The organism is Auraticoccus cholistanensis (genome assembly GCF_009742705.1).
GTDB classification, from domain to species: Bacteria; Actinomycetota; Actinomycetes; order Propionibacteriales; family Propionibacteriaceae; genus Auraticoccus; species Auraticoccus cholistanensis.
In genome coordinates this window covers 115576-172839 of record NZ_WPCU01000010.1, presented here as the reverse complement: position 1 = coordinate 172839, position 57264 = coordinate 115576, and the positions used below count along the sequence as shown (strand labels likewise).

General features: G+C 73.1%; 51 protein-coding genes and 3 pseudogenes (1 of these 54 only partly in view). 38 read left to right on the top strand and 16 right to left on the bottom strand.

Annotated features, from left to right (window positions below; translation table 11 throughout):
• The 4 genes in view from GC722_RS14360 to GC722_RS14345 are tightly spaced (at most 50 nt apart) and all read left to right on the top strand, a layout consistent with a single transcriptional unit that may run on beyond the window.
• Positions 1-102, top strand: partial view of an ABC transporter substrate-binding protein gene (locus GC722_RS14360; protein WP_156611326.1) — the final stretch only. 1179 nt of this gene lie to the left of the window's left edge; the window shows 102 of its 1281 coding nt (coding positions 1180-1281); its start codon lies off the left edge, out of view; its stop codon occupies positions 100-102.
• 50 nt (positions 103-152) lie between these two features.
• Positions 153-1091, top strand: a complete 939-nt coding sequence (locus GC722_RS14355; protein WP_331714867.1) for a carbohydrate ABC transporter permease — start codon at positions 153-155, stop codon at positions 1089-1091.
• Complete coding sequence (locus GC722_RS14350) at positions 1088-1909, top strand: carbohydrate ABC transporter permease (protein WP_197430177.1); 822 nt, start codon at positions 1088-1090, stop codon at positions 1907-1909. Before GC722_RS14355 ends, GC722_RS14350 begins: the two co-directional genes overlap by 4 nt.
• A 7-nt stretch (positions 1910-1916) precedes the next feature.
• A complete protein-coding gene (locus GC722_RS14345; RefSeq protein ID WP_156611324.1) occupies positions 1917-3602 on the top strand; it encodes a hypothetical protein in 1686 nt (561 codons plus the stop codon).
• Between the two features lie 129 nt (positions 3603-3731).
• Here GC722_RS14345 and GC722_RS14340 read toward each other — a convergent pair whose 3' ends face one another.
• The 7 genes from GC722_RS14340 to iolC are packed head-to-tail and all read right to left on the bottom strand — an operon-like array spanning position 3732 to position 11981.
• Entirely contained in the window at positions 3732-4598 is an 867-nt protein-coding gene (locus tag GC722_RS14340) for a TIM barrel protein (protein ID WP_331714866.1), read from the bottom strand.
• Positions 4595-5656 (bottom strand): inositol 2-dehydrogenase, encoded by a 1062-nt coding sequence (gene iolG / locus GC722_RS14335; protein ID WP_331714865.1) that lies wholly within the window; start codon positions 5654-5656, stop codon positions 4595-4597. Before iolG ends, GC722_RS14340 begins: the two co-directional genes overlap by 4 nt.
• Positions 5653-7167 (bottom strand): CoA-acylating methylmalonate-semialdehyde dehydrogenase, encoded by a 1515-nt coding sequence (locus GC722_RS14330; protein ID WP_331714864.1) that lies wholly within the window; start codon positions 7165-7167, stop codon positions 5653-5655. Before GC722_RS14330 ends, iolG begins: the two co-directional genes overlap by 4 nt.
• Positions 7168-7217: 50 nt before the next feature.
• Complete coding sequence (gene iolD / locus GC722_RS14325) at positions 7218-9134, bottom strand: 3D-(3,5/4)-trihydroxycyclohexane-1,2-dione acylhydrolase (decyclizing) (protein WP_156611322.1); 1917 nt, start codon at positions 9132-9134, stop codon at positions 7218-7220.
• Positions 9131-10072, bottom strand: coding sequence for a 5-deoxy-glucuronate isomerase (gene iolB, locus GC722_RS14320; RefSeq protein WP_331714863.1), 942 nt, complete (start codon positions 10070-10072; stop codon positions 9131-9133). Before iolB ends, iolD begins: the two co-directional genes overlap by 4 nt.
• A 50-nt stretch (positions 10073-10122) precedes the next feature.
• On the bottom strand, positions 10123-10968 hold the full coding sequence (locus GC722_RS14315) for a Cgl0159 family (beta/alpha)8-fold protein (protein ID WP_156612027.1): 846 nt from the start codon (positions 10966-10968) through the stop codon (positions 10123-10125).
• A gap of 23 nt (positions 10969-10991) precedes the next feature.
• Positions 10992-11981, bottom strand: coding sequence for a 5-dehydro-2-deoxygluconokinase (gene iolC / locus GC722_RS14310; RefSeq protein WP_156611319.1), 990 nt, complete (start codon positions 11979-11981; stop codon positions 10992-10994).
• 180 nt (positions 11982-12161) lie between these two features.
• On the opposite strand from iolC, the gene GC722_RS14305 reads away from it, so the two are divergent.
• The gene (locus GC722_RS14305; protein WP_197430176.1) at positions 12162-12902 is read left to right on the top strand and encodes a GntR family transcriptional regulator; all 741 of its coding nucleotides are present in this window, start codon (positions 12162-12164) and stop codon (positions 12900-12902) included.
• A gap of 185 nt (positions 12903-13087) precedes the next feature.
• Positions 13088-14125 (top strand): transaldolase family protein, encoded by a 1038-nt coding sequence (locus GC722_RS14300; protein WP_156612025.1) that lies wholly within the window; start codon positions 13088-13090, stop codon positions 14123-14125.
• Positions 14126-14485: 360 nt separating this feature from the next.
• On the opposite strand, the gene GC722_RS14295 is transcribed toward GC722_RS14300, so the two are convergent.
• On the bottom strand, positions 14486-15202 hold the full coding sequence (locus GC722_RS14295) for a hypothetical protein (RefSeq protein WP_156611308.1): 717 nt from the start codon (positions 15200-15202) through the stop codon (positions 14486-14488).
• A 57-nt stretch (positions 15203-15259) separates the two neighbouring features.
• On the opposite strand from GC722_RS14295, the gene GC722_RS14290 reads away from it, so the two are divergent.
• The 8 genes from GC722_RS14290 to GC722_RS14255 all read left to right on the top strand — a co-directional run bounded on the left by GC722_RS14290 (position 15260) and on the right by GC722_RS14255 (position 23210).
• Positions 15260-16042, top strand: coding sequence for an ABC transporter ATP-binding protein (locus GC722_RS14290; RefSeq protein WP_156611306.1), 783 nt, complete (start codon positions 15260-15262; stop codon positions 16040-16042).
• The gene (locus GC722_RS14285) at positions 16042-16293 is read left to right on the top strand and encodes a hypothetical protein (protein ID WP_156611281.1); all 252 of its coding nucleotides are present in this window, start codon (positions 16042-16044) and stop codon (positions 16291-16293) included. Before GC722_RS14290 ends, GC722_RS14285 begins: the two co-directional genes overlap by 1 nt.
• Before the next feature lie 7 nt (positions 16294-16300).
• Positions 16301-17161: a TrmH family RNA methyltransferase gene (locus GC722_RS14280; protein ID WP_331714861.1), complete on the top strand. Its 861-nt coding sequence runs from the start codon at positions 16301-16303 to the stop codon at positions 17159-17161.
• A gap of 175 nt (positions 17162-17336) precedes the next feature.
• A complete protein-coding gene (locus tag GC722_RS14275) occupies positions 17337-18404 on the top strand; it encodes an extracellular solute-binding protein (protein ID WP_156611279.1) in 1068 nt (355 codons plus the stop codon).
• Between the two features lie 58 nt (positions 18405-18462).
• Positions 18463-19491: an ABC transporter ATP-binding protein gene (locus tag GC722_RS14270; RefSeq protein ID WP_156611277.1), complete on the top strand. Its 1029-nt coding sequence runs from the start codon at positions 18463-18465 to the stop codon at positions 19489-19491.
• Positions 19488-21311: an ABC transporter permease gene (locus GC722_RS14265; protein ID WP_197430175.1), complete on the top strand. Its 1824-nt coding sequence runs from the start codon at positions 19488-19490 to the stop codon at positions 21309-21311. The genes GC722_RS14270 and GC722_RS14265 overlap by 4 nt, the downstream gene beginning before the upstream one ends.
• The gene (locus tag GC722_RS14260; protein ID WP_156611275.1) at positions 21304-22305 is read left to right on the top strand and encodes a LacI family DNA-binding transcriptional regulator; all 1002 of its coding nucleotides are present in this window, start codon (positions 21304-21306) and stop codon (positions 22303-22305) included. The genes GC722_RS14265 and GC722_RS14260 overlap by 8 nt, the downstream gene beginning before the upstream one ends.
• The gene (locus GC722_RS14255) at positions 22302-23210 is read left to right on the top strand and encodes a metallophosphoesterase (protein ID WP_156611274.1); all 909 of its coding nucleotides are present in this window, start codon (positions 22302-22304) and stop codon (positions 23208-23210) included. The genes GC722_RS14260 and GC722_RS14255 overlap by 4 nt, the downstream gene beginning before the upstream one ends.
• A 26-nt stretch (positions 23211-23236) precedes the next feature.
• Here GC722_RS14255 and def read toward each other — a convergent pair whose 3' ends face one another.
• The gene (gene def / locus GC722_RS14250) at positions 23237-23842 is read right to left on the bottom strand and encodes a peptide deformylase (RefSeq protein ID WP_156611272.1); all 606 of its coding nucleotides are present in this window, start codon (positions 23840-23842) and stop codon (positions 23237-23239) included.
• A 76-nt stretch (positions 23843-23918) separates the two neighbouring features.
• Positions 23919-25019, bottom strand: a complete 1101-nt coding sequence (locus tag GC722_RS14245) for a lactonase family protein (RefSeq protein WP_156611269.1) — start codon at positions 25017-25019, stop codon at positions 23919-23921.
• A gap of 91 nt (positions 25020-25110) precedes the next feature.
• On the opposite strand from GC722_RS14245, the gene GC722_RS14240 reads away from it, so the two are divergent.
• Positions 25111-26013, top strand: a complete 903-nt coding sequence (locus GC722_RS14240; RefSeq protein ID WP_156612022.1) for a tyrosine recombinase XerC — start codon at positions 25111-25113, stop codon at positions 26011-26013.
• A 7-nt stretch (positions 26014-26020) separates the two neighbouring features.
• On the opposite strand, the gene GC722_RS14235 is transcribed toward GC722_RS14240, so the two are convergent.
• Positions 26021-26725, bottom strand: a complete 705-nt coding sequence (locus tag GC722_RS14235) for a DUF899 domain-containing protein (protein ID WP_156611267.1) — start codon at positions 26723-26725, stop codon at positions 26021-26023.
• A gap of 108 nt (positions 26726-26833) precedes the next feature.
• On the opposite strand from GC722_RS14235, the gene GC722_RS14230 reads away from it, so the two are divergent.
• Positions 26834-27478 (top strand): TetR/AcrR family transcriptional regulator, encoded by a 645-nt coding sequence (locus GC722_RS14230; protein WP_331714860.1) that lies wholly within the window; start codon positions 26834-26836, stop codon positions 27476-27478.
• An 11-nt stretch (positions 27479-27489) separates the two neighbouring features.
• On the opposite strand, the gene GC722_RS17855 is transcribed toward GC722_RS14230, so the two are convergent.
• A complete protein-coding gene (locus GC722_RS17855) occupies positions 27490-28500 on the bottom strand; it encodes a M23 family metallopeptidase (RefSeq protein ID WP_331714859.1) in 1011 nt (336 codons plus the stop codon).
• A gap of 385 nt (positions 28501-28885) precedes the next feature.
• On the opposite strand from GC722_RS17855, the gene rpsB reads away from it, so the two are divergent.
• The 8 genes from rpsB (at position 28886) to GC722_RS14185 (ending at position 37336) form a co-directional block, all read left to right on the top strand.
• The gene (gene rpsB, locus GC722_RS14220) at positions 28886-29842 is read left to right on the top strand and encodes a 30S ribosomal protein S2 (RefSeq protein WP_156611264.1); all 957 of its coding nucleotides are present in this window, start codon (positions 28886-28888) and stop codon (positions 29840-29842) included.
• Positions 29843-29936: 94 nt separating this feature from the next.
• A complete protein-coding gene (gene tsf, locus GC722_RS14215) occupies positions 29937-30758 on the top strand; it encodes a translation elongation factor Ts (protein WP_156611262.1) in 822 nt (273 codons plus the stop codon).
• Between the two features lie 141 nt (positions 30759-30899).
• Positions 30900-31610: a UMP kinase gene (gene pyrH, locus GC722_RS14210; RefSeq protein WP_156611260.1), complete on the top strand. Its 711-nt coding sequence runs from the start codon at positions 30900-30902 to the stop codon at positions 31608-31610.
• A gap of 86 nt (positions 31611-31696) precedes the next feature.
• The gene (frr, locus tag GC722_RS14205) at positions 31697-32251 is read left to right on the top strand and encodes a ribosome recycling factor (protein ID WP_331715024.1); all 555 of its coding nucleotides are present in this window, start codon (positions 31697-31699) and stop codon (positions 32249-32251) included.
• Positions 32252-33163, top strand: coding sequence for a phosphatidate cytidylyltransferase (locus GC722_RS14200; protein ID WP_408609319.1), 912 nt, complete (start codon positions 32252-32254; stop codon positions 33161-33163).
• A gap of 85 nt (positions 33164-33248) precedes the next feature.
• Entirely contained in the window at positions 33249-34370 is a 1122-nt protein-coding gene (rlmN, locus tag GC722_RS14195; protein WP_231747923.1) for a 23S rRNA (adenine(2503)-C(2))-methyltransferase RlmN, read from the top strand.
• Positions 34371-34443: 73 nt separating this feature from the next.
• The gene (locus tag GC722_RS14190; protein ID WP_197430173.1) at positions 34444-36093 is read left to right on the top strand and encodes a recombinase family protein; all 1650 of its coding nucleotides are present in this window, start codon (positions 34444-34446) and stop codon (positions 36091-36093) included.
• Between the two features lie 190 nt (positions 36094-36283).
• Entirely contained in the window at positions 36284-37336 is a 1053-nt protein-coding gene (locus GC722_RS14185; RefSeq protein ID WP_156611255.1) for a DNA methyltransferase, read from the top strand.
• Here the strand turns inward: GC722_RS14185 and GC722_RS14180 are convergent.
• A complete protein-coding gene (locus GC722_RS14180) occupies positions 37296-38267 on the bottom strand; it encodes a hypothetical protein (protein WP_156611253.1) in 972 nt (323 codons plus the stop codon). The genes GC722_RS14185 and GC722_RS14180 overlap by 41 nt on opposite strands.
• 292 nt (positions 38268-38559) lie before the next feature.
• Here GC722_RS14180 and GC722_RS14175 point away from each other — a divergent pair.
• Positions 38560-39721 (top strand): annotated as a pseudogene (locus GC722_RS14175) (IS3 family transposase).
• Here GC722_RS14175 and GC722_RS14170 read toward each other — a convergent pair.
• The gene (locus GC722_RS14170; protein ID WP_156611251.1) at positions 39700-39948 is read right to left on the bottom strand and encodes a hypothetical protein; all 249 of its coding nucleotides are present in this window, start codon (positions 39946-39948) and stop codon (positions 39700-39702) included. The pseudogene GC722_RS14175 and the gene GC722_RS14170 sit on opposite strands and share 22 nt — an antisense overlap.
• Before the next feature lie 173 nt (positions 39949-40121).
• Here GC722_RS14170 and GC722_RS14165 point away from each other — a divergent pair.
• Together GC722_RS14165 and GC722_RS14160 are read left to right on the top strand one after the other, a co-directional pair.
• Positions 40122-40292, top strand: a pseudogene (locus tag GC722_RS14165) (23S rRNA (adenine(2503)-C(2))-methyltransferase RlmN); the annotation flags it as partial.
• Positions 40292-40924 (top strand): DUF2461 domain-containing protein, encoded by a 633-nt coding sequence (locus tag GC722_RS14160; protein WP_156611249.1) that lies wholly within the window; start codon positions 40292-40294, stop codon positions 40922-40924. The pseudogene GC722_RS14165 and the gene GC722_RS14160, both read left to right, overlap by 1 nt.
• A gap of 30 nt (positions 40925-40954) precedes the next feature.
• On the opposite strand, the gene GC722_RS14155 is transcribed toward GC722_RS14160, so the two are convergent.
• The gene (locus GC722_RS14155; RefSeq protein ID WP_197430172.1) at positions 40955-42067 is read right to left on the bottom strand and encodes an LOG family protein; all 1113 of its coding nucleotides are present in this window, start codon (positions 42065-42067) and stop codon (positions 40955-40957) included.
• On the opposite strand from GC722_RS14155, the gene GC722_RS14150 reads away from it, so the two are divergent.
• From GC722_RS14150 to GC722_RS14120, 7 genes are all read left to right on the top strand, one after another.
• Positions 41997-43514 carry a phospholipase D-like domain-containing protein gene (locus tag GC722_RS14150; RefSeq protein WP_456298118.1) on the top strand — a complete coding sequence of 506 codons (1518 nt, stop codon included), beginning with the start codon at positions 41997-41999 and terminating at the stop codon, positions 43512-43514. The two genes, GC722_RS14155 and GC722_RS14150, sit on opposite strands and share 71 nt — an antisense overlap.
• 59 nt (positions 43515-43573) lie before the next feature.
• Positions 43574-44854, top strand: a complete 1281-nt coding sequence (gene dxr / locus GC722_RS14145) for a 1-deoxy-D-xylulose-5-phosphate reductoisomerase (RefSeq protein ID WP_331714858.1) — start codon at positions 43574-43576, stop codon at positions 44852-44854.
• A 10-nt stretch (positions 44855-44864) separates the two neighbouring features.
• Complete coding sequence (locus GC722_RS14140; RefSeq protein ID WP_156611245.1) at positions 44865-46160, top strand: M50 family metallopeptidase; 1296 nt, start codon at positions 44865-44867, stop codon at positions 46158-46160.
• A gap of 42 nt (positions 46161-46202) precedes the next feature.
• Complete coding sequence (gene ispG / locus GC722_RS14135) at positions 46203-47399, top strand: flavodoxin-dependent (E)-4-hydroxy-3-methylbut-2-enyl-diphosphate synthase (protein WP_156611244.1); 1197 nt, start codon at positions 46203-46205, stop codon at positions 47397-47399.
• A gap of 34 nt (positions 47400-47433) precedes the next feature.
• Complete coding sequence (locus GC722_RS14130; protein WP_331714857.1) at positions 47434-48291, top strand: GNAT family N-acetyltransferase; 858 nt, start codon at positions 47434-47436, stop codon at positions 48289-48291.
• 87 nt (positions 48292-48378) lie between these two features.
• Positions 48379-50124, top strand: coding sequence for a proline--tRNA ligase (locus GC722_RS14125; protein WP_156612014.1), 1746 nt, complete (start codon positions 48379-48381; stop codon positions 50122-50124).
• Between the two features lie 105 nt (positions 50125-50229).
• Entirely contained in the window at positions 50230-51033 is an 804-nt protein-coding gene (locus tag GC722_RS14120; RefSeq protein ID WP_331714856.1) for a sulfite exporter TauE/SafE family protein, read from the top strand.
• A 6-nt stretch (positions 51034-51039) separates the two neighbouring features.
• Here GC722_RS14120 and GC722_RS19335 read toward each other — a convergent pair whose 3' ends face one another.
• A complete protein-coding gene (locus tag GC722_RS19335) occupies positions 51040-51978 on the bottom strand; it encodes a DUF4439 domain-containing protein (RefSeq protein WP_156611242.1) in 939 nt (312 codons plus the stop codon).
• 145 nt (positions 51979-52123) lie between these two features.
• Between GC722_RS19335 and rimP the strand changes: the two genes are divergently transcribed.
• The 4 genes and pseudogenes from rimP to infB form a co-directional block, all read left to right on the top strand.
• Positions 52124-52756, top strand: coding sequence for a ribosome maturation factor RimP (gene rimP / locus GC722_RS14110; RefSeq protein WP_156611239.1), 633 nt, complete (start codon positions 52124-52126; stop codon positions 52754-52756).
• A 1-nt stretch (position 52757) separates the two neighbouring features.
• Entirely contained in the window at positions 52758-53735 is a 978-nt protein-coding gene (nusA, locus tag GC722_RS14105; RefSeq protein WP_156611237.1) for a transcription termination factor NusA, read from the top strand.
• A gap of 9 nt (positions 53736-53744) precedes the next feature.
• On the top strand, positions 53745-54023 hold the full coding sequence (locus GC722_RS19510) for a YlxR family protein (RefSeq protein WP_408609318.1): 279 nt from the start codon (positions 53745-53747) through the stop codon (positions 54021-54023).
• Between the two features lie 199 nt (positions 54024-54222).
• A pseudogene (infB, locus tag GC722_RS14095) lies at positions 54223-57261 on the top strand (translation initiation factor IF-2); the annotation flags it as partial.
• Between the last annotated feature and the right edge of the window lie 3 nt (positions 57262-57264).

Sequence of the window (57264 nt, the reverse complement as noted above, 5' to 3'; positions counted from 1 at the left end):
CCGCTGCGCGACGAGGTCGTGAAGTACCTCAACGACGAGCAGACGGTGGACGAGTGCATCGCCAACGTCTCGGCCCTGATGACCGAGGCCTTCAGCAGCTGAGTCCCGGTGCCCAGCGCCGACCCACCGACCGCCCCAGCGAGGAGACAGCCGTGACCAGTGTGACCGACCAGGTGTCGCTGGAGGCGGCGCCGGCGACCGTGCGGCGCGACCGCCGGCGCCCGCCGTCCGGGCAGCGGCTCGCCCCGGCGCTGTTCATCAGCGTCTCGGTGGTGCTGTTCGCCACCTTCTTCGTGGGGCCGGCGGCGCTGGGCATCTGGTACTCCTTCACCGACTACTCCGGGGTCGGGGACGCGGAGTTCATCGGCGCGGAGAACTACGCCGAGCTGCTCGCCGACGACCAGTTCTGGGCCTCGCTGGGGCGGACCGCGCTCTACACGGTGCTGGCGGTGCCGCTGCACTTCGTGGCGGCGCTGTTCGTGGCCGTGCTGATCACCTCCCCGGCGGCCCGCGGCAAGAGCCTGGCCAAGATCGTGCTCTTCGTGCCGTGGCTCATCTCGCCCATCGTCACCGGTGTCATCTGGCGCTGGCTGTTCGGTGAGAACTTCGGCTTCGTCAACCACCTGCTGGCCCTGCTCGGGCTGGGGACGGTGCGCTGGGAGACCGACGCGGACTGGGCGCTCGTGGTGGTGCTGCTGGCCGGCACCTGGGGCGGCACCGCGTTCAACATGCTGCTGTTCGTCGCCGCCATCCGCAACATCCCGAAGTCCTACCTGGAGGCCGCCGAGATCGACGGCGCCTCGCCGCGGCGGCGCTTCTTCAGCGTGACGCTGCCCCTGCTGGCCCCGACCAGCTTCCTGGTCGTGCTGCTGGGCACGCTCGGCTCGATGAAGGAGTTCGCCATGGTGCAGGCGCTCAACGGCGGTGGTCCGGGGACGGAGAACATGCTGCTCGTCCAGTACATCTACCGCACCGGCTTCGAGCGGGCCGAGATCGGCTACGCCAGCGCGGTGTCCATGGTGCTGATGGTGATCCTGGTCCTCGTCGCCATCATCCAGCTGCGCTTCGACCGCAAGGAGGACCTGGCGTGAAGCAACGTGGTTACGCCCTGCTGATGACCGCGGTGCTGCTGGCCGTGCTGGTCGCCTACGCGATCCCGGTGCTGTGGTTCCTGCTCAGCTCGTTCAAGCCCGGCAGCGAGCTGTTCTCGCTGCCGCTGACCCTGCTGCCCCAGGACTGGACGATCTCGGGCTACGTCACCGCCTGGACGCGCTTCGACTTCTGGCGCTACTTCGGCAACACCGGCCTGGTGGCCGTGCTCACCACGCTGCTGACCGTGCTGGTCTCGGCGATGACGGGCTACGCGCTGGCCAAGTACCGGCACTGGTGGCTGCGGGTGTTCTTCATCTGCATCCTGGCCACCACCATGCTGCCGACCGAGGTCATCATGCCCTCGACCTTCGCGGTGATCCGCGAGCTGGGGCTCTACGACTCGCTGGCCGGCATCATCGTCCCCTCGATCCTCACCGCGACCGGTGTGTTCATGTTCCGCCAGTACTTCCGCACCGTGCCCGACGAGTTGCTCGAGGCGGCCCGCATCGACGGCGTGGGGGAGATCCGCACCTTCTTCTCGATCATGCTGCCGCTGGCCAAGCCGATCGCGATCACGCTGGCCATCTTCAGCTTCCAGTGGCGCTGGAACGACTACATCTGGCCGCTGATCGTGCTGAACGACCCCAACCGCTACACCCTGCAGCTGGCGCTGCGCTCGATCGTCGGGGCGGACAACATCGACTGGTCGGTGCTGCTGTCGGCCTCGGTCATCTCGCTGATCCCGATGGTCGTGCTGTTCGTCGTGTTCCAGCGGCAGGTGCTCAGCGCCGACCTCAACTCCGGCCTGAAGGACTGACCCGCGCGTGCCCAGCACCTTCACCTCCCACGCGGCCGGACTGGCCGAGCAGCTCCTCACCGAGCTCGAGGCCGCCGGACCGCTGACCGCCCGGGGCCACCGCGTCACGATGGCCGGCGTGCGTGCCGCGCTGGTCGCCCACCTCAGCCCGGCGTCGCCGCGGTACGGCGACCCCGGCGTGCTCGACACCGCGCTGCGGTGGACGGCCGAGCTCGCCGCGCTGGCCGACGAGGCAGGGCTCTTCTCCTCCGACGGCAACATCTCCTCCCCGCCCGACTCCAGCTTCAGCCTCAACGACCTCGGCTCGGCGCTGACGCTCCTCGAGCAGGCCGACCCGGCCGAGCCCCGGCTGGCGCAGCTGCGCGAGCGGCTGACCGCGGTGGCCAGCGCCGCCCTGCCCGCCCTGGTCGCCGGCGCGGTGCACACCCCGAACCACCGCTGGGAGATCGCCTCGGCGCTGGCCCGGCTGCAGCACCTGCACCCCGCAGCCCGCGAGCGTGCCGAGGAGTGGCTGGCCGAGGGCGTCGACGTCGACGCCGACGGCATCTACTCCGAGCGCAGCCCGAACTACGCCGCCTACGTCTCCAACCCCTGCCTGCTGACCCTGGCCGACCTGCTCGGCCGCCCCGAGCTGGCCGCGGTGGTGCACCGCAACCTGCACGCGGTGCTCGCCCTCACCGACGACGACGGCCTGGTCGAGACCGTGCTCTCGCGCCGCCAGGACCAGCACGCCGGCTTCCCGGTCAACGCCTTCTCGCTGCAGCTGCGCCGCTTCGCCCTGCTCGACGGCTGCCCGACCTGCGCCGCGGCGGCCGCCCGCCGGGAGTGGTGGACGGCGATGCCGGTGCAGGGGGTGGAGGCCCTCGCCGAGGCGCTGCTCGACCCCCGGCTGGACCGCGACGTGCCGCCAGGTGACGTCGTGCCCGCACCGCAGGGCCGCCGGGTCTTCGGCTCGGCCGGGCTGGTGGTGGAGCGCCGGGGGAGCGTGCGCACCGTGGTCTACGGCGGCTCCGACGTCCCCGCGCTGGGCCGGGTCTGCTCCGGCGCCGCGGTCAACCCGACCTTCCTGCGGCTGCGCGCGGGCGCGGCGGTGCTCCGCTCGGTGCGCCTCTCCCGCACCTTCTTCGGCCTCGGCCCCTTCCGCGGCACCCTGGTCGACCCGGGGGACGAGGACGCCCTGGTGCTGCGCGAGAGCGTGGCCGCCGGCTACTCCCAGCCGCTGCCGGCCAGCGCCCGTCGCGCCGACGGGGTCTACGAGCTGGGCTTCGAGGGCCGGTACGCGGCCGCCATGTCCTTCCCCGAGCGGGCCCGCGACGAGCTGCGGCTCGAGACCGAGGTGCAGGTGGAGCACACCGCGGACGGCCTGCGGCTGGGCTGGAGCATCACCGGTGCCGCCGCCCCCTGGGCGCTGGAGCTGTGCTTCGACCCGGGTGGCGAGCTGGCCGGCGTCGAGCCGCTCGACCCCACCGGTGGGCACCTGCTGGCCGAGGGCTGGGGGAGCTACCGCTGCGGCGGCGACGTGATCGAGTTCGGTCCGGGGCGTCCGGCCGAGCCGGGTGTCCCGGTGGGCTACTCCCCGGGCGAGGCCTACACCTTCCTCGGCGGCACCGACGCCCTTCCCGGGCCGCGGGTCTACGTCGTGGGCCGGGCGCCCGGCCGGTGGCACCTGGACCTGCGTCCCCGTCCCGCCTGAGCCCGCCCCGGGTCCTCAGACCCAGGGCCGTTGCCGCTGCCGGGGCACGCTCGCGGCCGGACGCACGACCGGCCCAGGACGCGCGCGGCAGGTGGACCAGCGGCGGCGTTCTGGGCCGGTGGTGACGCCTCAGCCCTGCTGGCCGGCCAGACCGCGCAGGTGCTCCATGCTCGCGCGCACGTCCGCCTGCGGTCCCTCGCCCTGCGGCGGGCCGGTCAGCACCACGTCCTGCTCCAGCACCCACCAGCCGTCGTAGCCGACCGCCGTGAGCGCCGAGACGATGGCCGCCAGGTCGACGTCGCCCTCGCCCAGCGGCGCGTACAGCCCCTGCTTCACCGCCTCGGTGTAGCCCAGCTCGCCCGCCCCGACCCGGCGGGCCAGCTCGATGCGGACGTCCTTGGCGTGCACGTGGCTGATCCGCTCCGGCTGCTGCACCACCAGCTCGACCGGGTCGGTTCCGCCCACCAGCAGGTGACCGGTGTCGAGGCAGAGACCGAGGTCGGTGCCCGCCAGCACCCGCAGCACCTCCTCGCGGTTCTCCACCTGGGTGCCGACGTGGGGGTGCAGCGCGGGGGTGATGCCCCGCTCGCGGGCCAGGTCGGCCACCCGCTGGGCGTTGTCGAGCAGGTGCTGCCACTGCCGCGGGGTGAGCTGCGGACGCTCGTCGTAGCCGTCCTGCCCGGTGGCGGCCGCCAGCACCAGCACGTCGCCGCCGGCGGCGTCGAAGGCGTCCAGCTCGACCTCCAGGGCCGGGCGGGGGTCGACCTCGCTGTGCAGCACCACCGGCACGAAGGCGCCGACGGCCTGCAGCGAGTGCTCGGCCAGCGCGGCCGCCCGCTCCGCCGGAGCCGTCGGCAGCCAGCCCTGCGGCCCCAGCTCGGTGGCCTGCAGCCCCAGGGCGCGCATCTGCGGCAGCACCACCTCCGAACCCAGCTGGTGACCCCAGCCGGGGACCTCGCACACGCCCCAGCTGATGGGGGCCCCGGCGATCTTCACTGCTGTCCTCCTGCGGTGGTGGGGGCCACCGCGGTCGCGGTGGCGGGGTCCAGCTCCTCGACCGCGACGGCGCGGCCGGTGGCCGCCGACCGCACGGCGCAGTCGGCGAGCAGCAGGGCCGCCCGGCCGTCGGCGATGCCCGGCGAGGGGGCCTCGCCGGTCCTGACGGCCCGGACGAAGGCGTCCAGCTCGGCGGCGTAGGCCTGGGCGTAGCGCTCCAGGAAGAAGTTCACCCAGGGGCGCTGCCGGTCGGAGAACTCCGCCGAGGAGTACGACACCGCGGTGGGCCGGTGGTTGGCCTGGCTGAGCGCCCCCCGCGGGCCGACCACCTCCACCCGCTGGTCGTAGCCGGAGGCGTTGTGCCGGGAGTTGACGATGGTGGCCAGGGCCCCGCTCCGGGCGGTCAGCACCAGCACCGCCCCGTGGTGGTCCCCGGTGACGGGGTCCAGCTGGTGGCCGGTGGCCTGCACGGTGGCCACCTCGCCGACCAGGAAGCGGACCATGTCGAGGTCGTGGATCGTCATGTCGCGGAAGATGCCGCCCGAGCTGGCGATGTACTCCGGGCTCGGCGGGCTGGGGTCGCGGCTGGTCACCACCACCTGCTCCACCTCGCCCACGTCGCCGGCGAGCACCCGCTGCCGGATCTCCTGGATGCCGGCGTCGAAGCGGCGGTTGAAGCCGACCATCACGCGGTGCTCGGAGCCGCGGATCTGCTCCAGGCAGGCGTCCACCCGGCGCAGGTCGAGGTCGACCGGCTTCTCGGTGAGCACCGCCTTGCCGCTGGCCACCCCCGCCACGATGTGGTCGACGTGGAACGGGGTGGGGGAGGCCACCACGACCGCGTCGACCTGGTCGTCGGCGAAGACGTCGTCGACCTGGTCGGTCCACCGGGTCCCGGCCGACTCGGCCACCTCGCGGGCGGCCACCGGGGAGGCGTCGGCCACCAGGGCGAGCCGGGTGCCCGGGTGCGCGAGCACGGAGCGGGCGTGGACGCGCCCGATCCGGCCCGCCCCGATCACGGCGACGTTCAGCACGTCGCCGGCTGCCGTCGCGCTCACCGGCCGGAGTCCCCGCTGAAGTGGAAGGACGCCGCCGGCGCGGTGGCCCGGTGGGGCCAGCGCTCGGTGGTGACCTTGCCGCGGGTGTAGAAGCGGATGCTCTCGGGGCCGTAGACGTGGCTCTCGCCGAACAGCGAGTCCTTCCAGCCGCCGAAGGAGTGCCAGGCCACCGGCACCGGGATCGGCACGTTGATGCCGACCATGCCCACCTTCACCGAGCGGCGGAAGGTGCGCGCCGCCTCGCCGGAGGAGGTGAACACCGCCGTGCCGTTGCCGTAGGGGTTGGCGTTGACCAGCTCGACGGCCTCGGCGAGGTCGCGGACCCGGACGACGTCCAGCACCGGCCCGAAGACCTCCTCCTGGTAGACCCGCATCTGCGGCGTCACGCCGTCGACCAGCGTGGGGCCGACGAAGAAGCCGTTCTCGTGGCCGGGGACGCGGGCGCCGCGGCCGTCGACGACCAGCGTGGCGCCCTCCTGCTCGGCGCTGCTGATCAGCCCCTCGATGCGCTCCTTGGCCTGGGCCGAGATGACCGGACCCATGTCGGTGCCCTCGTCGGACCCCGGCCCCATCCGCACCGCCCGGGCGCGCTCGGCCAGCAGGGTGATGAGCTGGTCGGCCACGCTCTCCTCGACCACGGCCACCGACAGCGCCATGCAGCGCTCGCCGGCGGCGCCGTAGGCCGCGGCGGTGAGCTGGTCGGCGGCGTCGGCCAGGTCGGCGTCGGCCAGCACGACCCCGTGGTTCTTCGCCCCGCCGAGGGCCTGCACGCGCTTGCCGTGCTCGCTGGCGACGCGGTGGATGTGGCGGGCCACCGGGGTGGAGCCGACGAAGGAGACCGCGGCCACGTCCGGGTGCACCAGCAGGGCGTCCACGGCCTCGCGGTCGCCCTGCACGACGGTGAAGACCCCGTCGGGGAGCCCGGCGCGCTGCCACAGCTCGGCCAGCAGCAGCGAGGGGGAGGGGTCGCGCTCGGACGGCTTGAGCACGAAGGCGTTGCCGGTGGCGATGGCCACCGGGCTCATCCACAGCGGCACCATCACCGGGAAGTTGAAGGGGGTGATGCCGGCGACCACGCCCAGCGGCTCGCGCACCGAGTGCACGTCGATGCCGGTGGCGGCCTGGCCGGAGAACTCGCCCTTGAGCAGCTGGGGGAGCCCGCAGGCGAACTCCACCACCTCCAGGCCGCGGGCGACCTCGCCGGCGGCGTCGGTGACGGTCTTGCCGTGCTCCTCGCTGATGAGGCGGGCCAGCTGGTCGGCGGCGCCCTTGAGCAGCTCGCGGAAGGAGAACAGCACGTTCACCCGGCGGGCCAGGCTCAGCTCGCCCCAGGCGACCTGCGCGCGGACGGCGGAGGCGACGGCGCGGTCGACGTCGTCGGCGCCGGCCAGCACGACCTCGGCCACCTGCTCGCCGGTGGAGGGGTCGAGCACCGGGCTGCGGCGCGGCCCGGAGGTCGTGGAGTCGGTGGTGGCCGGGCGGCCGTCGATCCAGGAGGTGGTCTGTCTCACGGTGGTGGGGTCCTTCGCTTGCCGGGTCGGGTGTTGGTGGGTCGGTGGGTTCACAGCGGGCGGCGCTGGCGCTGCCGGTCCTGCTCGTAGCGGGCGCGGGCCCGCTGGGTGGTGGCCAGGGTGGAGACCTCGCTGACGGGGACGTCCCACCAGGCGGTGGCGTCGGGGCCGGGGCCGACCGGGTCGGTCTCGACGTGCACCACGGTGGTGCGCTCGGCGGCCAGCGCGGTGGCGAAGGCCTCGGCGAACTCCTCGACGGTGGTGGCCCGCAGCACGTCGGCGCCCAGGCTCTGCGCGTTGAGGGCCAGGTCGACCGGCACCGTGCCGCCGTCCAGCTGGCCGGTGCCGGAGCGCATCCGGTACCGGGTGCCGAAGCGCTGCGAGCCGGTGGACTCCGACAGGGCGCCGATGGAGGCGAAGCCGTGGTTCTGCAGCAGCACCACCACGATCTTGATGCCCTCGCTGATCACGGTGGCCAGCTCCTGGGGCATCATCTGGTAGGTCCCGTCGCCGACCACGGCGACCACCTGCACGTCCGGGCGCGACAGCGCGACGCCCATCGCCGCGGGGATCTCGTAGCCCATGCAGGAGAAGCCGTACTCGACGTGGTAGGCGCCGGGGACGCTGGCCCGCCACAGCTGCTGCAGCTGGCCGGGCATCGAGCCGGCGGCGTTGATCACCACGTCCTCGGGCGCCATGGTGCGGTTCATCACCCCGAACACCTCCGTCTGCGCCGGCAGCGGGCCGTGGCCGCGGTCGTAGCACTCGTCGGTGTGACGGCGGGCGGCGGCCACCAGCTCGGCCACCTCGGACTGGTAGGCGTCCTCGGTGCGGTAGCCGGTCAGGGCGGCGGTGAGGGCGATGAGGCCCTCGCGGGCGTCGGCCACCACGGGCTCGGCGGCCAGCTTGGCGGAGTCGACCGCGGCCACGTTGAGGTTGACGAAGCGGGTGCCGGGGCCGAACACGCTGTTGCTGGCGGTGGTGAAGTCGGTGTAGCGGGTGCCCACGCCGATCACCAGGTCGGCGCTGCCGGCGAGCGCGTTGGCGCTGCTGGCGCCGGTGGCGCCGAGGCCGCCGACCGCGCACGGGTGGTCCCAGTTGATGGCGCCCTTGCCGGCGTGGGTGTCGGCCACGGGGATGCCGGTGGCGGTGGCCAGCTCCCGCAGCGCGTCCGCGGCCTCGGAGTAGACGACCCCGCCGCCGGCGAGCAGCAGCGGCCGTCGCGCCGAGCGGATGGCGGCGACCGCGCGCTCCAGGGCGGCGGGCTCGGGCACCGGGCGCGCCACGTGCCAGACCCGGTCGGCGAAGAACTCCACCGGCCAGTCGAAGGCCTCGGCCTGCACGTCCTGGGGCAGGCACAGGGTCACCGCGCCGGTCTCGGCCGGGTCGGTCAGCACCCGCATCGCCTGCAGCGCGCTGGTCAGCAGCTGCTCGGGCCGCCAGATGCGGTCGAAGAAGCGCGAGACCGGGCGCAGCGTGTCGTTGACGGTGACGTCGGGACCACCGGGGTGCTCCAGCTGCTGCAGCACCGGGTCGGGACGGCGCGAGGCGAAGACGTCGCCGGGCAGCAGCAGCACCGGGATCCGGTCGATGGTGGCCAGCGCCGCGCCGGTCACCATGTTGGTGGCGCCGGGGCCGATGGAGGAGGTGCAGGCGTACATCCGGAGCCGGTTCTCCGAGCGGGCGTAGCCGACGGCGGCGTGCACCATGCCCTGCTCGTTGCGGGCCAGCAGGTAGGGCAGCTCGTCCGGCCCGGGCTCGGGCCCGGTGAAGCCGGCGTCGACGGCCTCCAGGTGCGCCTGCAGCAGACCCTGCCCCAGGCCGGCCACGTTGCCGTGGCCGAAGATGCCGAAGCAGCCGGCGAACATCCGCTGGCGACGGCCGTCCCGCTCGGTCCACTGCCGGGCCAGGAAGCGCACCAGCGCCTGGCCGGTGGTGAGCCGGACGGTGGCGGGCGTGGACGTCATCGAGCCTCCTGAGGGTCGGGGCCGGGGCGGCCCAGGGGGAGCCGGGGGTCGACCGGCTGGTCGTCCCAGCTGGTGCGCAGCCAGGCGAGCGAGGGGTCGTCGACGCTGAGCCAGCGCCCGTCGGTGGCCGGGCCGGCCATCACGTTGAGGTAGTACAGGTCGTAGCCGGGCAGGGCGACGCAGGGCCCGTGGTAGCCGTGGGGCACCAGGGCCACGTCGCCGGTGCCCACCGCGGCCAGCACCTCCAGCGGGCGGGCGTCGGTGCCGTAGTTGCGGAACAGCGCGGTGCCCGGACCGTCCGGGCCGTCGGCCACCTCGAAGTAGTAGATCTCCTCCAGCTCGCGCTCGTGCTCGCCGTGCTCGTCGTGCTTGTGCGGCGGGAAGGAGGACGTGTTGCCGCCGGGGGTGAGGACCTCGCAGACCAGCAGGTGCTCGACCTCGAGCCCGGTGGAGATCGTGTAGTCCTGCACCTGGCGGCTGCAGGAACCGGCGCCACGCAGCTCGACCGGCACCTCGGCCGCGGCCAGCCGCTGCGGCCGGGTGCCACGGGTGGCCACCGCGGTGGTCACGGCCAGCCGGCAGCCCCGCTCGCCGGCGGTGACCCGCAGCTCGCTGCCGACGGGCAGGTAGAGGAAGTCCGCCGGGCCGTCGAAGACCGTCCCGGCCCGGTCGAGCCGGACCTCGAGGACGTCCGCGGCGCCGGGCACCCGGGCGCTCACCGTCACGCCGCCGGCCAGCGGCAGCAGCCCGGCCTCGACGCCGTCGAGACGCCACCCGTGCTCGACCCCCGGCGCCAGGGTGCGCACCTCCAGCCCGGTGTGGGACCAGCCGTCCTGCTCCGGGCCCACCCGGCTCACCAGCACGTCGCCGGGCGCCTCGGCCTCGGTCCGGGCACGGTGCACCCAGCGGCGCGCGTCACCAGCCAGCGGGATCGTCACAGCTCCTCCTCGGTCGTCCACGTCGTCCTCAGCCAGGTCGTCGGTCCGGGTCACAGCAGCGCCACCGCCTCGTCCACGGCGGCCGCGACGTCACCCGAGCGCGGGTACAGCAGCGAGCGGCCGACGGCCAGCCCCGCCACGTTGGGCAGCGCCAGCGTCCGCCGCCAGCCCGCGAGGGTGGCGTCGACGTCGTGCGGCACCTCCCCGCCCAGCAGCAGGCAGGGGAGCGTGGTGGCCTGCAGCACCCGCTCCATGTCGGGCACCACCGGCACCTTGAGCCAGGTGTAGGCGGAGGTGCGGCCCAGGCCGGCCGCGACTGAGACCGCCGCCACCATGGCCTCGGCCGTCAGCCGGGGGCGGACGCCCGCGGCCTCGCGGGTGCAGACGAAGGGCTCGACCAGGGCGAGCAGACCGCGCTCGGCCAGCCCGTCCACGGCGTCCGCGCAGGCGGCGAGGGTGGTGGCGCTGGCCGGGTCGTCGAGCACGATGCGCAGCAGCATCTTGCCGCCGTCCAGCCGCGAGGCGGCGATGCCGGCGGGGTCGTAGGCGGTGAACCGGTCGTCCACCTCGAAGGTGGAGCCGGCGAGGCCGGCGCGGTTCATCGAGCCGAGCACCAGCTTGCCGTCCAGGGCGCCGAGCAGGGCCAGGTCCTCGACCAGGTCGGCGGTGCCCAGGAAGCCGTGCACCCCGGGCCGGGAGAGCGCCACCTGGATCCGCTCGATCAGGTCGCGGCGGTCGGCCATCGCGAAGGGGTCGCCACCGGCGGCGAGCGCACCGCGCGCCGGGTGGTCGGCCGCGATCACCAGCAGCTTCTCCTCCGGGCCAGGACCCGGGAAGGGCGGGCGGGCGGCCAGCCGGGCGGCCACCCGGTCCGGGTGCAGCCGGCGGGTGCGCATCACCTGCTCCACGCCCGCGGCGCTCACCGGTCCCTCCCCAGCAGCGCCTCGACCTCGGCCTCGGTGGGCATGGCGGCGGCGCACTCCAGCCGGGAGGCGACCAGGGCCCCCGCGGCCGAGGCGAAGGCCAGCGTCCGGGCCAGCGGCCAGCCCGACAGCAGCCCGTGGCACAGCGCGCCGCCGAAGCCGTCGCCGGCACCGAGGCCGTTCACGACCTCGACCCTGGTGGCCGGCACCTCGACGCGCTCGTCACGGCTGCGCGCCAGCACCCCGTCCGGGCCGAGCTTCACCACGGCCACCTCGACACCGGCGGCCAGCAGCGCCTCCGCGGCGGCGTCGGGGTCGCTCTCGCCCACGGCGACCCGGCACTCCTGCAGGTTGCCCACCGCGATGTCGACCTGCGGCAGCACGGCGCGGACCTGCTCGCGGGCGGTCTGCTCGTCGGGCCAGAAGCTGGGCCGGTGGTCGAGGTCGAGCACGGTGGTGCCGGCGCCCGCGCGCAGCTCGAGCGCGGCCAGGTGGGTGGCGCGGCTCGGCTCGGCCGACAGCCCGGTGGCCGTCAGCCACAGCACCCGCGCGCCGCGCACCGCCGCCGGGTCGAGGCAGGAGGGCTCCAGCACCAGGTCGGGGGTGGCCGCGGGCCGGTAGAAGAAGAGCGGGAAGTCGTGCGGCGGGAAGAGCTCGCAGAAGGTCACCGGGGTGAGCAGGTCGGCGAAGGTCACCACGAAGCGGTCGTCCACCCCGAACTCGCGCAGCGACCGGCGGACGAAGCGGCCGAAGGGGTCCCCGCCGACGCCGGTCAGCACCGCGCTGGCGTGGCCGAACCGGCGGGCTGCGACGGCCACGTTGGTGGGGCTGCCGCCGAGGAACTTGCCGAAGCTGGTGACGTCCTCCAGCCCGACGCCGCTCTGCAGGGGGTACAGGTCGACGCCGCTGCGGCCGACCGTCAGCACCTCCGGCGCACCGTCCCCGAGCACGGGGACACCGCCGGTGGCCTCGCTCGAGTGGGGCATCCGCCGTCCGTCCTGGGCTCTGCACCCGGTCGCGTCCTGGCGCACCGGCTGCCGGCCGCCTCGGTGGCCAGCCTGCCCAATCGCGTCCTCGCAGTCAATCTTTGTCAGGACATACGTTCAAGAGGTCATCCGGCTCATCACCCGCTACAGTGACCGGCAACACAGGGCCCAGGAGGTCAGTTGACGACCACAGCGTTGCGGATCGAGGTCAACCGGAGCAGCCCGGTGCCCCTCTACCACCAGATCGCGTCCCAGATCGAGGCCGCCATCGCCGACGGCCGGCTGGCCCCGGGCGCCTCGCTGGAGAACGAGGTCGCGATGGCCGCCCGGCTGGGGATCTCCCGGCCGACCGCCCGTCAGGCGCTGCAGTCGCTGGTCGAGCAGGGTCTGCTGATCCGCCGGCGCGGCGTGGGCACCCAGGTGGCTCCCGCGCGGATCCGCCGCCCGGTCGAGCTCACCAGCCTCTACGAGGACCTGCGCAGCAGCGGCCGCGAGCCCAGCACCGAGGTGCTGGACTGGCAGGAGGTCGTCGCCACCCCCGAGCTCGCCGCCGCCGTGGAGGTCCCCGAGGGGACCGACCTGGTGATGGTGCGCCGGCTCCGCTCGGCCGACGGCGAGCCGGTCGCGGTGCTCACCAACTGGCTGCCGCGCGCCATCGCGCCGACCGCGGAGGAGCTGACCCGCTCGGGGCTGTACGACTGCCTGCGGGCCCGTGGGGTGCAGCCGCGGATGGCGCACCAGCGGATCGGCGCCCGGCTGGCCACGGCCGCCGAGGCCCGGATGCTCGACGAGCCCGCGCGTGCGGCGCTGCTGACCATGGAGCGCACCGCCTACGACACCGCCGGTGCGGTGATCGAGCACGGGCAGCACTACTACCGCGCCTCCCGGCACCTGTTCGACACCACCCTGTGGGCCAGCTGAGGGTCCGAGCCGGAACCGACTTTTGTCAGGACATATGGTTGACAGGGTCTACCTCGGGGTGGTTGCCTGAACGGACGCGCCGACCCTCGTCGGTGCGACCCAAGCGAATGCGGAGGACAGCGGTGACCCAGCAGCTCGAGGCCCCCAGCCCCCAGACGTCGGCCCCGGCCACCTGGCTGGGCCGGATGACCGAGCAGTTCCCGCAGACCGCGCTGTGGAACGACTCGATCGACCCCGTGGAGCTGCGCGAGTCGCTCGGCTGGGGCGCGGTCGGCGCCACCTGCAACCCGGTGATCGCGCTGGCCGCCATCCGGGCGGACCTGCCGCGCTGGCAGCGCCGGCTGCGTGAGCTGGCCGAGGAGCTGCCCACGGCGACGGAGTCCCAGCTGGGCTGGCGGGTGGTGGAGGAGCTGACGGTCGAGGGCGCCCGGCTGCTCGAGCCCGTCTTCGCCGCCCAGGGCGGGCGCAACGGCCGGGTCTCGGTGCAGACCGATCCGCGGCTCTTCCGCGACCCCGAGGCGCTGGTCCGCCAGGCCGTCCACTTCTCCGGGCTGGCCCCCAACGTCATCGTCAAGATCCCCGCCACCCCGGCCGGCATCGTGGCCATCGAGGAGGCCACCGCCCGCGGCGTCAGCATCAACGCCACCGTCTCCTTCACCGTGGCCCAGGCCGTCGCCGTGGCCGAGGCCGTCGAGCGCGGGATCGCCCGCCGGGGCGGGGACGACAGCGAGCTCGGGTCGGTGGCCACCATCATGGGCGGCCGGCTGGACGACTGGCTGCGCACCTGCGCCAGCCGCACCTCGACGCTGCTGCCGCCGGGGTACCTGGACTGGGCCGGCGTGGCCACCCTCAAGCGGGCCCACGAGATCTTCCAGGCCCGCGGCTACCGCACCCGGGTGCTGGCCGCCGCCTTCCGCAACCACCTGCCGCTGACCGAGCTCGTCGGCGGCGACCTGGTCATCTCCCCGCCGACCGCCTGGCAGCGCGCCGTGAACGCGGCCGACCTGCCGCTGGAGTCCCGCATCGACGTCCCCGTCGCCCCCGAGGTCGTGGAGACGCTGACCCGGCTGGTGCCGGAGTTCTCCCGTGCCTACGAGCCCGACGGCCTCGCGGTCGCCGAGTTCGGCGACTTCGGCGCCACCCGGCACACGCTGCGCCAGTTCCTGGCCGCCGACGCCGACCTGGACGCCCTGGTGCGCGACCTGCTGGTCCCCGCCCCCTGAGCTTTCCGTCGGCCGACCCCGCCCGCGGGGCCCACCCGTCCGCCGGCCCACCCCTCGCGCGCCTTCCCCTCGCGGGCCTTCACAGCCGTCCGGACGGCTTCACAGCCCTCCCAGCGGCTGTGAAGCCCTCCGGACGGCTGTGAAGCCGGTTCAGCACCGATTGCGAGGCCGTCCGCCCGCTGCGGACCGGCGCCTGGTCGTCCGGAGCAGGGGAGTGGACGTCGGCCGCCGCCTGCCCACCCCGGCTTCACAGCCGTTCCGTCGCCCTCACAGCCGTTGCAGCGGCTGTGGAGTGGCGCGAGCGGCTGTGAAGCGGTGCTCGTCCGGCTGTGGAGCGGCCCGGGCGGCTGTGCGGGAGCGTCAGCCCTCGGGCCAGGCGCAGGCGGCGCAGAGCGCGTCCGCGGCGGCCGCCTGCAGCCGGCGCAGCACGTCGGCGCGCTTCTGGACGGCGAAGGAGTGCAGCACATCCCGGTCGTCGGCCAGCCCCGCCTCGGCCACCAGCAGCAGCCGCAGCGCACGCTCGGCCGCGCGCTGCTGGCGGGCGGGGTAGGCCGCGGCCAGCAACGGTCCAGGGAGGTCCACGTCCGGGCGGGTACCCGACGGCGCGTCCAGCTCCGACAGGGTCCCGGCCGCCTGCAGCAGCTCCGCCGACAGCGCCCGCTCGCACTCCGCCGCCGACGGGCTGGGGAACGGGCGCTCGGCGGCGAGCACCCGCCACTGCACGGCCGGGCCCACCCGGTGCGGCACGAAGGCCCAGCCGCCGCTCGCGTGCACCACCACCGCGCCGGTCTCCAGACCGGCCCGGTTGAGCGCCACCGGCCCCCGCAGCACCCCGAGGGCGCCCGGCCGCGGCAGGGCGAGCTGCCAGGAGCCGGGGGCCACCAGCTGCACGGCCCGCAGCGCGGTGATGAGGTCGCTGGAGCGCAGCGGGTCCAGCCCGAGCAGCCCGTCGGCGTCCACCACGTGGTGGGCGACGTCGCCGTGGGCGACCAGCGAGGCCGCGACCTCGCTGCTCAGCGGCGTGTGCTGCAGGGCGTTCAGGTGGGTGACGAGGGTGATGGCGGCGAGCCGGGGCACCCGGCCACCCTAGTGCGGTGGCTGAGCGGGGCCGCGGGTTCTTGTAGGTTCTCCCGCATGGCGGCAGTGGTGGACCTGGCAGGCGTGAGCATCCGACGTGGCGAGGCGACCTTGCTCGACGACGTCGACTGGACCGTCGAGGAGAGCGACCGCTGGGTGGTGGTCGGACCCAACGGCGCGGGCAAGACCACGCTGCTGCAGGTGCTCGCCGCGCAGCTGCACCCCACCACCGGCGTGGCCGGCCTGCTCGGCGAGGTGCTCGGCACCGTGGACGTCTTCGAGCTGCGGCCGCGGATCGGGGTCACCTCCGCGGCGCTGGCCGACCGGATCCCGCGCAGCGAGCGGGTGCACGACGTGGTCGTCTCGGCCTCCTACGCGGTGATGGGGCGCTGGCGCGAGGAGTACGACCAGCTCGACCACGAGCGGGCCACCGAGCTGCTGGACCAGCTCCGCGTCGCCCACCTGGCCGAGCGCACCTTCGGCACCCTCAGCGAGGGGGAGCGCAAGCGGGTCCAGATCGCCCGCGCGCTGATGACCGACCCCGAGCTGCTGCTGCTCGACGAGCCGGCCGCCGGTCTGGACCTCACCGGCCGCGAGGCGCTGGTTCGCACGCTCAGCGAGCTCGCCCGCGACCCCTACGCGCCGGCGTCGGTGCTGGTGACCCACCACGTGGAGGAGATCCCGCAGGGCATCACCCACGCGCTGCTGCTGCGGCAGGGCCGGGTGGTCGCCGCCGGTCCGCTGGAGCAGACCCTGACCGAGCAGGCCATGAGCGAGACCTTCGGCATCGACCTGGTGCTGCGCCACGACGACGGCCGCTGGTCGGCCCGGGCCCGCTGATGTCGGTCAACCTCAACGACTTCCTGGGCGACCACCCCTGGCTGCTGTGGCTCGTGCTGGCCGCGCTGCTGGCCGGTGCCCGGCTGGTCGTGCCCTCGCGCTGGCTGCTGCGGCTCGCCGCGGTGGCCGTGCTGACCGCGGTGGCCGCCGCCGTCTGGCCGACGGTGGCCTGGCTGCAGCTGCTGGTGGCGGTCGTGCTGGCCGGGGTCGTGGTGGTGGTCTCCCGCTCCCGCCGCCCGGCCGCGGGCTGAGACGCCGGTGGCCGAGCTGGTCCGGGTCGTGGACCCGGCCGACGAGCGCCTCGCCGACTACGTGCGGCTGCGCGACGTGTCGCTGCGCCGGCACCTGGAGAGCGAGCAGGGGCTCTTCATCGCCGAGGGCGAGAAGGTCATCCGGCGCAGCCTGGAGGCGGGGTACCGGCCCCGCTCGCTGCTGCTGTCCGAGCGCTGGCTGGCAGGGCTGGCCGACCTGCTCGACGCGCACCCAGACGTCCCCGTCTACGTGGTCGACGAGGCCCTGGCCGAGCAGGTGACCGGCTTCCACGTCCACCGCGGCGCGCTGGCCTCGCTGCACCGCGAGGTGCGCCACACCGTGGCCGAGCTGCTCGCGCTGGACCGGCTGGTGGTCTGCGAGGACGTCGTCGACCACACCAACGTCGGCGCGATCCTGCGCAGCGCCGCCGGGCTCGGCTTCGACGGCTGCCTGCTCGCACCGCGGGCGGCCGACCCGCTCTACCGCCGCTCGGTCAAGGTCAGCATGGGTGCGGTCTTCTCGTTGCCGTGGGCCCGCCTGGAGGACTGGGAGGACGCCGTCGGGCTGCTCCGCCGCGCCGGCTTCCTGACCGTGGCGCTGGCGCTCTCCGAGGACGCGGTGGACCTGCCGCGGCTCGCGGCCGACCTGGAGGCGCGGGCGGCGGCCGGGACTCCGGCCCGGGTCGCGCTGCTGCTGGGGACCGAGGGCGCGGGGCTCTCGCCGCACTGGGTGGAGCAGGCCGAGGTGGTGGCCCGGATCCCGATGTCGCGGGGGATCGACTCCCTCAACGTGGCCGCCGCCGCGGCCGTTGCCTGCTACGCCCTGGGGCCCGCGGGCCGTCCCCGCCACACCCAGCAGCACCCCTGACCCCGGCCGGCAGCCGAACCGGCACGCGCTGTTCACCCGGGCCGGTCAACCCGTTCACCGGAGCCTGGGTATGGTGTCTGCGGTCGCGCGACCGCAAGCGTCGTGCCGCCATTTCCTTGAGTGACCTCGATGTGACGTGACGACGCGACCTCGGTCGCGGGGAAAGGACCTGATGATGAGAGCGTGGGGGCGGCGCGGGCTGCGCACCTCGGTGGCGCTGCTGCTGGCCGGGACGGTGCTCACCGGCTGCGCCGGCGGTGGGGAGCCGGCGGCCGACGGCGACGCCGCAGGCGGCGACCAGAAGCTGGTCGTCTACACCAACTCCAACTCCGACGGCCGCGGCGAGTGGGTGACCGCGCAGGCCGCCGAGGCGGGCTTCGACATCGAGATCGTCGGGCTCGGCGGCGCCGACCTGACGAACCGGATCATCGCCGAGGTCAACAATCCGGTCGGTGACGTCGTCTTCGGGCTGAACACCATGTTCTTCGAGCAGCTCAAGGCCGAGCAGGCCATCACCGCCTACCAGCCCAGCTGGTCCGACGAGGTGCCGCAGGAGGCCGGGGACCCGGTGGACGGGGCCTACTGGCCGCTGGTCGACCAGGCCATCGTGACCGTCTACGACTCCGCCACCACCACCGACGCCCCGGCGGACGTGAGCGAGCTGTGGACCAACCCCGAGTACGCCGGCCGCTACGAGGTCAACACCGCCCTCGGCCAGGCCACCCCGCAGCTGGTCGTGGCCGGCATCCTCGCGCCCTACACCGACGCCGAGGGACAGGTCTCCGACGAGGGCTGGGCGGCCGTGGAGGCCTACTACGCCAACGGCAGCCCCGCCGTCGAGGGCACCGACCTGTACGCCCGCTTCGAGCGCGGCGAGGTCGCCTACGGGGTCACCCCCACCGGCGGCATCATCGCCCGTGACGAGGAGTACGGCACCGAGACCGCGATCGTGCCCTCCGCCCAGGGGGTGCCCTTCGTGACCGAGCAGATCGGCGTGATCGCCGGCACCGACCAGCAGCAGCGGGCCCAGGAGTTCATCGACTGGTTCGGCAGCGCCGAGGTGCAGGGCGAGTTCGCCCAGGAGTTCAACTCCATGCCGGTGAACGAGGTCGCCGCCGAGCAGGCCAACCCCGAGGTGGTCGAGCTGGTGGGCTCGGTCCAGCGCGCCGACATCGACTACGCCGTGGTGCGCGAGCACATCGGCGAGTGGGTCGAGCGCATCGAGCTCGAGTACCTGCCCTGATCCCACGACGGCGGCGGGACGGCTCCCGTCCCGCCGCCGCCGACCCCGAGGAGCCCCGATGATCCGCTTCGACGCGCTGCGCGTCTCCTTCGACGACCACGTCGCCCTGCAGGGCCTCGACCTGGACATCGGCGAGGGGGAGTTCTTCACCCTGCTGGGCCCCTCGGGCTGCGGCAAGACGACCGCGCTGCGGTCCCTGGCCGGGTTCGTCGAGCCGACCTCGGGCACCCTGCACATCGACGGCCGCGACGTCACCCGGGTGCCGAGCGAGCGCCGTGGCGTCGGGATGGTCTTCCAGAGCTACGCGCTGTTCCCCAGCATGTCGGTGCGCGAGAACATCGCCTTCGGCCTCTCGGTGCAGCGGGTCCCCCGCGACGAGCAGCGCCGCCGGGTGGACGAGGTGGCCGCCCAGGTGGGGCTGCGGCCGCAGCAGCTGACCCGCGGGGTGGCCGAGCTGTCCGGCGGGCAGCAGCAGCGGGTGGCCATCGCCCGGGCGCTGGTGCTGCAGCCCCGCATCCTGCTGCTGGACGAGCCGCTGTCCAACCTGGACGCCAAGCTGCGCGTCCAGCTCCGCGGGGAGCTGCAGCGGCTGCAGCGCGAGGTCGGCATCACCACCGTCTACGTCACCCACGACCAGGAGGAGGCGCTGGCCCTCAGCGACCGCATCGCCGTGCTGTCGGAGGGACGGCTGGAGCAGGTCGGCACGCCGCGCGAGATCTACGAGCAGCCCGCCAGCGCCTTCGTCTGCGACTTCATCGGCGAGGCCACCCACCTCAGCGCCGAGCAGCGCGCCGCGCTCGCCGGTGCCGGCGTGGACGCCGGCCGCGACGCCTGGGTGCGCCCCGAGCACGTCTCGGTCACGGCCGCCGACGACCGCGACCCGGCGGAGAGCGGCTCCGGCGACCTGCCGGCCGTGGTGCTCTCCTGCGCCTACCGGGGCTCGACCACGCTGGTCGAGCTCGAGGCGGCCGGCGCCCGCCTGCTGGCCTCGGTGCCCAGCGCCGAGGCCGCCCGGGTCGAGGTGGGGGACCGCGTCCGGGCCCGGGTCGAGGTGTCGGCCGTGCACCAGTACGGGGCGGCGGCGTGAGCGCACCGCACGGTCCGGTCGCCGCCGGCGGCGCACCCCTGCAGGCCGACGGCGCCGCGCTGCCGGCCGCCGCCGTGGTGGACGCGCCGCCGCCGCCGGCACGACGTCGCGGCGCCACCCGGCGCATGCTCCGCTCACCGCTCGGCGTGGTGGTCCTGGTCGGGGTGCTCTGGTTCTCCGCCGCCTTCCTGGTGATGCCCAACGCGACGTTGCTGCTGGCCACCTTCGTCCCCGACGGCCGTCTCAGCCTCAGCGCCTTCGAGCGGCTGCTCTCCAGCGAGCGGGCGCTGCGCTCGCTGGGCAACAGCGTGCTGCTGGCCGCCACCCTCGCCGTCACCGTCAACGTGGTCGGCGTCTTCATCGTGCTGGTCACCGGCTGGTTCCGGATGCGCGCCCGGCGGGTGCTGTGGCTCGGCTACGCCACCACCTTCGTCTACGGCGGCATCGTGCTGGCCGCGGGCTACAGCTTCATCTACGGCCGCTACGGCTTCGTCACCAACGCGCTGGCGCAGTGGTGGCCCGACCTGGACCGCGACTGGTTCTCCGGGTTCGCGGCGGTGGTCGCGGTGATGACCTTCGCCACCACCACCAACCACATGCTGTTCCTCTCCGCCGCCCTGGCCGGGATCGACCACCAGGCCATCGAGGCCGCCCGGCTGATGGGCGCCTCCACCGCGACCATCCTGCGGCGCATCGTCATCCCCGCGCTGCGGCCGATGCTGTTCGCGGTCACCGTGCTGACCTTCCTGACCGGCCTGGGGGCGCTGACCGCGCCGCTGGTGCTGGGCGGTGAGGACTTCCAGACGGTGGCGCCGATGATCCTCACCTTCGCCCGGTCCTCCTCCTCCCGCGACGTCGCCGCGCTGCTGGCCATCCTGCTCGGCCTGGCCACCATCGTGCTGCTGGCGCTGATGAACCGGGTGGAGCGCGGCGGCACCTACTTCGCGGTGGCCAAGGTCGCCGTCCCGATCACCCCGCAGCCGTTCCAGACCCGGTGGGGCTCGGTCGTGGTGCACGTGCTCGCCTGGGCGCTGTGGGCGGTCTACGTCTTCCCGGTGCTCTGCGCGGTCGCCTTCTCCTTCGTCGACGCCCGGGCCATCATGTCGGGCTCGATCACGGCCGCCGACCTGACCACCGACCACTGGGTCGGCGTGCTGACCAGCGCCGACGCACTGGGCCCCTTCGTGGTCTCGGTGGTCTACTCCGGGCTGGCCTCGGCGGCGGTGGTGCTGGGGCTGCTGCTGGTCGCCCGCGCGCTGACCCGCTGGCGGGGCTGGCTGAGCAGCCTGCTCGAGTACGTGCTGCACATCCCCTGGATCCTGCCCACCATCCTGATCGCCCTCGGGCTGGTGATGACCTTCGACCGGCCGCGGCTGCTGGTGGGCGGGCAGGTGCTGACCGGCACCGTGGTGCTGCTCGGGATCGCCTACGTGATCGTCAAGATCCCCTTCACGCTGCGCCTGCTCAAGGCGGCCTTCGCCGCCGTCCCCGACGAGCTGGAGGACGCCGCCCGGATCCTCGGCGCCGGGCAGCTGACCACCATCCGCCGGGTGGTCGTGCCGGTGATCGCCCCCACCATGGCGGCGGTCGCCGCGCTCAACTTCACCAGCCTGCTCGATGACTACGATGCCGCCGTGTTCCTGTACCACCCCCTGTTCGAGCCGCTGGGCATCGCGATCAAGCGGTCCACCGAGGGGGAGGCGAACGTGCAGTCGATGGGGATCACCTTCGTCTACACCGTGCTGCTGATGGTGGTGCAGGGGCTCGTCCTCTGGCTGGTCTACGGGCGCCGCGGCGCAGGAGCCCGGCGACGTGGCTGACCAGCGGGCCCTCGGCGTGCGGATCGAGGACGTGGCCCGGGCGGTCGGCGTCTCCCGCGCCACCGCCACCCGGGCGCTGCGCGGCCAGGGCAGGATCGCCCCGGCCACCCGCGAGCGGGTCCGGCGGGCCGCCGAGGAGCTGGGCTACGTCCCGAACCTGATGGCCACCGAGCTGGCGGCCGGCGGCACCGGGGTGATCGGGCTGATGCTGCGCGACGCCGCCAACCCCGTCTACGGGCAGCTGTTCTCCTGCCTGGAGGTGGCGGCCGTCCGCGCCGGCGTCGAGCTGATCACCGTGACCATCGGCTCCGACCCCCGCGGCGAGCGGCAGGTGCAGGCGCTGCGCCGGCTGCTGGGCATGCGGGTGGCCGGGCTGCTGGTCGCCACCGGCGGGGTCGACTCAACCCAGCTGGAGCCGTTCGCCGCCGAGGTGCCGATGGTGCGGGTCGGACGTCCCGAGGCCAGCGCCCGGGTCTTCGCCGAGTCCTACGACGAGGAGTGGCACGGCCACCAGCTGGCGGAGCGGGTCCGGGCGCTCGGGCACCGCCGGGTGGTGGTGCTCGGGGCCGCCCCGGAGACCTCCTACGGCGAGCACCTGCGCGCCGAGGCGCTGGCCGGGGCCCTCGCCGGCCTCGACGTGAGGCGGGTCGCCACCGGACCCGACCCGACCGACGGGGTCGGGGCGGCGCTCGCCGAGGTCGACGCCGGTGCCACCGCCGTGCTGTGCGCCTCCGACGTCCGCCAGCTGGCGGTGCTGCGCGCCCTCGCCACCCGGGGTGCGTCCGCCTCGACCACCGGCTGGGACGGCCTCATGCCGGGAGTCGACCTGCTGGGCCTGACCACCGTGCGGATGCCCGTGGAGGAGGCGGCCGAGGCCGCCGTGGCCCGGCTGGCCGGGCTCCTCGCGGACGAGCCGCTGTCCGTACCCACCCACCGCTCGTGGCGCGGGGAGCTCGTCCCGGGCCGCACCCTCACCGAACCGGAGCCCCGATGACCACCGCAGTCCCGACGACGACCACCGAGTACCCGCGGCCGTCGGTCGTGCTGGCCCACCTCACCGACCTGCACATCACCGGCGACGGGTCCCCGCTGTACGGCGCGGTCGACTCCACCCGCCGGCTCGCCGCGGCCCTGGACCGGCTCGAGCGCAGCGGCGTGCGGCCGGACGCGCTGGTGCTCTCCGGCGACCTGGCCGACCGGGGCGAGCCGGCCGCCTACCGCACGCTGCGCTCGCTGGTGTGGCCCGTGGCCGAGCGGCTGGGCGCCGAGGTCGTGGTGGCCTGCGGCAACCACGACGACCGGGCGGCGCTGCGCCAGCACCTGCTGGACGGGGCCGGTGAGCCAGGTGCACCGGCCGACGCGCCGGTCCGCTCGGTGCACCGGTTCGGCGGTCTGCGGGTGCTCGTGGTCGACTCCAGCGTGCCTGGGGCCCACTGGGGTGCCGTGGACGAGGAGCAGCTCGGCTGGCTGGCGGCGGTGCTGGCCGAGCCGGCGCCGCTGGGCACCGTGCTGGTGGTCCACCACCCGCCGGCGCCCACCCTGCTCGACCTCGCCCTCACCGTGGAGCTCCGCGGCCAGGCCCGGCTGGCCGAGGTGCTGGCCGGCAGCGACGTCCGCGCCGTCCTGGCGGGCCACGTCCACCACACCGTCTCGGCCACCTTCGCCGGGATCCCGGTCCACGCCGCCAGCGGGCTCGCCTACACCCAGGACCTGCTGGCCGAGGGCGGCGGCACCCGGGGGCAGGACGGCGAGCAGGCCTTCGGGCTCGTGCACGTGCTGCCCGGGACCGTCGTCCACGCGGTGGCCCCGGTCACCGCCCACCCGACGGTCGGCGAGCGGGTGCCGGCCGAGGAGGTGGCGCGCCGGCTGGCCGCAGCCGGCATCACCCGCCCGGCCTGAGCCGCCGGGGGCGTCCCCGCCGGGAGTCAGCCCTGCTCGTCCTCGACCTGCTGCAGGGGCAGCCGGGGGCTGACCGGCCAGTCGTCGGGGTAGCGCGAGGCCATCCGCTCGTGCTGGGCCTGCAGCTTCTTGCGGATCCGTCCGGGCAGCCGGTCGCCGAACACGGTGCCGGCCAGGTGGTCGGTCTCGTGCTGCAGGCAGCGGGCCAGCATGCCGGTGCCCACCACCTCCACGTCGGCGCCGGTGGCGTCCTGGCCGGTGCAGACCGCGTGGTCCGGCCGCGACAGCGGCGCCCAGGCGCCGGGGAAGGAGAGGCAGCCCTCGTCGGCGGACTCCAGCTTGCGCGCGCGACCCTCGGGCAGGGTCACCGTGGGGTTGCAGACGACGCCGACGTGGCGCCGGTCGTCCTCGTCGGGGCAGTCGTAGACGAAGACCGCCAGGTCGACCCCGACCTGGGTGGCGGCCAGCCCGACGCCCTCCGCCGCCGCCATGGTGGCGAACATGTCGCGGACCAGGGCGTGCAGCTCCTCGTCGAAGCTGGTGACCGGCCGGGTCGGCGCGTGCATCACCGGGGTGCCCCAGCGGGTGATCGGGCGCACGGTGCCACCGGTGGTCAGGTCGGGTGCGTTCATCGGGCGGGAGGTCCTCCGTCGTGGCCGTCGGGACCCGGGCGCTGCGCCCGGGGACCTCCGGATCGTACCGGCCCGGTCAGGACGGCTCGGCCAGCAGCAGCGTCGACGGCGCCGCGGTCGGGATCTCGAAGTCGAGCACCCAGCTGCCGTCGGGGTCGGTGGGGCGGCGGTGGGCCACCACGGCGTCCCCGCGCTCGTTGGCCACCCACAGGTGGCTCGCGGTGAGGAGGAGGTCGCGTGGCCAGCTGCCGCCGGTGCCCACCTCGGCCACCGGGACCAGCCGGTCGTGCTCGGGGTCCAGCTCGAAGACGGCGAAGGTGTCGGGGCCGCGGTTGCCCACCACGAGCCGGGTGCCGTCGAGGCGCAGCGCCGACGGGTAGCAGGGGGAGTCCTCGTCGACCTCGGCGGAGGTGCTGGGCACCAGGTCGACCTGCACCCACTCGCCCCCGCGGCGGCGGGCGAGCCACAGCTGGCACGACAGCTCGCAGGCCACCGCCAGGTGGTCCCCGGTCACCACCAGGTGACGCGGGCCCGAGCCGGCCGGCAGCACCACCGGGTCGTCGGCCAGCCCCAGGTGGCCCTCCGGGTCGAGGTGGAGCTGGTGCACGCGGTCGGTGCCGAGGTCGGCGACCAGCAGGCGGCCGGCGTGGGGCACCACCTGGTGGGCGTGCGGGGCGTCCTGGCGGTCGGCGTCGGGTCCGCTGCCGTGGAAGGTCCAGTGGTCGACCTGCTCCGACAGCCGGCCGTCGGAGGTGATGGCGAAGCTGGAGACGCCACCGCTGCCGTAGTGGGCCACCACCAGGTACTGCCCCGTCTCGTCGACGGCCAGGTGGCAGCCCCCGCTGCCGTCGGCGACGACGGTGTTGAGCAGCTCCAGGGTCTGGTCCGCACCGATCCGCAGCGCGCTGACGGTGGTGGGCTCGGTCTCGCCCACGGCGTAGAGCACGGGGTGGCTGGGGTGGCGCACCAGGTAGGTGGGGGAGTGCAGCGCCACCGCGGGCAGCTCGCTGACCCCGACGCCGTCGGGTCCGGCGGAGTCCAGCCGGTAGGCCTCGACGCCGAGACGCTGCGCTCCCTCGCGGGTGGTGTAGCCGCCCACGTAGAGGACGCCCCCCAGCGGCAGCTCGGGCGCGTCGTCCGGGCCGGTGGTGGACGCTCGGTCGTCGGACTCAGCCATGGCTCGAGGCTACCGCCCGCCCCCGGGCGGGGGGCCGCTGATGTCGCTGACCGGTCCGGGGCCGGCGGCGGCCTAGCATCACGGCGTGGCGATGGGTGAGGAGGAGCGGTCGGCCTGGCTGCGCGCCCTCGAGCTGGACGAGCACCTCTCCCCGCACACCTTGCGCGCCTACGCCCGCGACGTCGAGGGGCTGCTGGAGCACCTGCGCCGGCTGGGCCGCACCGACCTGGCCGAGGTGGGGCTGGCCGACCTCCGCAGCTGGCTGGCCAACCAGCAGTCGCGCGGGATGGCCCGCAGCACGCTGCAGCGCCGGGCCGCCGCCGTGCGGGGCTTCTTCGGCTGGCTGCACCGTCGCGGAGACCTGGCCCACGACCCGGCGCAGGCGCTGCGCTCACCGCGGCTGGGACGGCGGCTACCGCCCACCCTGGACCAGCGGGCCGCCGAGGCGGTGCTGGCGCGGGCGGTGGAGGCGGTCACCCAGGAGGACACGCCGCTGGCCCGCCGGGACGCGGCCCTGCTCGAGGTGCTCTACGCCTGCGGCATCCGGGTCTCTGAGCTGTGCGGGCTCGACCTCGGCGCCGTCGACCCCGACCGCCGGGTGCTGCGGGTGCTGGGCAAGGGCGACAAGGAGCGGTCGGTCCCGGTCGGGGCGCCGGCCTGGCGGGCGCTGCAGGCCTGGCTGGAGGTCCGCGGCCGGCTGGCCGGGCCCGCGGCCGGGCAGGCCGTGTTCGTGGGGGAGCGGGGGGCCCGGCTCGACCAGCGGGTGGTCCGCCGCATCGTGCACCGCGCGCTGGCAGGGGTGGAGGGTGCTCCCGACCTGGGGCCGCACGGGCTGCGGCACGCCATGGCCACCCACCTGCTGGAGGGCGGGGCCGACCTGCGCAGCGTGCAGGAGCTGCTCGGCCACGCCTCGCTGGCGACGACGCAGATCTACACCCACGTCACCACCGAGCGGCTGCGCAGCGCCTTCGAGCAGGCCCACCCGCGGGCCTGAGCCGCTGTCAGCCCCGGGGTCCGTAGAGCCGGGCGATGTCGGGGGAGTCTAGCCAGCGCTCGTAGGTCGGGCTCTGCGGCCACCCGGGCGGGGAGTCCTGCCACGCCTCCTGCCGGCCCCAGGGGAGCAGGTCGACCAGGGCGAAGGTGTGGCTGATCTGCTCGGTGCCGCGGCCGTCGGTGTGCCAGGTGCGGAAGACCCGGTCGCCGTCGCGGAGGAAGACGTTGACCGCGAAGCCGCCTCCGGGCGGGGCGTCGACGTCGGCGCCGAAGGGGCTGTCGGCGGTGGAGTACCAGGTCATCTGGTTGCCCACCTTCTCCCGGTAGGCGAGCGCCTCATCGATCCGGCCCTGGGTGACCACGACGAAGCGGGCGTCGTAGGCCTGCAGGAACTCCAGCCGGGTGAACTGGGAGGTGAAGCCGGTGCAGCCGCCGCACTGCCACTCCCGGCCCGGGGACCACATGTGGTGGTAGGTGATCAGCTGGGAGGCGCCGTCGAAGACGTCGACCAGCCGCACCGGTCCCTCCGCGCCCACCAGCGTGTAGTCGGGCATCTCCACCATCGGCAGCCGGCGGCGCTGGGCGGCGATGGCGTCGAGCTCGCGGGTGGCCGCCTTCTCGCGGGCCCGCAGCGCGGCGAGCTGCTCGCGCCAGGTGGCGGTGTCCACCACCGGAGGCAGGGCGCTCGCGCGGGTGTCCGGGACGGTGCTCATGGGTCCTCCTCGACCGGGGCGTCCGATGTGGACGCTGTCCACACCGACTATGTTGACAGCGTACACATCACGGCCGGCGGGTCAAGACCTGCAGGGAGGAGCACGACGGTGAGCGAGGCCCGGGCGTACCACCACGGCAACCTGCGCGAGGCGCTGCTGGAGGCAGGTCTGCAGCTGACCCGCGCCGGCGGGCCGTCGGCGCTCGTGCTGCGGGACGTCACCCGGCGGGTCGGGGTCTCGCCCAACGCCGCCTACCGCCACTTCGCCGACCGAGCCGGCCTGCTGCAGGCGGTGGTCGAACGGGTCCAGCAGGAGATGACGGCGCTGATGCACCCGGACGGCACCCCCGACGGGGAGGACCCGGCGGCCCGGGCGCGGGCGCAGCTGCGCGCCGTCGGGCTCGGCTACATCGACTTCGCGCTCCGCGAGCCCGGCTGGTTCGAGCTGGCCTTCGCCGCGCCCGAGCTCGGCCGCGCGCCCGGCCCCGGCCCCGGCTCCGGGTACGACCACGCGCCCGGTCCGCCGCTGCCGGCCCCGCTCGCCCGGCTCGTCGACGCGCTCGACGGCCTGGTCGCGGCCGGTGTGCTGCGTCCTGAGGAGCGTCCGGGAGCCGAGTGGCCCTGCTGGTCGGCCGTGCACGGCTTCGCCCTGCTCGCGCTGCACGGCCCGCTGCGGGGGCTGCCCGCCGAGGAGCTCCGGCGCTCGGCCGAGCGGACGGTGGACGCCGTGGTGCGGGGCGTCACCGGCGGCTGAGGGGCGCCGGGTCACAGCCACTGCTCGGGGTCGGCCAGCGCCCCGTCCACCTCCATCATGAGGTGGAGGTGGCAGCCGGTCGACCAGCCGGTGCTGCCGACGCGACCGACCACCTGCCCCCGGTGCACCCGCGCCCCGACCGGCACCGTCCATCCCAGCGCGTGGTTGTAGGAGGTGCGGAACCGGTGCCCGGCCACCTCGCCGTGGTCGAGCACCAGCCGGTGGCCGTAGGCCGGGTGCAGCACCCGCTCCACCACGGTGCCTCCGCGGGCGGCCCGGATCGGGGTGCCGCAGGGCACGCCGAAGTCGGTGCCGTCGTGCAGCCGCCGGACCCCCAGCACCGGGTGCAGCCGCGGTCCGAACCGGGAGGTGACCGGTCCTCGCACCGGCAGCAGGAACCCGTGCCGGCCCGGTGCGCCAGCAGGTGCGGTCGCCGCCCGTCCGGCCGCGCGCCGCTGCGCCAGCGCCGCGCTCCCCGGCGGCAGCAGCCGCAGCTCGGCACGGTTCGTGGCCGCGGTCGGCAGCAGCAGCGGGTCGAGGTACTCCTCGCCGCGCAGCAGACCCCAGTGCAGGCACGTCCCCCGCCGCCCGCAGTGCCCGGGCTGCACCCACCCCACCCGCTGCCCGGCCCGCACCCGCGTGCCGACCGCGACCGCGGCGCGCACCGGCTCGTAGGTCGTGCGCAGCGCGCCGTGACGCACCGTCAGCACCGGCCGCCCCGCCACCGTGCCGGCGAAGGCGACCACGCCGTCGGCGGCGGCCAGCACGGCCTCACCGGCGGCCGCGGCGAGGTCGAGGCCGCGGTGCCCCGCCTCCCACCGCCGCGCCGGTGGGTCGAAGGGCCGCACCACCCGCGGCGCCCCGGCCAGCGGCCAGCCGGCCCGCTCCGGCCAGACCACCGCCTCCGCCGCTGCCGGGGGAGCGGGCGGCAGCAGCAGCGCCGGTGGGACGACCAGCAGGAGCAGCAGCAGGAGGAGCGGCGACCGTCGTCGCAGATCGGGGCGGGCAGCAGGGGCGGGCACCCCACCACCGTGGGCGTTCCTCCCGCCGGTGGACCGCCGCCGCCCCCGGGCTGTGGACACGAGCCGGTCCTCCGCACCCGCTGTGGACACCCCGCCCGGACCGCCCCGCGCACCCGCCCCGTGCGCCCGTCCGGGCCGCCGTCGCCGCGGCGGCGGAGGAGGGCCTCGGCCGAGTGGCACTGCGCGGGTGGCCCGACTACACTCGACGCGGCAACCCGGCCGTCCGGGTTGACTTCGCATGCAGAGACGCCGCCCGAGGGCGGCCCGGCCCGCACGGTCCTCCTCAGGGAGGTCCGGGTCCGGTCTGCGTCAGGCAGCACCGAACGGTTCGGTGCTGGGAAACCGTACGGCGCGCCCGCAGGCGTGCCAAGGAAGGATCACGGCCATGGCCGTCGTCACCACCCGCCAGCTGCTCGAGAGCGGCGTCCACTTCGGTCACCAGACCCGACGGTGGAACCCCAAGATGAAGCGCTTCATCTTCACCGAGCGCAACGGCATCTACATCATCGACCTGCAGCAGTCGCTGACCTACATCGACCGCGCCTACGCCTTCGTCAAGGACACCGTGGCCAAGGGCGGCGTCGTCCTCTTCGTCGGCACCAAGAAGCAGGCCCAGGAGTCCATCGCCGAGCAGGCGAGCCGGGTCGGCATGCCCTACGTGAACCAGCGCTGGCTGGGCGGGATGCTCACCAACTTCGGCACCGTCAGCAAGCGGATCCAGCGGCTCAAGGAGCTCGAGGGCCTCGACTTCGACGACGTCGCCGCCTCGGGGCTCACCAAGAAGGAGCTGCTGATCCTGCGCCGCGAGAAGGACAAGCTGGCCAAGACCCTCAGCGGCATCCGCGACATGGCCCGCACCCCGCAGGCGGTCTGGATCGTCGACACCAAGAAGGAGCACCTGGCCGTCGACGAGGCCCGCAAGCTCAAGATCCCCGTGATCGGCATCCTCGACACCAACTGCGACCCCGACGAGGTCGACTTCGCCATCCCCGGCAACGACGACGCCATCCGCTCGGTGTCGCTGCTGACCCGGGTGCTGGCCGACGCCGTCGCCGAGGGCCTGCTGGCCCGCTCCGGCGCGCAGACCGGCGAGGAGACCGAGGCCGAGCCGATGCCGGACTGGGAGCGCGACCTGCTGGCCGGCGCCGAGCAGACCGCCGCCGTGGAGGCCCCGGCCGCCGAGGCCCTGCCGGCCGCCGCCGCGGAGGACCCCACCGCCGAGGCCCCGGACGCCGACCTGGCCGCCACCCAGGCCGACGAGGCCGCGGACGGCTCCGCCCTCGAGGCCGGGACCGGTGCCGCCTCCACCGAGGCCGGCACCAGCACCACCTCCGGCAGCTGACCCGTCGCCGCGGGCGGACGACCTCCGCCCGCGGCCACCGACCACGCACGCACCTGCCCGCGCAACCCGGCAGGCCCACGAGAGAAGGACACAGATGGCATCGTTCACCGCATCGGACGTGAAGAAGCTCCGGGACGCCACCGGCGCCGGCATGATGGACGCCAAGAAGGCCCTCACCGAGGCCGACGGTGACTTCGACAAGGCCGTCGAGGTGCTCCGTGTCTCCGGCCAGGCGAAGGCCGCCAAGCGCGGTTCGGAGCGCGAGGCCAGCAACGGCCTGGTGGCCAGCTCCGGCAAGGCCCTGATCCAGCTGGGCGCCGAGACCGACTTCGTGGCCAAGAACGACGAGTTCGTCGCGCTGGCGAACGAGATCGCCGCGGCCGTCGACCAGGGCGGCGCCACCGACGTCGAGTCGGCCAACGCCCTGCAGCTGGCCAGCGGCTCGACCGTGGCCGAGGCCGTGCAGGCCCTGGCCGCCAAGATCGGCGAGAAGATCGAGCTCAAGAACGTCGCCCGCTTCGAGGGCGAGGCGGCCGTCTACCTGCACCGCCGCGCCTCCGACCTGCCTCCGCAGGTGGGTGTGCTGGTGGAGTACCAGGGTGGCGACGAGACCCTGGTCCGCTCCGTCGCGATGCAGGTCGCGGCCATGCGCCCGGCCTACGTCACCCGCGACGAGGTGCCCGAGGAGACCGTCGCCAACGAGCGCCGGATCGCCGAGGCCACCGCGCGCGAGGAGGGCAAGCCCGAGCAGGCCATCTCGCGGATCGTCGAGGGCCGTCTGAACGGCTACTTCAAGGACGTCGTGCTGCTCGACCAGCCCTACGTCTCCGACGACAAGAAGTCGGTCGGGCAGGTCCTGGACGCCGCCGGGGTCACCGTCTCCCGCTTCGTCCGCTTCGAGGCCGCCGGCTCCTGAGCCGCACCTCACCCCTGGGTCCGCCGTCGCGGCCCGGGTCCGACGCTAGGCTGGCATGCGCCGCAGGGCACCGTCCCTGCGGCGCATGCTGTCTGCTGGGGCCGGTCCGCCCGGCCGACGAACCGATGACGAGGAGCCGACTTGCCCGCATACTCACGTGTCCTGCTGAAGCTCTCCGGCGAGGCCTTCGGCGGCGGCCAGGTCGGCGTCAGCCCCGACATCGTGTCCAGCATGGCGGCCCAGATCGCCGACGTGGTGGCCCAGGGCGTGCAGGTCGCCGTGGTGGTCGGCGGCGGCAACTTCTTCCGCGGCGCGGAGCTGCAGCAGCGGGGCATGGAGCGCGACCGCGCCGACTACATGGGCATGCTCGGCACGGTGATGAACTGCCTGGCGCTGCAGGACTTCTGCGAGAAGAACGGCCTCGACACCCGGGTGCAGACCGCCATCACCATGGGCCAGGTCGCCGAGCCCTACATCCCGCGCCGCGCCGAGCGGCACCTGGAGAAGGGCCGGGTGGTCATCTTCGGCGCCGGCTCGGGGATGCCCTACTTCTCCACCGACACCGTCGCCGCCCAGCGCGCCCTCGAGATCGGCGCCGAGGTGCTGCTGATGGGCAAGAACGGCACCGACGGGGTCTACGACTCCGACCCCGCCACCAACCCCGACGCGGTCCGCTTCGACGACCTCAGCTACGACGAGTTCCTGGCCCGCAACCTCAAGGTGGCCGACGCCACCGCGATCAGCATGGCCCGCGACTACAAGCTGCCGATGGTGTTCTTCTCCCTCGACGTCGAGGGCAACATCGTCAAGGTCGTCGCAGGTGAGAGGATCGGGACCACGGTGCACGCCTGAGCCGGGCCGGGCCCCCGGGCAGCACACCTCCCAGCACGAGACGACCCCAGCACGAGACGATCACCGAAAGGAAGCCGATCACCGTGATCGACGACATCATCACCGAGGCCGAGCTCAGGATGGACGGGGCGGTGGAGTACGCCAAGGAGGAGTTCGCCGCGATCCGGACCGGCCGCGCCCACCCCGCCATGTTCAACAAGATCAGCGCGGAGTACTACGGCGCCGCGACGCCGCTGCAGCAGCTGGCGAGCTTCCAGGTCCCCGACGCCCGGATGGTGCTGATCACCCCCTACGACGCCTCGTCGATGTCGGCCATCGAGCGCGCCATCCGCGACTCCGACCTCGGGGTCAACCCCTCCAACGACGGCAAGACGATCCGGGTCACGCTGCCCCAGCTGACCGAGGAGCGTCGCCGGGAGTACATCAAGCTGGCCCGCAGCAAGGCCGAGGAGGCCCGGGTGTCCGTCCGCGCGGCCCGTCGCAGCGCCAAGGACGCCCTGGACCGGCTGGTGAAGGACAAGGAGGCCGGCGAGGACGAGGTCACCCGGGCCGAGAAGCAGCTGGACGCGCTGACCAAGCGGCACACCGACCTGATCGACGAGGTGCTCAAGGGCAAAGAAGCCGAGCTCCTCGAGGTCTGAGTGAGCGACGCCGACACCCCGCCGGGCCGCGCGCTCGAGCCGGAGTACCACACCCCACCCGCCCCGCCCCAGCACGGCCGGGCCGGGCGCAACCTGCCGGCCGCGATCGCGGTCGGCGTCGGGCTGGCGGTGCTGCTGCTGCTGAGCCTGTGGAAGTTCCAGCTCGGCTTCGCCGTGTTCGTGGCGGTCGCGCTGGCCCAGGCGGCCGTCGAGCTGCACCACGCGCTGCGACGGCTGCAGATGCACGCGGCCATCGTGCCGATCGTCGGCGGCACCTTCCTGATCGTGGTCGGCTCCTACTTCGCCGGCCAGCGCGACGTCGCGGCCGCCGACGCCACCTCGATCCTGCTCGCCGCCATCGGCGTCACGGTGCTGGCCTCGCTGGTGTGGCGGATGCCCGGGGGCGCGCAGGGCTACGTCAAGGACGTCGCCGCGAGCCTGTTCATCATCGCCTACGTCCCGCTGCTGGGGGCGTTCGTGTCGCTGATGCTGGCCGACCAGGACGGCTCGCTGCGGGTGCTGACCTTCATCGCGGTCGTGGTCTGCTCCGACATCGGCGGCTACGCCGTGGGGGTGCTGGCCGGACGCCACCCGATGGCGCCGCGGATCAGCCCCAAGAAGTCCTGGGAGGGCTTCGCCGGCTCCATGGTGCTCGGCTGCCTGGTCGCGGTGCTGATGACCCGGCTCACCCTCGGCACGCCGGTCTGGGTCGGTTTGGTGCTGGGTGCCACCCTGGTGGGGATCGGCGTCTGTGGAGACCTGATCGAGTCCCTGATCAAGCGCGACGTCGGGATCAAGGACATGAGCTCGATCCTGCCCGGCCACGGCGGGGTGATGGACCGGCTCGACTCCCTCCTGGTGTCGGCCCCCGTGGCGTGGCTGACCATGTACCTGCTGATCCCCGGTGGCTGAGGCCACTTCCCTGGAGCACCTGATGACCGAGACCTACGACTTCGAGAAGGTCGTCCCCGACGACGCCCCCGCCCTGCCGCTGGTGATGCGCGCGCCCCGGCGCGGCAAGCCGCCGGAGCACTGGAGCGACCTGGACGCCGCCACCCGCCGCCAGCGGGTGGTGGAGGCCGGGCTGCCGGCCTTCCGCGCCCAGCAGCTGTCCCGGCACTGGTACGAGCGCCTCGACGACGACCCGACCGGCTGGACCGACCTGCCGGCGTCGGTGCGGGAGGCCGTGGCCAGCCAGTTCTTCCCCCGGCTGCTGCACCCGGTGCGCACCCTCGGCTGCGACGACGGGGCCACGGTCAAGTCGCTGTGGCGGCTGCACGACGGCGCGCTGGTCGAGAGCGTGCTGATGCGCTACGGCGTCGGCCGGCCCGGCACCCGCAGCACCATCTGCATCTCCTCCCAGGCCGGCTGCGGGATGGCCTGCCCCTTCTGCGCCACCGGCCAGGGCGGTCTGCAGCGCAACATGAGCACCGCCGAGATCGTCGAGCAGGTGGTGGCCGGTGCCCGCACGCTGGCCCGCGGCGAGGCGGCCGGCGGTCCGGGGCGGATCTCCAACGTCGTCTTCATGGGGATGGGCGAGCCGATGGCCAACTACGCCTCGGTGATGCAGGCCATCCGCACCATCACCGCACCCGAGCCGGACGGGCTGGGCATCAGCGCCCGCGGCGTCACGCTGTCCACCGTGGGGCTGGTGCCGCGCATCCAGCAGCTCACCGAGGAGGGCATCCCGCTGACCCTGGCGGTCAGCCTGCACGCCCCCGACGACGAGCTGCGCGACACGCTGGTGCCGATCAACACCCGTCACAAGGTGGACGAGGTCGTCGACGCCGCTTGGGAGTACGCCCGGGTGAGCCGGCGCCGGGTCTCGATCGAGTACGCGCTGATCAAGGACATCAACGACCAGGCCTGGCGCGCGGACCGGCTCGCCACGGTGCTCAAGCGCCGGGGCGACTGGGGCTGGGTGCACGTCAACCTGATCCCGCTCAACCCGATCAAACGTGAACCTAAGGTCAACGAGGTCGTTTACACGCGGTCTCGCGAAGAGGACATGGCGGAGTTCGTTAGGCGGCTTCAGGCGCGGGGTATCAGCACCACGATGCGGGACACGCGAGGCAACGACATCGACGCGGCGTGTGGGCAGCTCGCAGCGGAAGAATAGAGCGCGGGTCAGCGACCTAAGGGCATCGTCAGAAGCGCATCAATGCCTGTTCAACCCGTGTCAGCGTGCACCCGTGACTTCACCCTCCCGCAAGGCAGTGATCTACTGCCGAATTAGCCGAGACGGTGACGGGCAAGAGGTGGGCGTCAAGCGGCAGGAAGTGGACTGCCGTGCACTTGCGGAGCGCTCGGGCATCGAAGTGTGGCGAGTGGCCATCGACAACGACATCAGTGCCTCCAACCTTTCTAAGAAGGTGCGGCCCGCCTATGCCTCCATGCTCCGTGACGTGCGGCCAGGGCTTGCGGATACCGTCATCGTCTACTCCAACTCCCGCCTGACCCGTCGCCCCGCCGAGTGGATGGAGCTCATCCAGTTAGCCGACGAGGGCAAGCCTCGAATCCGCACAGTGGTCCCGGGAAGCCACGACCTGAGCACTGCGGACGGCCGTGCATTGGCCATCACCGTCGCCGCATGGGACGCTGCCGAGGCTGAGCGCACCTCAGAGCGCTTGAAGCGGGCCCACCTAGGCCGAGCCATGGAGGGCAAAGTCTGGAAGGGCGGCAACCGTGCCTTCGGCTGGTCTGAGGACTACAAGGCGCTTCACCCCACCGAGGCTCCGCACCTGAAGGAAGCCGTTGAGCAGGTGCTCGGAGGTGTGGCCATCACCTCCATAGCCAAGAGGTGGAACGCGCAAGGCGTTCTGACTCCCGCTGGCAGGGAGTGGACCTACCAAGCGCTCAAGGTAGTGCTGATGAACCCTCGCCTCTGCGGCTGGATGACCTACAAGAAGGAGGTTATGCGGGACGAGCAGGGGAAGCCAATCATCGGTGAGTGGGAGCCGCTCATGACCGAGGAACAGCACGAGGCCCTGCTTGCGGCTATCGAGAAGCGCCATACGCCTAAGCGCCGCTTCGGGAAGTACCTCCTGACTCACCACCTGCGCTGTGGCAAGTGCTCCCAGCCGATGTTCGGCGTGGTGGTGCGCGGCGAGCAGATGTACCGCTGCAAGGGCCAGCACTTCAGCATCACGGCTTCCGTGCTGGAGCGCTACGTGAAGACGGCCACCTTCGTGCACCTGAGTGAGTGCAAAGGCGACCTCGAGGCAGAGCCTCCCGCCGAGTGGCTTGGCGAGGGCCGCTTGGCCGAGGTCAACTCCAAGATCCAAGAGCTCATGGCGACGTACAACGCTGGGCGGGTCTCGGGAGACATCCTGCTGCCGCAAGTGGAGGAGCTGGACGAGGAGCGGAAGCAGCTCACCAAGGAGCGCGACGAGCACTACCGCGAGCAGCTGGTGCAGAAGGCCCCCTCGCTGGTCGACGAGCTCCCGCAGAACGTGGACTTCTCCATCGGGGAGACGGAGTGGCTAGAGGACTGGGACGACCAGATCCAAGACGCCTACGACTTCGACGGCTGGCAGGCCATGCTGGCCCAGCACTGCCGAGTCATCTTCATCAAGCCCTATGCGGGTCCCCACAAGTCCACTACGGACCGCATCAGCATCATGTGGGACGACGGCACCACCCATGGAGCGCCTGCGGACGCCCAGCCCATGCCATGCGGACCGAAGCTCCCGAAGCAGTTGCCCGAGGTCATTGAGCTCCTGAAGCAGGACCCGAAGCTCTCAGGTGTGGCGGTGGCCGAGCGCTACGGGGTGAGCCGCTCCTACGGCTTCCGCCTGCTCAAGCAGGCACGAGAGTCGCTAGCGATGAGCGATGTGAGCTGAGGTGCGGCGAACTAGCGGCGGGCCGCGCAAGAAGCGTGCCGCGCCGCAGTTATCTACAGGCGACGAGCGAGGTGGTCGACAGTGTCGGCGGGGGAACGTATGTTCGATCCGCATCGATCGCGGCGGTGCGTCACGAGAGCAACGCCGTCGCCGCATACGATCAACTCACACTGAACGGAGCCGCGCCGCAATGACTGCTGAACCTGTCGAGATCACGGAGGATGAGCCGCTGTGGAAGATCCACAACGGTGACGCTCTGGAGGCCTACGAGTCTTGGCCCACGCCCAACACCATCATCAGTGACGGTGCCTACGGCGTGGGCGGCTTCACGGGTGATCCGCGCACGCCCGAGAACTTGGGCGAGTGGTACCGCCCCCACATTGAGGCGTGGAGCAAGCACGCCACTCTCGGCACCACACTGTGGTTCTGGAACACCGAGGTCGGCTGGGCCAATGTTCACCCCGTGCTCGTGGCCAACGGCTGGAACTACGAGTTCACCAACATCTGGAACAAGGGTGTGGGGCAGGTTGCTGGCAATGTGAACTCCAAGACCATCCGCCGCTTTCCTGTGGTTACTGAGGTCTGTGTTTTCTACACCCGCACGCCGCGTCTCCCCATCACGCCTGACTCGGATGAGCTGGTTCACATGAAGCAGTGGCTGTTGGCGGAGTGGGTGCGCTCGGGCCTGCCGCGCCGTGCCGCTAACGAAGCTTGCGGGGTGAAGGACGCCGCCACTCGCAAGTACTTTGATCAGGGCTGGCTGTGGTACTTCCCGCCCGTGGAGGTCATGATGAAGCTCGTTGCCTATGCCAATGAGCACGGCAAGCCCGAGGGTGCTCCCTACTACTCTCTTGACGGCCAGAAGCCAGTTACCGCTGAGGAGTGGACATCCTTCCGCTCAGTCTGGAACCACGAGCACGGCGTGACCAACGTATGGGAGCGGCCCTCGCTTCGTGGGCAGGAGCGGTATCGAGGGAGCATGGTGCGGAGTGCGCCGCGCACCTACAAGCCCACCGCAATGAGCGCCACCCACTTGAACCAGAAGCCCCTAGACCTTGTGGAGCGCTCAATCAGGGCTTGCACTCAAGAGGGGGATGTGGTGTGGGAACCCTTCGGTGGCCTCTGCACCGCCACGCTGGCAGCGGTCAACAACAACCGTCAGGGCTATGCGGCCGAGCGGGATGATGCTTTCTACGCCCTCGCTATAGAGCGCCTTCAGACTCAGCAGACACGGCTGTTCTAGGCTCCTCCACCAGCATGTTGCCGTAGAGGTCCTTGATGACCGCCTCGGCCCGCTGGCGCTTGGCCTCATTGCTTCCGTTGAGGTCTGCAAAGAGGGTCTTCCACTGGGAAATGGTCTTGCCCAAGTAGGTGGAGCTCAAGATCTGGCTCTTGAAGGCCTCCACATCCGCGTTCACTACTCGGTCGATCTTGGCGAAGTTGGTATCCAAGCGGTACACGAGCCTATTCATGAGGTCGAGCGCCTCCGCCTGAGCTGCCGCGGAGTAGGGATCAGGGCGGCTTGTGAGGGCTGCGTGCTCGGCTCGGATGCGGGCAAGAAGCGCGGCGTCACTGTCTGCCTCTTGAAGCTTGTAGCCGTTCACATTGCTCTGTTGCAGGTTGGCGGTGCGGGCGCTCGTGTCCTGCGGCTCGACGATGAGGTACTCAGGCGGGTTGTGGTAGTGGCTGTCACGGCTTGCGGCGAGCTCCTGCCCCGACACTGTGAGCACTCCGAGGATCTTGGGCTTGCCGAAGATCATGTGGCTCATGCACCACGCCACGATGACCACATTGATGTTCTTGTCGGCTAGCAGGTGCTGGGACTCTTTGAATCGGCCAGTGATCTCGGTGCTGAGCACATACCAAGCTTTGATCTCGTAGCCCGTGTGGGTCCCGGTGGCGTCAGGGTGCTTGAGAATGGCGTCGGGAAACCCTGGGTCTTGGCGGTGCCAGGAGAAGCCGTCCTCCGCCTCCTCATCGAGGATCGACACAACCCGCTGCTCCATGAGGTTGCCCACCATCGGGGAAAGCTTGCTCACGATCTTGGCAAGGAAGGGCGCTTCCTCCGTCTCCACGGACTTCACATCGATGGCGTCCACATCCTCGCCAGCGAGGTCTTGGAGCACCTCGGAGGCGCGGGCCAGTTCGGCGAGGTAGTCATCGTTGGTCGGCACGCTGGCACTGTAGTTGGGCAGAGAGCTCGAGACTCGGAAACTCGCTCAGGACGGCGCTCAAGCTGATCGCTGCTTGGGGCTGCGCGACTCATCGCTACTCAAACTTTTGCAGGGCTTGTATGGCCGAACCAAGAAATTGTCAGCTACGGCCGCACCCCCATCGCGGCTGTAGCTGATGCGCTCAGGACAGCGAAAGAGGCTCAGTAGCAACCCGCAGAAGACGGGTCTGCTGCACGAGTAGGTGACACCTGATCTGTGGTGCTGGAGGGCACCGCGGGAGAGGATATGCACCGTGCCCAGACCCCACCCCAAGGAGTTCCGCGACGACGTCGTGGCCGTGGCCCGCCGCGGCGAGGCCCCGGTTGCTGAGATCGCGAAGGACTTCGGCATCAGCGAGTCCTGCCTGCGGAACTGGCTCCCCCGAGCCGACGTCGAGGACGGCCACCGACCCGGGACCCCGACCCAGGAGTCGGCTGAGCTGAGGGAGCTGCGCCGGCGGAACCGGTTGCTGGAGCAGGAGAACGAGGTCCTGCGCCGGGCCGCGGCCTACTTGTCCCAGGCGAACCTGCCGGGAAATGATGTACCCGCTCGTGTCAGAAGCTCGCCGAGGACGGGATCCCCGTCACGGTGACGTGCCGGGTCCTCAAGCTCGCCCGCCAGCCCTACTACCGCTGGCTGCCCAGCCGGTCACGCCACGAGATCGCGAGCAGGCCGCCCTGGCCACCGCCTTGTTCGACGCCCACCGCGACGACCCGGAGTTCGGTCACCGGCTCCTCGGTGACGAAGCCCGCGCGGCCGGTCACCGGGTCGGTGACCGGACGGTGTGGCGGATCTGCGCAGCCAACCACTGGTGGTCGGTCTTCGGGAAGAAGCGGGGCGCCAACGGGAAGCGGCCCGGCCCGCCAGCCCACGACGACCTCGTCCGACGCGAGTTCACCGCAGCAGCCCCGAACCGGCTGTGGCTGACCGACATCACCGAACACCCCACCGCTGAGGGCAAGCTCTACCTCTGCGCCATCAAGGACGTGTTCTCGGGCCGGATCGTCGGCTACTCCATGAGCAGCCGGATGAAGTCCCAGCTGGCCGTGGACGCCCTCGCCTCCGCGGTCGCCCGCCGCGGCAGCGACATCGCCGGCTGCACGGTCCACTCCGATCGCGGATCGCAGTTCCGCTCCAGACGCTTCCTGGACCAGCTGCGCCGCCACCAGCTGGCCGGCTCGATGGGTCAGGTCGCCTCCGCCGGTGACAACGCCGCCATGGAGTCCTTCTTCTCCCTGCTGCAGAAGAACGTCCTGGACCGGCGGCGTTGGACCACCCGGGCCGAACTACGACAGGCGATCATCACCTGGATCGAACGGACCTACCACCGTCGCCGACGACAAGCCCGCCTCGGTCGACTCACCCCGATCGAGTACGAGACCATCAACAGCACTCAGGTCGCACTCGCCGCCTGAGAACCACTGTCACCTATCGGTGCAGCAGTCCCCACCGAGAGATCTGAGTTCCACAAGTCCCACTCGGGGATGATCAGGAGAACGTCGGTGTCTCCCTCGTCGATGTGAATGTATCGCTCAAGCTCCACAGTCGTGTTGGGAGGAGCGTCGCTGGCGTCTTCGCGGCAGTGCTTGAGCTTGTCGATGAAGTAGGTCTTCACCTGGTGGCTTGCGGCCACCACGCTCATGTCTGTGCTCCTGTCGTCGTGTCAACGGCTTTGGACACTACCGACACCGCGCGGCCATCGGGCAGAGTTCGCGGAGAGACGGCAGTCGGGGACAGGGGTGACGGATCATGCGGGAAGCGCTGAGCAACGCTCATACTGTCAGCGATGGTGAACCATTGGTGCATGCTTAGGGGTTGATGCCGCTCAACCCCACCCCGGGCTCGAAGTGGACGGCGTCCCGGCCGGAAGACGAGCGCGAGTTCGTCCGCCGGCTCGAGGCCCACGGCGTGCCGGTGACCGTCCGCGACACCCGCGGCCGCGAGATCGACGGCGCCTGCGGACAGCTGGCGGCCAGCGAGGCCTGATGGCTGAGCGGTTCGCCGGCTTCCCCGAGGCGGCGCTGGACTTCTACGACGACCTCGAGCTGGACAACTCGCGCTCCTTCTGGGAGCGCCACCGCCACGTCTACGAGGAGTGCGTGCGGGCCCCGATGGTGGCGCTGACCGCCGAGCTGGCCGAGCAGTTCGGCACCGCCAAGCTGTTCCGGCCGCACCGCGACGTCCGCTTCGCCAAGGACAAGTCGCCCTACAAGACGCACCAGGGCGCCTACGTGGCCGCGGCCGACCACACCGGCTGGTACGTCGAGCTGTCCGCCGCGGGCGTGCGCGTGGCGGCCGGACGCTGGGGAGGCGACGGCGAGACGCTGGCCCGGGTGCGGCGCGACATCGCCGGACGCCCGGGGGCGGAGCTGGAGCGGCTGCTGGCCGAGGCCCGCTCGCGCGGGCTCGAGGTGAGCGGGGACCGGCTGCGGACCGCGCCGCGCGGCTGGCCGCGGGACCACCCCCGGATCGAGCTGCTGCGCCACACCACCTTGAACCTGGGACGCAGCTACGGCTTCGACCCGGTGATCTCCGACCACGCCCTGGTCGGCCGGGTCCGCCACGACTGGGAGCTGATGCGCCCGCTGGTGGAGTGGCTGGCCGCCCGCGCCGGCTGAGCACCCAGGGGTCCGGGCGCCGGCGGGCGGTCAGCCCAGCAGCAGCGCGCAGGCCTCGTCCACGTCGTCGACCAGGTGCAGCCGCTCGCCCATCGAGCGCCCCCGGCCCAGGGCCTGCAGCAGCGGCCAGGCGGGCAGCACCGACGTCCAGTGCTCCCGACCCACCAGCACCAGCGGGGTGACCTGCTCGGGGCTGGCCGCGTAGTAGCCGGCCGTGCTGGCCTGGAAGATCTCCTGCACCGTGCCGGCCGCTCCCGGCAGGTACACCAGCCCGCCCCGGCAGCGCTGCAGCAGGACGTCCTCGCGCAGGGCGTTGGCGAAGTACTTGGCGACGCCGCCGGCGAAGAGGTTCGGCGGCTCGTGCCCGTAGAACCAGGTGGGGATGCCCAGGCTGGGCACCGGACCCTCCACGGGCCACCGCCGCAGCACCTCGGCCGCCGCGGCCACCCAGTCGTCCACCGAGGGCGTGAACCGGGGTGCGGTGGCCAGCACCGCCAGCGCGGCCTCCAGGTCGGCGGCCCCGCGGCCGGCCATCCGGGCGCCCAGGTTCGCCGCCTCCATCGCCCCGGGGCCGCCGCCGGTGAGCACCACCCGTCCCGCTGCGGCGAGCTCGCGGCCCAGCCGGGCCGCCGCGGCGTACTCCTGGCTGTCGCGGCCGACCGCGTGGCCACCCATCACGCCCACCACGGGCGCCGCCAGCGCCGCCAGGGCCTCGTCCAGGGCGTCGCCGACGGCGTGGTCGTGCAGCGAGGTGGCCAGCGTGGCCGCCAGCCCCGCCGCCGGGCCCTGCGCCCGCCACCAGGTGTAGACGGCCGCGTCGGGGCTGTCGGTCCACCGCGCGGGGGCGCCCGGCGCCAGCGCGTACAGCTCCTCGGCGGTGTAGAGGGCGCCGCGGTAGGGGTCGAACGGCAGCCCGGGCAGCCGGGGGAACACCAGCGCCCCGCGGGAGCGCACCGAGTCCGCGTCCGCGTCCGACAGCTCGCACCCCAGGAACACCGCACCCGCCGGCTCGAGCCGGCGCAGCTCGGCCGAGCGGTCGCCCAGGTCGACCGACTGCAGGAACCAGCCCGCCATGGACGTGGCCCGGCGGGCGTGGTGGTCGAACTCGGCGAGGTCGTGGACGTCCAGCGTGCGGCGGGTCATGTGTCCCGATCCTCCCAGAGAGATCGATACGCTCCCGCCCATGGACCTGCTCGCCGTGCCCGGTTGGGTGGGGACGACCCTGGTGGTGCTGGAGTACCTGATCAAGCTCGTGGCGCTGGGGCTGGTGCCGGAGAACCGCCGGCCGAGCTCGTCGCAGGCCTGGCTGCTGCTCATCCTGCTGCTGCCGGTGGTGGGGCTGCCGCTGTTCCTGCTGATCGGCAGCCCCTACGTGCGGGGTCGCCGGCACCGGCTGCAGCAGCAGGCGAACCGGGTGCTGGAGCGGCGGACCGCGGAGGTGCCCGCGCTGTCGTCGGCCATCGCGCCGCGCAGCGGGCTGGTGACGCTGGTGGAGCTGAACCGGAACCTGACCGCGCTGCCGCTCACCCACGGCACCGACGAGGGGCTGCACTTCCACTACGAGGAGAGCATCGCGGCGATGGCGGCCGCCGTGGACGGGGCACGTGAGCGCGTCCACGTCGAGATCTACATCGTGGCCTGGGACGAGACCACCGACGTGTTCTTCCAGGCGCTGGCCCGCGCCGTCCGCCGCGGGGTGACCGTGCGGCTGCTGATGGACCACCTGGGCAGCCGGGGCTACCCCGGGTGGCGCCGCCTCGGCCGCCGGCTCACCGACATCGGGGTGGAGTGGCAGCTGATGCTGCCGCTGCGGCCCTGGCGGGGCCAGGTCCGCCGCCCCGACCTGCGCAACCACCGCAAGCTGGTGGTGGTCGACGACCGGCTGGCCTTCATGGGCTCGCAGAACATGATCGACGCCTCCTACCTGAAGCGGCGCCACCGCCGGGTCGGGCGGCTCTGGCGCGACTGCAACATCGAGCTCACCGGGCCGGTGGTCGACCAGCTCAACGCCGTGTTCGCCCTCGACTGGTACACCGAGACCGGCGAGCTGCTGGAGCTGCCGAGACGGCCACCCTCCGNNNCCGAGCCGAACCTGCGGCTGTTCACCTCGCTGGTGCACGGCGCCCAGGAGCGGCTGACGGTGGTCAGCCCCTACTTCGTCCCCGACGAGGCGCTCGAGCTGGCCATCACCACCGCCGCGATGCGCGGCGTGCAGGTGGAGCTGTTCGTCTCCGAGCGGGCCGACCAGTTCATGGTCCACCACGCCCAGCGCTCCTACTACCACGAGCTGCTGCAGGCCGGGGTGCGGATCTGGGCGCTGCCGCGGCCCTACGTGCTGCACTCCAAGTTCATGACCGTCGACGACTCGGCCGCGGTCTTCGGCTCCTCCAACATGGACATGCGCTCGTTCTACCTCGACTACGAGGTCACCCTGCTGGGCTTCGGCGCCGGCTTCGTGGCCGACCTGCAGCAGCTGGCGCAGCACTACCGCGAGCTCTCCTCCGAGATCACCCCCGAGCTGTGGAGCCGGCGCAGCCCGGCCAGCCGCTACCTGGACAACGTGATGCGGCTGACCTCGGCGCTGCAGTGAGCACCTCCCCGGGGCTCGGCAGCCCGGCCGGCGACCGCGGACCTGCCACACTGAGGCCCGTGCGTGACGTGGTGGTGCTCGGGAGCACCGGGTCGGTGGGTCGGCAGGCGCTGGAGCTGGTGGGGGAGCGCCCAGACGACTTCAAGGTGGTGGCGCTGGCCGCCGGCGGGGGCTCGGTCGCCGAGCTGGCCCGGCAGGTGCTGGACCACCGTCCCCGGGTGGTGGCGCTCGCCCGTCCCACCGCGGTGCAGGACCTCCAGCTGGCCCTCTACGCCGCCGCCAAGGAGCGGGGCTGGGCCACCGGGGAGGTGACGCTGCCCCGCATCGTGGCCGGTCCTGACGCCGCCACGGAGGTGGCCGCGACGCCGTGCGACGTCGTGCTCAACGCCATCACCGGCGCCGCCGGGCTGCGCCCGACGCTGGCCACGCTGGCCGCCGGCACCCGGCTGGCGCTGGCCAACAAGGAGTCGCTGGTGATCGGCGGGCGCCTGGTCACCTCGGCCGCCGCCGAGGGCCAGATCGTGCCGGTGGACTCCGAGCACTCCGCGCTGGCCCAGTGCCTGCGCGGCGGCCGCGCCGGGGAGGTCGACCGGCTGCTGCTGACCGCCAGCGGCGGGCCCTTCCGCGGGCGCTCGCGGGCCGAGCTCGCCGACGTGACCCCCGAGCAGGCGATGGCCCACCCCACCTGGGACATGGGCCGGGTGATCACCACGAACTCCGCCACCCTGGTCAACAAGGGCCTGGAGGTGCTGGAGGCCCACCTGCTGTTCGGGATCGGGCTGGACCGCATCGACGTCGTGGTGCACCCGCAGTCGGTGGTGCACTCGATGGTGCAGTTCACCGACGGCTCCACGCTGGCGCAGTGCTCGCCGCCCGACATGCGGCTGCCGATCGCGCTCGGCCTGGTCTGGCCCGAGCGCCTGCCCGGCGCCACCGCGCCGGTGGACTGGAGCCGGGCCACCAGCTGGACCTTCGAGCCGCTGGACTCCGAGGCCTTCCCCGCGGTGGACGTCGCCCGCCGCGCCGGGCTGGCCGGTGGGTCCGCCCCGGCGGTGTTCAACGCCGCCAACGAGGAGTGCGTCGACGCCTTCCACGCCGGCCGGATCGGCTTCCTGCAGGTGATGGAGGTCGTCACCCGGGTGCTCGAGGAGCACCTGCGTCCGGCACCCGCGGCGACGGCGGGCGACCCTTCGCCGGCCGACGTAGGATCGACGCTGGTCACGGACTCCGGGATGGGCGTCGAGGCGGTCCTCGCCGCCGACGCCTGGGCCCGGCGCCGGACGGCGGTGCTGGTCGAGGAGCTCTCGGCCGTCGGTGGGCGCGAGCCCGGCAGGGAGTGAGCAGGCAGCGATGGAACTGGTCGTCTTCGTGGTGGCCGCGCTCGGCTTCTTCGCGCTCATCATGGTCTCGATCGCCCTGCACGAGGTGGGTCACCTCGTCCCGGCGAAGCTGTTCGGCGTCAAGGTCACCCAGTACTTCACCGGCTTCGGCCGCACCCTGTGGTCCACCCGCCGGGGGGAGACCGAGTACGGCGTCAAGGCCATCCCGCTGGGCGGCTTCGTCCGCATGGTCGGCATGTTCCCGCCCCGCCCCGACGGCACGCTGCGCAGCAGCTCCAGCGGGCTGTTCTCCTCCCTGGCCGACTCCGCCCGGGAGGCCGAGTACGAGCAGGTGACCCCCGCCGACGACGGCCGGCTGTTCTACCAGAAGCCGGTGTGGCAGAAGCTCGTCATCATGGCCGGCGGCCCGGTGATGAACCTGCTGCTGGCCTTCCTGATCCTGCTGGGGGTCACCGGGCTGTACGGCGTGGTCCGCCCCCAGCTCACCGTCGCGGCGGTCAGCGAGTGCGTGCTGGCGGTCGGGGAGCAGCGGGCCTGCACCGACGCCGACCCCACGACGCCGGCCAAGAAGATGGGGCTGCTTCCTGGCGACCGGATCATCTCGTTCAACGGCGTGGTGCTGCACAGCTGGGAGCAGCTGTCGGAGCTGATCCGCGACAACGGCGCCGCCCCGGCCACCGTGGTGGTCGAACGAGGCGGCCAACCGCTCCCGCTGCCCCCCGTGGCGACCACGGTCACCGGCGTGGTGGACGAGTGGAACCCCAGCCGGACCGTCGAGGCCGGCTTCCTCGGCGTCTCGCCCAGCTACGAGCGCGTCCGCGGCGGACCGGTGACGGTGCTGTCGGACATGGCCGAGATGACGGCCCTCAGCCTGCACGCGCTGGCCCGCTTCCCGGTGAGCGTGTACACCACCGCGGCCGACCTGGTGACCGGGGCCGACCGCGACCCCAACGGCCCCATCAGCATCGTCGGGGCCAGCCGCACCGCCGGCGACGTGGCCACCACCCCGATGCTGACCGCGGGGGAGAAGGTGTCCACCTGGTTCACCCTGCTCGGCTCGGTGAACCTGTTCGTCGCGCTGTTCAACTTCGTCCCCCTGCTCCCGCTGGACGGCGGCCACATCGCCGGCGCCCTGTGGGAGGGGCTGCGGCGCTGGCTGGCCCGCGTCCGCGGCCGGCGGGACCCCGGCCACGTCGACACCGCCCGGCTGCTGCCGGTGGCCTACCTGGTCGGCGGCTTCATCGCCGTCTCCGGTGTGGTGCTGATCCTGGCCGACCTGATCGACCCCATCCGGCTGTTCGGCTGACCCGTCGAGCACCATCCCCACCCGAGTGCGAGAGTTGAGCCCATGAGCATCGATCTGCCCCTTCCCCAGCTCCGGGAGGAACCCCCCGTGCTGGCCCCCCGGCGACCCACCCGCCAGATCCGGGTGGGCTCGGTGGGCGTCGGCAGCGAGCACCCGGTCTCGGTCCAGTCGATGACCACCACGGCGACCACCGACATCANCTCGGTGGGCGTCGGCAGCGAGCACCCGGTCTCGGTCCAGTTTTTTGCCACCCTGCAGCAGATCGCCGAGCTGACGGCCGCCGGGTGCGACATCGTCCGCGTCGCCTGCCCGTCCTCCGACGACGCCGAGGCGCTGCCGATCATCGCGAAGAAGTCCCAGATCCCGGTGATCGCCGACATCCACTTCCAGCCCAAGTACGTCTTCGCCGCGATCGAGGCCGGCTGCGCGGCCGTGCGGGTCAACCCCGGCAACATCCGCAAGTTCGACGACCAGGTCAAGCAGATCGCGCAGGCGGCCAAGGACCACGGCACCTCGATCCGCATCGGCGTCAACGCCGGCTCGCTCGACCCGCGGCTGCTGCAGAAGTACGGCAGGGCGACCCCCGAGGCGCTGGTGGAGTCCGCGGTGTGGGAGGCGTCGCTGTTCGAGGAGCACGACTTCCACGACTTCAAGATCTCGGTCAAGCACAACGACCCCGTGGTGATGGTGCGGGCCTACGAGCTGCTGGCCGAGCGCGGGGACTGGCCGCTGCACCTGGGGGTGACCGAGGCCGGTCCGGCCTTCCAGGGCACCATCAAGTCGGCCACCGCCTTCGGGGCGCTGCTCAGCAAGGGGATCGGGGACACCATCCGCGTCTCGCTGTCGGCACCGCCGGTGGAGGAGGTCAAGGTCGGCATCCAGATCCTGCAGTCGCTCAACCTGCGCCCCCGCAAGCTCGAGATCGTCTCCTGCCCCTCCTGCGGGCGCGCCCAGGTCGACGTCTACACCCTGGCCGAGCAGGTCACCGCGGGGCTGGACGGGCTGGAGGTGCCGCTGCGGGTGGCCGTGATGGGCTGCGTGGTGAACGGGCCCGGCGAGGCCCGCGAGGCCGACCTCGGCGTGGCCTCGGGCAACGGCAAGGGCCAGATCTTCGTCAAGGGCGAGGTGATCAAGACGGTGCGCGAGGCCGACATCGTCGAGACCCTGATCGAGGAGGCCATGCGGCTGGCCGAGCAGATGCCGGCCGGCGAGGGCCGTCCGGAGGTCAGCGTCTCATGAGCCGGCGCACCCGCACCCGGCCCGGGAGGCGGCCGTGACCGCCTCGCTGCGGGTCGCGGGACGGGTGCGCGTGCTGGAGGACGCCGACCTGCCCGACGTCGTCCGGATCCTCTCGCTGGACCCGGTCACCAACGTCTTCGTCTCCTCCCGGGTCCGCAGCGGCGGGGTCAGCGAGTTCACCCTCGGCTGCCCGCTGTGGGGCTGGGAGGTCGGCGGCCGGCTCCGCTCGCTGCTGCACGTCGGCTCCAACCTGGTGCCGGTGCACGCCGACCCCGAGGCGGTGGCCGGCTTCGTCGAGCACACCGGACGGTTCCGCCGCTGCTCCTCCATCGTCGGCCCCGCCGAGGTGGTGCTGGCGCTGTGGCAGGGGCTGTCGCAGCGCTGGGGCAGCTCGTGGTCCGACGTCCGCGAGCTGCGCAGCAGCCAGCCGGTGCTGGTGATGGACGCCGACCCGGTGGTGGACGAGGACGAGCGCGTGCAGCAGGTCACCGAGGAGCACTGGGACGCCTACGTCGACGCCTCGGCCCGGATGTACACCGAGGAGGTCGGTGTGCCGCCGTCGCCGGGGAACCCGCTGAGCTACCGGATGCACGTCCTGGGCCTGATCAGGGCCGGCCGGGCCTTCGGCATCGTCGAGGACGGCCGCGTGCTGTTCAAGGCCGACCTCGGGTCGGTGGCGGGTCAGGTGAGCCAGGTGCAGGGGGTGTGGCTGGAGCCGGAGCTGCGCGGGCGCGGGCTCGCCGCGCCGGCGATGGCCCGCACGGTGCGGCTGGCCCGCCAGCAGACGCCCACGGTGTCGCTGTACGTCAACGACTTCAACTGCGCGGCCCGCCGCACCTACGAGCGCGTCGGGTTCCGCCAGGTCGGCGAGTTCGCCACCGTGCTGTACTGACCGCCCCGCCCAGATCCCGCCCCGTCGCCCGGCTGCGGGACGCGGGCCCTGCCCCGCCCCGATAGGCTGCCCGCCGTGATCACCAGGATGACCGAGCTGTTCGTGCGGACCCTGCGCGAGGACCCCTCCGACGCCGAGGTGGCCAGCCACCGCTGGCTGGTGCGCGCCGGCTACATCCGCCGGGTGGCGCCGGGCATCTACTCCTGGCTGCCGCTGGGGCTGCGGGTGCTGCAGAAGGTGGAGCAGATCGTCCGCGAGGAGATGGCCGCGGCCGGCTCCCAGGAGGTCCGCTTCCCGGCGCTGCTGCCGCGCGAGCCCTACGAGGCCACCGGCCGCTGGACCGAGTACGGCCAGGGCATCTTCCGGCTCAAGGACCGCAGGGACAACGACTACCTGCTGGGGCCGACCCACGAGGAGATGTTCGCCCTGGCGGTGAAGGACCTGTACTCCTCCTACAAGGACCTGCCGCTCACCATCCACCAGATCCAGACCAAGTACCGCGACGAGGCCCGTCCGCGGGCCGGTCTGCTGCGCGGGCGCGAGTTCGTCATGAAGGACGCCTACAGCTTCGACGTGGACGAGGCCGGGCTGGCCCGCTCCTACGCCCGCCAGCGCGAGGCCTACCAGCGGATCTTCGACCGGCTGGGCTTCGAGTACGTGATCGTCAAGGCGCTCTCGGGGGCCATGGGCGGGTCGATGAGCGAGGAGTTCCTGGCCATCAGCCCGATCGGGGAGGACACCTTCGTCCGCTCCCCGGGTGGCTACGCCGCCAACGTCGAGGCCGTCACCGTGCCCGTGCCCGACCCGGTGGACGCCTCCGACGTCCCGGCCGCCCACGTCGAGCCGACGCCCGGCACGCCCACCATCGAGACGCTGGTCGCCGCGCTCAACGCCCACCACCCGCGCCCGGACCGGCAGTGGCAGGCCTCGGACACGCTGAAGAACGTGCTGCTCGTGGTCACCCAGCCCGACGGCAGCCGTCACGACCTGGCCGTCGGCCTGCCCGGCGACCGCGAGGTCGACGCCAAGCGGCTGGAGGCCCAGCTCGGCGAGGGCGCGACCTGGGCGCCCTTCGGCGAGGAGGACTTCGCCCGCCACCCGCAGCTGGTCAAGGGCTACATCGGCCCCGGCGTGCTGGGCGAGGAGGGCCCGACCGGCATCCGCTACCTGCTGGACCCGCGGGTGGTGGACGGCACCGCCTGGGTCACCGGCGCCGACGAGGTGGACCGCCACGTGCTGCACCTGGTCAAGGGCCGTGACTTCGACGCCGACGGCACCATCGAGGTGGCCGAGGTCCGCGCCGGCGACCCCGCCCCGGACGGCTCGGGGCCGCTGGAGCTGGCCCGCGGCATGGAGATGGGTCACATCTTCGCGCTGGGGACGAAGTACTCCGAGGCGCTCGGGGTCAAGGTCCTCGATCCGAACGGCAAGCTGGTGCCGGTGCAGATGGGCTCCTACGGCATCGGGATCAGCCGGGCTGTGGCGGCGGTGGCCGAGGGCAGCTGCGACGACAAGGGGCTGTGCTGGCCGCGCGAGCTGGCCCCCTTCGACGTGCTGGTGCTGGCCACCGGCAAGGGCGAGGAGCCGCTGCAGGTGGCCACCGGGATCGCCAGCGCCCTGGCCGACCGCGGGTACGAGGTGCTGCTGGACGACCGCAAGGCCTCGCCGGGGGTCAAGTTCGCCGACTCCGAGCTGCTCGGGGTCCCCACCGTGGTGGTGGTCGGGCGCGGGCTGGCCGACGGCGTGGTGGAGGTGCGCGACCGGCGCAGCGGCGACCGGGTCGAGGTGCCCGTCGACGAGGCGCCAGAGCACCTGCTCGAGCTGCTCAGGTGAGCGCACCTGCTCGGGCTGCCCTGGTGGGCACACCTGCTCGGGCTGCCCTGGTGGGCGCACCTGCTCGGGGTGCCCTGCTGAGCGTGCGGCTGGACGGCCCCGGCGGTGCCTGAGGACCTCGCCCTCCACCTGGTCCTGCTGCTGGTCGGCGCGGCCTTCGTGGCTGGCTGGGTCGACGCGGTGGTGGGCGGCGGCGGGCTGATCCAGCTGCCGGCGCTGCTGGTGACGCTCCCCGACGACACCCCGGTGCCGGTCATCTCCGGCACCAACAAGGTGAGCTCGGTGGCCGGCACCACGATCGCCACCATCACCTACCTGCGCCGGGTCACCCTGGACTGGCCGGTGGTGCTGCCGCTGGTGGTCAGCGCCGCCGCCGGCTCCGCCGCCGGCGCCCAGCTGGTCAGGTTGCTGCCGCGCGACGCCTTCACCCCGATCGTGCTGGTGGCCCTGGTGGCGGTGGGGGTGTACACGGTCAGGAGACCCCAGATGGGTCTGCACAACGAGGTCCGCCACACCGGCCTGGCGGCGGCCTGGCGCACCGCCCTGATCGGGCTCGGGGTGGGTCTCTACGACGGCTTCCTCGGCCCCGGCACCGGCTCGTTCTTCGTCATCCTGATCGTGGCGGTGCTCGGGCACGGGTTCCTGCAGGCCACCGCCAAGGCGAAGCTGGCCAACCTGACCACCAACCTGGCGGCCATCTCGGTGCTGGCCTGGCACGGCCAGGTCTACTGGCTGCTGGGGGCGCTGATGGCCGCGGCCAACCTGCTGGGCGGGTTCACCGGTGCCCGGATGGCGCTGCGCAACGGCAGCGCCTTCGTGCGGCGGGTCTTCCTGGTCGTCGTCGGCCTGATGGTCGTGCGCCTGGGCTGGGACACGGTGCTGATCGTGCAGCGCCAGCTCAGCGGCTGAGGTCCCTCACCACCCGGGCCAGACCGCCAGCTCGGCCCCCAGCCGGGTGCCGGAGCGGGTGGCGGCCACCAGCGCGTCCACCGCGAGCCTGCGCTCGGCCTCGCCGCTGGCCTGCACCCAGCGGCCGAGCCAGGGCAGCAGCCCCGTCTCGACCCGCCGCCGCAGCGCCGCCGAACCGGCGCCGTCGTCGGGGTCCAGCTCGACGTCGTAGCCGGGCTCGGCCGCCGGCACGGCGCGCCCGCGCTCGGCCAGCACCCGCGAGACGGCGTCGCGCAGGGCGAGCAGCCGCTGCAGCCGGTCCTCCGCCGCCGCGCGGGCGTCGCCGCCCAGCGCCAGCGGCACCAGCGCCAGCTCGTAGGCGTGCGCCGCCTGGTTCAGGGCCACCACCACGTCGGCCATCGCCACCAGGTCGGTCACCGGGGCGGCCGGCTGCGGCCGGGCCGTCTGCCCGGCCACCGACTCCGCACCTCCGGCCGCCGCCGCGAAGGCGGCCAGCGACGCCCACAGCAGGGCCAGCGGGCCGGCGGCCCCCAGCGCCGCCCGGCGGTGCTCCCCGGCGGCGTCCTCGGCCAGCTCCGCCCAGCCGGCGTCCGGGGCGGGGTCGGGGCCGGGGGAGGGAGACGGTGCCGGCGTGGGCAGCGGCGCCGTGGGGTCGGGCTGGTGCAGCACCAGCGCGTGCTCGGCGTGCCCGGCGGCCAGCCGACGCCAGCGGGTGGCCGCCCGTCCCCCTTCCTCCGCCGCCCGTCGGCCGGCCACGGCGGCCAGCGCGGCCTCGCGGTCCGAGCCCGAGCGGGTACCGGGGACCGGGGTCGGCGACGGCCGGGGCGGTGGGGCCGTCGGGCCGCCGCGGACCACCGGGCTGGAGAAGGTGCACCCGACCAGCGGGACGGCGGCACCGCCGGCCGCCGCCAGGACGAGCAGCTGGCGACGCGTCACTCCGGGCACCCGGCGACGCTACCGCAGGACGTCCCTGCGGCGCGGTGAGGAAGGCGGCACCACGGGGTAGGGGCGTATATAGTCGGCGCTCGCCGCCGGACCCGGTCCGGCGGCCCGACAACTGCAGGTCACAAACGGACGAAGGGAGCAGCCCATGGCCGACTCGGAGCTGACCCCCTTGTTCGAGCCGATCCTGGCCCGTCACGGGCTGGAGCTGGAGCACCTGTCGGTGAAGCCGGCGGGACGGCGCCGCGTGGTGCAGGTCGTGGTGGACGGCGACGGCCCCAACGGCCGCGGCCCCGGCCTGGACGACATCGCGGCCGCCGCCCGCGAGCTCAACGCCGCGGTGGACGAGCGCGACCCCAGCGGGGTGTCGCCCTACACCATCGAGGTCTCCTCCCGCGGGCTCAACCGGCCGCTGTCGCGGCCTCAGCACTGGCGCCGCAACACCGACCGCCTGGTCCGCCTCGACCTGGTCGAGGGCCAGCAGGTGACCGGTCGCATCTCGGGCAGCGACGAGGAGGGCGTGGACCTCGACGTCTCCGGGCGGGCCACCCGCTACTCCTTCGCCGAGATCCGCCGGGCGCTCGTGCAGGTGGAGTTCAACCGCAGGGTGGGCGAGCCGGCCGACGAGGAGGACCCGGCCGACGAGGACGAGGACGACCTGACCGACGAGGTCGAGGACGACGTCGACGGCGAGGACGAGGTCGACGACGAGGACGAGGTCGACGACGAGGACGAGGTCGACGACGAGCCGGGCGAGGACGACGAGCGGGGAGGACGCTGAGATGGACATCGACATGAGCGCCCTGAAGGCGCTGGAGCGCGACCGCGAGATCCCGCTGGACGTGCTGCTCGGCGCCCTCGAGGACGCGCTGCTGCAGGCCTACGACAAGACCGAGGGCGCCCAGCCGGGAGCCCGGATCGACCTGGACCGGCGCACCGGCAAGGTGGCGGTGATGGTCCCCGAGCGCGACGAGGATGGCCAGGTCGTCGGCGAGTACGACGACACCCCCGAGGGCTTCGGCCGGGTCGCCGCCGCGACGGCGCGGCAGGTCATCATCCAGCGGATCCGCGCGGCCGAGGACGAGCAGAAGTACGGCCACTTCGCCGGCGCGGAGGGCGACATCCTCTCCGGGGTGGTGCAGCAGGACCCGCGCTCGCGCACCGTGCTGGTCGACCTGGGCAAGATCGAGGCGATCATGCCGCAGGCCGAGCAGACGCCGGGGGAGCAGTACACCCACGGCCGCCGGCTGCGGGTGCAGGTGGTGGCGGTGCGCAAGGAGCTCCGCGGCCCGCAGGTGGTGGTCTCGCGCACCCACCCCGACCTGGTCCGCAACCTGTTCCGCCTCGAGGTCCCCGAGATCGCCCAGGGCGTGGTCGAGATCAAGGCGGTCGCGCGCGAGGCCGGCCACCGCACCAAGATCGCCGTGGTGAGCCACCACCGCGACGTCAGCGCCAAGGGCGCCTGCATCGGCCCCATGGGGCAGCGGGTGCGCGCGGTGATGCACGAGCTCAACGAGGAGAAGATCGACATCGTCGACTGGTCGGACGACCCGCGGCGCTTCATCGCCTCCGCGCTCTCACCGGCCAAGGTCTCCTCCGTCACCGTGGTCGACGCCGACACCCGCTCGGCCCGCGTCGTGGTGCCGGACTACCAGCTCTCGCTGGCCATCGGCCGCGAGGGGCAGAACGCCCGGCTCGCCGCCCGGCTGACCGGGTGGCGGATCGACATCCGGTCCGACACCGCCGAGAGCATCGGGTAGACTCTCGGGGTGGATCGTCCGGTGCGCACCTGCGTGGGCTGCCGGCAGCGGTCCGAGAAGTTCCGGCTCATCCGCCTGGTGCGGCGGTCCGGCACCTGCGAGGTGGCGGCCGACCCGCGGCAGACGGCGCCGGGGCGAGGCGCCTACGTGCACCCCGACCCGGCGTGCCACGAGCTCGCGATCCGTCGCCGGGCCATCGGCCGCGCGCTGCGACTTGAGGGGGTCGACCCCCGACAGGTCGCCGACGCACTGAGGTCCGTGACGACGTCCGGGAGCCCACCGGCATAGAGTTGGGTCCGGCCTGGAGCCGGGCCCTGCACCAGTTTGGGACGCTGCGACCCGCGACGGGTCGCCCGAACCGATCCGCGCCACCCGGTGCGGATCAGACCAGAAAGTGAGCTGACGCTCATGACGACTCGATGAGTACCCCTCAATGAGCCAGTACAACTGAGTGGTCCGCGTGCAGACGCGGACCGATGGGAGAAGAGTGGCAAAGGTCCGTGTCTACGAGCTCGCGAAAGAGTTCGGAGTCGAGAGCAAGGAAGTTCTGAAGACCCTCAGCGACATGGGGGAGTTCGTCCGGTCGGCGTCGTCGACCATCGAGGCGCCGGTCGTCCGCCGGCTGACCGAGAAGCTGCGGTCCGACGGTGCCGGCAGCGCCCCCGCGCCCGCGGCGGGCCGTCCGCGTCCCGCCGGCCAGGCCCCGCGCCCGGGTGCCCCGGGTCCCCGGCCGGCCCAGCCCCGTCCTGACGGGCAGACCGCCCGGCCCGACGGCCAGGCGACCCGGCCCGACGGCCAGGCCGCCCGCCCCGCCGGTCCGGCCCCGCGCCCGGCCGCACCGGGCACCGGTCCCCAGGTCCGTTCACCCCGTCCGGGTCAGCCGTCCACCGGCACCCCCGGTCCGCGTCCCGAGGCCCGTGAGTCCCGTCCCGAGGTCGAGCGCCCAGCTCCGGCCGAGGCCCGCGAGACCCGCCCCGAGGTGACGCCGACGCGTCCGGAGGCCCCCTCCGGCGGCACCGCCCCGGGTCCCCGTCCCGGCGCCCCGCGCCCGGGTGCGCCCGCGCCCCGTCCCGGTGAGGGACGCCCGTCCGCCGGTGCCCCGCGCCCCGGCGGGGCCCCGCGTCCCGGTGCTCCGGCACCCCGTCCCGGTGGTCCCGCCCCGCGTCCGCGCGCCGGTTCCACCGGCGGTCTGCCCGGGGCCCAGCCCACGGCCCGTCGCGGTCCGTCGGCCCCGCGTCCGGGCAACAACCCCTTCGCCTCCTCGCAGGGCATGGGCACGCAGCGGCCGCGGCCGCCGCGTGAGGACGCCCGTCCCGCCGAGTCGGCCCGTCCGGGCGGTCCCCGTCCGCCGGCCGCCCGTCGGCCCGGTGCGCCCGGGGCCCCCGCGGGTCCCCGCCCCGGTGGTGGTGTGCCCGGCATGCCCCGCCCCAACCCGGCGATGATGCCCAAGCAGTCCTCGAACCAGCTGGGCGCCCCCGCCCGTGGCCGTGGTGGCCCCGGTGCCGGTGGTCGTGGCCGCGCCGGTGGCCCCGGTGGTCCCGGTCGTGGCGGTCCCGGTGGTGGCGGCGGCTTCGGCCCGCCGGCAGGTGCACGCGGTGGTCGTGGCGGTCGCGGTGGCGGCGGCACCCAGGGAGCCTTCGGGCGTCCGGGTGGTCCCTCGCGCCGTGGTCGCAAGTCGAAGAAGCAGCGTCGCCAGGAGTTCGACCAGATGGAGGCGCCGAGCTTCGGCGGCGTGAGCGTCCGCAAGGGCGACGGCTCCACCATCCGGCTGGCCCGTGGCGCCTCGCTGACCGACCTGGCCGAGAAGATCGGCGCCGAGCCGGCGTCGCTGGTGCAGGCCCTGTTCCACCTCGGTGAGATGGTCACGGCCACCCAGTCGGTCAACGACGAGACGCTGCAGCTGCTCGGCTCGGAGCTCAACTACAACATCGAGGTCGTCTCGCCCGAGGACGAGGACCGCGAGCTGCTGGAGAGCTTCGACATCGAGTTCGGCGAGGACGCCGGTGACGAGAGCGACCTGGTGGCCCGACCGCCGGTCGTGACCGTCATGGGTCACGTCGACCACGGCAAGACGAAGCTGCTCGACGCGCTCCGTCGCTCCAACGTGGTGGCGGGCGAGGCCGGTGGCATCACCCAGCACATCGGTGCCTACCAGGTCGAGACCGTCGTCGACGACGTCGACCGCAAGATCACCTTCATCGACACCCCGGGCCACGAGGCGTTCACCGCCATGCGTGCCCGTGGTGCCAAGTCGACCGACATCGCCGTGCTGGTGGTGGCCGCCGACGACGGTGTGATGCCGCAGACGATCGAGGCGCTGAACCACGCCCTGGCCGCCGACGTGCCCGTCGTGGTCGCGGTGAACAAGGTCGACAAGGAGGGCGCGGACCCGACGAAGGTGCGCGGCCAGCTCACCGAGTACGGCCTGGTGCCCGAGGAGTACGGCGGCGACACCATGTTCGTCGACGTCTCCGCCACCCAGCGGCTGGGTCTGGACGACCTGCTCGAGGCGATCGTGCTGACCGCCGACGCGTCGCTCGACCTGCGGGCCAACGCGAAGATGGACGCCCAGGGTGTCGCCGTCGAGGCGCACCTGGACAAGGGCCGTGGCCCGGTGGCCACGGTGCTGGTCCAGCGGGGCACGCTGCGGGTGGGCGACTCGATCGTCTGCGGTCCGGCCCACGGCCGGGTCCGCGCGCTGATCGACGACAACGGCAACACCCTCGACGAGGCGCTGCCGTCCACCCCGGTCCAGGTGCTCGGCCTGACCGCCGTCCCCGGCGCCGGCGACAGCTTCATCGTCGTCAACGACGACCGGATGGCCCGTCAGATCGCCGAGCGCCGCGAGGCCCGGCTCCGGATGGCGGCCCAGGCCGCCGGTGCCCGCCGCAAGACGCTCGACCAGCTGTTCGAGCAGATGGCGAAGGGCGAGACCAGCGAGCTGCTGCTCATCCTCAAGGGTGACGGCTCCGGCTCGGTGGAGGCCCTGGAGGACGCGCTGAGCAAGATCGACGTCGGCGACGAGGTGTCGCTGCGGGTGATCGACCGCGGTGTCGGTGCCATCACCGAGACCAACGTCTCGCTGGCGGCGGCCTCCGGTGCGGTGATCATCGGCTTCAACGTCCGCGCCCAGGGCAAGGCCACCGAGATGGCGGACCGCGAGAACGTGGACATCCGCTACTACTCGGTGATCTACGACGCGATCGACGAGATCGAGGCGGCCCTGAAGGGCATGCTGAAGCCGATCTACGAGGAGGCCCAGCTGGGCACCGCGGAGATCCGCGAGATCTTCCGCTCCTCGCGGGCCGGCATCATCGCGGGCTGCATGGTCACCGGTGGTCTCATCCGGCGCAACGCCCGGGCCCGGCTGCTCCGCGACGGTGTCGTGGTGCACGAGTCGACGATCGGCTCCCTGCGGCGCGAGAAGGACGACGTCACCGAGGTCCGCGAGGGCTTCGAGTGCGGTCTGACGCTCGCGAACTACTCCGACATCCGGATCGGGGACGTGGTGGAGACCTTCGAGATGCGG

Excerpts from the sequence above, each read along its gene's own strand:
- nusA (WP_156611237.1), top strand. The coding sequence starts at position 52,758 with ATGGACATCGACATGAGCGCCCTGAAGGCGCTGGAGCGCGACCGCGAG.
- GC722_RS14170 (WP_156611251.1), bottom strand. The coding sequence starts at position 39,948 with ATGAGCGTGGTGGCCGCAAGCCACCAGGTGAAGACCTACTTCATCGAC.
- GC722_RS14255 (WP_156611274.1), top strand. The coding sequence starts at position 22,302 with ATGACCACCGCAGTCCCGACGACGACCACCGAGTACCCGCGGCCGTCG.
- GC722_RS14155 (WP_197430172.1), bottom strand. The coding sequence starts at position 42,067 with ATGACCCGCCGCACGCTGGACGTCCACGACCTCGCCGAGTTCGACCAC.
- rpsB (WP_156611264.1), top strand. The coding sequence starts at position 28,886 with ATGGCCGTCGTCACCACCCGCCAGCTGCTCGAGAGCGGCGTCCACTTC.
- GC722_RS14290 (WP_156611306.1), top strand. The coding sequence starts at position 15,260 with ATGGCGGCAGTGGTGGACCTGGCAGGCGTGAGCATCCGACGTGGCGAG.
- GC722_RS14270 (WP_156611277.1), top strand. The coding sequence starts at position 18,463 with ATGATCCGCTTCGACGCGCTGCGCGTCTCCTTCGACGACCACGTCGCC.
- GC722_RS14275 (WP_156611279.1), top strand. The coding sequence starts at position 17,337 with ATGAGAGCGTGGGGGCGGCGCGGGCTGCGCACCTCGGTGGCGCTGCTG.
- tsf (WP_156611262.1), top strand. The coding sequence starts at position 29,937 with ATGGCATCGTTCACCGCATCGGACGTGAAGAAGCTCCGGGACGCCACC.
- iolD (WP_156611322.1), bottom strand. The coding sequence starts at position 9,134 with ATGACGTCCACGCCCGCCACCGTCCGGCTCACCACCGGCCAGGCGCTG.
- rimP (WP_156611239.1), top strand. The coding sequence starts at position 52,124 with ATGGCCGACTCGGAGCTGACCCCCTTGTTCGAGCCGATCCTGGCCCGT.
- GC722_RS14285 (WP_156611281.1), top strand. The coding sequence starts at position 16,042 with ATGTCGGTCAACCTCAACGACTTCCTGGGCGACCACCCCTGGCTGCTG.
- iolC (WP_156611319.1), bottom strand. The coding sequence starts at position 11,981 with ATGCCCCACTCGAGCGAGGCCACCGGCGGTGTCCCCGTGCTCGGGGAC.
- def (WP_156611272.1), bottom strand. The coding sequence starts at position 23,842 with ATGAACGCACCCGACCTGACCACCGGTGGCACCGTGCGCCCGATCACC.
- GC722_RS14185 (WP_156611255.1), top strand. The coding sequence starts at position 36,284 with ATGACTGCTGAACCTGTCGAGATCACGGAGGATGAGCCGCTGTGGAAG.
- GC722_RS14125 (WP_156612014.1), top strand. The coding sequence starts at position 48,379 with ATGACCGAGCTGTTCGTGCGGACCCTGCGCGAGGACCCCTCCGACGCC.
- GC722_RS14240 (WP_156612022.1), top strand. The coding sequence starts at position 25,111 with ATGGGTGAGGAGGAGCGGTCGGCCTGGCTGCGCGCCCTCGAGCTGGAC.
- GC722_RS14245 (WP_156611269.1), bottom strand. The coding sequence starts at position 25,019 with ATGGCTGAGTCCGACGACCGAGCGTCCACCACCGGCCCGGACGACGCG.
- rlmN (WP_231747923.1), top strand. The coding sequence starts at position 33,249 with ATGCGCGCGCCCCGGCGCGGCAAGCCGCCGGAGCACTGGAGCGACCTG.
- GC722_RS14300 (WP_156612025.1), top strand. The coding sequence starts at position 13,088 with ATGACCGAGCAGTTCCCGCAGACCGCGCTGTGGAACGACTCGATCGAC.
- GC722_RS14140 (WP_156611245.1), top strand. The coding sequence starts at position 44,865 with ATGGAACTGGTCGTCTTCGTGGTGGCCGCGCTCGGCTTCTTCGCGCTC.
- GC722_RS14235 (WP_156611267.1), bottom strand. The coding sequence starts at position 26,725 with ATGAGCACCGTCCCGGACACCCGCGCGAGCGCCCTGCCTCCGGTGGTG.
- GC722_RS14315 (WP_156612027.1), bottom strand. The coding sequence starts at position 10,968 with ATGCGCACCCGCCGGCTGCACCCGGACCGGGTGGCCGCCCGGCTGGCC.
- GC722_RS14160 (WP_156611249.1), top strand. The coding sequence starts at position 40,292 with ATGGCTGAGCGGTTCGCCGGCTTCCCCGAGGCGGCGCTGGACTTCTAC.